The organism is Paenarthrobacter sp. NCHU4564 (genome assembly GCF_052156435.1).
Classification (GTDB): domain Bacteria; phylum Actinomycetota; class Actinomycetes; order Actinomycetales; family Micrococcaceae; genus Arthrobacter.
Genome location: NZ_JBQLIS010000023.1, coordinates 1 through 55,621, shown reverse-complemented (window position 1 = coordinate 55,621; position 55,621 = coordinate 1). Strand labels below are relative to the sequence as shown.

The following is a 55,621-nucleotide window of genomic DNA, read 5'->3' as shown; positions in this document are numbered from 1 at the left end:
GACGTCCTCTGCGACTGACTGCGGATGCACCACAGCTGCTGATCCCGCCATCCCGGACGGGCGTTCCGCGGTCTCCCCGACACCGGCCAGGGGTGCCAGTTCAGCGAGGAACGGGGACATCCCGGCGATGCCGGCACGTGAACCGTTCCACGCCGCGCTGGAAACCCACAGCACGAATTTGGCCCGGGTGTAGGCCACATATGCAAGACGTCTCTCCTCGGCTTCACCGTGCGCCTGGACATCGGCTTTGAAAACCTTCTCCGCATCCAACCAGCCCTTTTGGTCCGGCTGGTCAGTGTCCCACTGGGGAAGATCAGCCCGGTCACCCCGGAGAGGCCACGGCAAGGCGGCCGCCCCGCTGGTCCAGCGGGAGTCCCTGTTGCTGGGAAAGGAGCCGTCATTGAGCCCCGGCACGAAGACAACATCCCATTCCAGGCCTTTGGAGGCATGGACGGTCAGCAACTGGACGGCTTCGCGGTTGGTCTCCGCCGGCGCCACGTCCAACCCGCCTTCTTCGGACGCTGCAGCTTCCAGCCAGGACAGGAATGCCAGGAGATCGATCCGTTGGGACGTCTGGAGGAACCCGGCAGCCGCATCCTGGAACGCATCCAGGTTCCGGCGCGCCTGGTGGATGCTGACACCCGGCTTGGCAGCGACTTCAATGTCCAGCAGCATGGAACGTTCGACCTCATTGAGGAGCGTCGTGAGGTCGTCACCGACAAATGTTCGCAGCGTCCGAAGCTCGGCAGCCAAGGACTGCAACCGCGCCAGGGCGATCGGCCCCAGGGTCCTGCCCTGCGCTGACGTCCACCCCGGCTTGGGAAGGAAGTCCAAGGCTTCTACCAGGCTGGACGCGTCCGTGATGTCGCTCTCCACCACGACTGCTGCGTCCTCGGGTTGGTCGGCTGGGGAATCATCGGCGTGGGTTTCGCGCCTGCGCGCGAGGAACCTGGACCAATCATGAAAGGCCATCAGGTCCGCCGGGCCGATCCTCCAGCGGGCACCCGCAAGGAGCCGCATCAAGGAATCTGAACGTCCGGGGTCGGCCAGGACCCTCAGTGTTGCCACCAGGTCCACGACTTCCGGAGTATCGAGGAGTCCCCCCAAACCCACGATTTCGTAGGCGATTCCCTGGAGTTCGAACTCGCGGCGGAGGCTTTCCATCTGGGCACGCCTTCGGCACAGCACAGCCAGGGTCGGCTTAACCGGGGTTCCGTCCTTCTCCTCTTCGAACACGGTTCGTTGATAACGCTGCACATCCCGGGCTATGGCGGAGGCTTCGTCTTCGTCGGTGACAAAGCGACCCATGGATACCACGCCGTCCGTTGCGGCAGGGCTGGGCACGAGAGCTGGCACCCCGTCACCATGAGGACCTGAACCGGCGGGACTTCCCGGGCCCGACGTGGTTGCGACTGCCCGGTTCAAAGGCGCAGCAATCGTGTTGGCTGCCGCCAGGATGTTCCTCCCGTTCCGCCATGCAGTGGTCAGATAGGACGTCGGAGCGACGCCGTAGGACACTGTCCCCGTGGTGGGGTCGGCAGTCTTGACCGGAAACTCCTGCACGAAATGGAAGAGCTGGCCGGCGGAAGCACCCCGGAACCCATAGATGGACTGGTTGGGATCCCCCACCGCTGTCACGGCATGGCCCTGGCCGAAAAGCCGCGAGAACAGCACCAATTGGGCGTGGGACGTGTCCTGGAACTCGTCCAGGAGCACCACTTTGTAGCGCGCGCGTTCGGCTGCGGCCGCAACAGGGATCTCACTGGCAATACGGGCGGCCAGGGCCACGAGGTCACCGAAATCCAGGACGCCACGCTGGCGTTTGGCCTGCTGGTAGCGAACCACCATGTCGGCGACGCTGGCACGTGTCCGCAGCAAGCCCGCGAGATCAAGTGCACCCTGCGTAGGGTTCTTCTTGGCGGTGGCGAGATACGGCAACTGTTCGAAGGTGGCAACGCGGTCCAGCACCCAATCCCGGACCGCGCCGGGATCCTGCAAATGTTCGGCGCATTCTCCGGCGAGTTGAATGACCGCATTGACCAAGGTGGACTTGGCGGCACGGAAATGTTCGAAATCGCCGTCGTAGGCTTCAACTACCTCGCTGGCCAGTTGCCAGGACTGGGCCTGACCCAACAGGACGACATCCTTTTCCACCCCGAGACGCAAACCATAATCGGCGACGATGCCGCTGGCGTAGGAATGGTAGGTGGATACTTTGGGCTCAAGGTCCGTGGCACTTGAAATTCCCTCCGGGAATCCGATGGATCCATCATCTTCAGCGGCGATTCGCTGGAGCGTGGCGAGCTTGGACCTGATACGGGTAGCGAGTTCCCCCGCGGCCTTGCGAGTGAAGGTCACGCCCAGGACTTCCTCGGGACGGACCCATCCATTGGCCACGAGCCACACCACACGGTCCGCCATGGTGGCTGTCTTGCCGGAACCGGCACCGGCGATGACCAGGCGCGGTGTGAGCGGAGAAGCGATGATGCCCGATTGCTCGTCGGTGGGACTGTTCTTTTCACCAAGGATCGCGGCCAGTTCTGCCGGGGAGAACCGGGGTTTCGGCAGGTCTGGTCCGGGTTCCGGTGCCAAAGCTCCGTTGAGGTCTGCTCCCTCCAGGAGATCGATCGTCATTCCGTAACCTGCTTTCCTCTTGCACACAGCGGACACACATCAGGCAGGCGGCACCCATGCCCCCCGTGTCCGCCCTTAGCGGGGTCGTGCCGCGCCTCGAACGCCGCACCGGCCATCAAGACGGCCGCTTGGTTGACCAGTTCCGCCGCCCAATTGTCCTTCCCATCCAGCGGGTCCTGCTGCTGGACCGCCGGGCTCTTGGCCTTGGTGCCGAGCTGGGCAAGGACAGCGCCACCAGGTGAACGCCCGGAACCACCGGCTGTGGGGCCGGCGCCGGGCGCTTGTGTATCCGTAACGACGGCGTCCTCGAAAGCTCCCTCAAGCACTGCGGCCTGGTAGGCCCCCAATTGCGGATGCCGTTCCATCTCGGCTTTACCCGGCTGGCTTTTCCCTGTTTTGAGATCGACGATCACCAAACGCCCCTCGGCGTCAATTTCCAGGCGGTCCACCTGGCCGCGAAGGACGGCACGGCGGCTCGTAACGCCTGTGTGCTCCCCTGCAGGAGGCAACTCAACGTCCGGTAAGTCCACTTGGAAGTCGTGTTCCACAGCCAGCAGGCTACGGCCTTCGCTTCGCATGATCAGGACGTACCGGGCCAACTTGCGGACCATTTGTTCGGCACGTTGGAAGTCGAGTTTTCCTTCCCAATTGTCCTTCATGCCCAGGGAAGGCCACCGCCGGGCCAGCTCAGCGACATACTCTGCCCCCGATGCCTCCGGCATTTCCTGCGCGATGCCGTGCACCAAGGTTCCCAGGCTTCGGGCGAAGTCCGTTGCAGCCTCACCTCCGGCAGCCTGAACGAACCAGTCGAGCGGTGACTTATGGACGGCTTCGACCTTGGAGGGCGAAACCGGAACCACGCCTCCCGCGGGAATCACCGGTTCCGTGGAACTGAGCGGTGCAAGGCCCCACCACGTATCCGGATGGGCCCCCGGGACGGGGGGCCCGGCTTGTGCCAGACGTGCCAGGATACGTGCTGCCTCGAGCGCAGCATCTGTAGGCCGTCCGGACTGCGGGTCTTCCTCCTGCACGTGCTGCCGGAGTTCGGCCACCAGTGCGCGGAGCGTCATGGGCCTGTCCACTGGCGTGTACTCACGCCTGATGGCTCCGGCAGCGAGGGGGGCGACATAGTCCAGAAAGGCCGACGGCTGCTCATCCTCGGATGAGACGGCCGTGCAGACCAGGACTTCACGGGCGCGCGAGACCGCCGTGGAGAAGCTCCTGAGTTCGTCATAGCGGATGTCACGCAACAGACTCAGAGGCCCCCGCCCCAGCGCGTCATCGACTCCGTGTTCCACGGCATCTGCGAACAAGGTGCTGCCAAGGAGCTCCCCCCGCAGCCGGGTGTTGGGCCAGACACCTTCCTGCAGGCCGGCGACGATCACCACGGGCCATTCCCTGCCGGCAGCACTGGCGGGCGTCATGAGCTCGACGCATTCCTCCAGCTGCGCGCGGGCAGCCAGGGTGTCCATGGGCAGTTCCTGGTTCAACAGGTAGTCCAGGAATTGTTCCGGGCCGGACCCCGGCAACTGGTCCACAAAACGCTCAGCCGTATGGAACAGGGCCATCATGGCATCGAGATCCCGGTCAGCACGCGCCCCGGCGTTCCCGCCATCCACGGCAGCTTCCGCCCAGCGTGAGGAGAGTCCCGTCGCGTCCCACAGCGCCCACAGCACCGACTCGGCGTTGGCGCCCGGTTTGGCCACGGCAGCGGTGCCTGCGGCGATCATGCGCGAGAGACGACGCGCGGAGCTGCCTTCAATTCCTACTGTGGCCAATGCCCCGGGGTGGAGAAGCGCTTCCACCAGCAGCGCGTCGCTGGACCGCCCACCCCCACCCAGCAGTTCTTCCCTCCGGAGGGACTGGCGGAGGCGGCGCAGCTCGATGGCGGAAGCCCCACCGATCCGGGAGGTCAGCAATGAAACCGCTGCCTCCGGGGTGAGCTTCTCCTGGTCCAGGACCACTTCGAAAACCTGGAGCAAAGGACGGACGGCGACCTCGTCCCGCACAGCGGCATCAGCCACCGGGACCCTGACCGGAATACCCTGGCCGCTCAGGTAACGCTGCAACCGCGAAATCATTCCACCGTTGCGGACAATCACGGCAATGTCTCCCAGGGTGCGGCCATCCCGCAGCTGCGCCTCCAGGATCCGCTGGGCGATGTAGCGCATCTCGTGGACAGCCGTTGGCAGCACGTGGCCTTCGACCTGCCCATCCCTGGAGGGCTCTCCGGCACCAGGGGGCGCAATCTTTCCCGGTTCCTGCCGTCCCTCTCCTCCGGGCTGCACTCCGGGGCCCGGACGGGCTTCCGGCCCAGGCTGATCCAGGCGGCGGGCAAGCTGCCCGCCCGAACGCTGCGAGATGCGGGCCGCAACACGGATCCAAGCGTCAGCAATGCCGGGCAAGTGCCGGTGCGTGAAGCTCAGCGGAACCTCCGTGACGCGGCCGTTGACCCCGCCCAGCAAAACGGGGAGCTCGGAAACGAGGTCCGGGCGGGCTCCGCGGAAGCCCTGCACCACAGTGTCCGGCGAATACGTCACGATCGCATCCTTGGCCTCTGCAATGTCCGCCAGGAGTTCAAACACCGCCGGGTTGGACTCCTGGGCATCATCGACCAGGATCAGCTGGAGCCGCTCGCGCTCGGCCGCGAGGAAACCCGGAGCCTCCTGGAAAATCTGCCGGGCGGCCGTGATAATGCCCGCGGGGTCGAAGGCCTCCGGCATCCGCAGGTCCAGGACGTCCCTGTACTCCGTGTAGAGCCGGGCAGCGGCCACCCAGTCCGGGCGTCCGCACTCACGGGCCAGGGCGGCCAGGTCTTCCGCGGTCCGCCCGGACTCGATGATGCGGTCGAACAGGAGACGGATTTCGTGCCTGAATCCACGGGTGGACAGCGCCGCCGAAAAGTCCTCGGGCCACGGAAGACCGGCTCCCGGACGGGCGTGGCCCTCCAGCAACTCCTTGATGATGAGGTCCTGTTCCGGGCCGGAGAGGAGCTTCGGGGGCCGCGGCAGCGGCAGGATGCCTTCCGCTTTGGCCCGCCTGATGAGATCGAAAGCGTACGACGCCCAGGTGCGGGCCGGCGTCGTACTTAAGCTTCTGTCCAGCCGCCCCGTGAAAGTATCCCGCAGCGCCGCAGCGGCATGCCTGCCGGGAGCCAGGATCAGGATCCGCTCGGGGTCGACTCCGTCCTCGCGGACCCGCCTGACTGCGGATTCGACGAGGACCGTGGACTTTCCGGTGCCGGGAGCGCCAGGCACAAGGAGCGGCCCGCTCCCCTGTACGGCCGACACGACGGCGAGCTGGTCCTGCGAGAGCCGGGGCGCCGCGTAGTGGGTTTCGCGTGGCGGAAGCAGGCGGAGGGCTGCAGATGCCTGGCGGATTCTTGCTGCTGTTGCGGTCACACAGTCATTTCATCATCGGGCACCGACAAAACATGGAGCTGACGCTCCAAGTGGTCCGAGATCACATCCAACCGGTCGAAATCCGCCTCAGTGGGAGCCCATCGGGCTGCGGCGAGGTCCACCCGCCAACGCCCCTCGCCCGTCCGCTGGAATGCCTCGTAGGCGCCATGCAGGGGCGTTGATTCCTGCAGGTAATGCCGCAGCGCCTCGGCTTCATGCCCGGGCGGCGCTTCACCGCTGGCTTTGAGGACGCGCCACCACGCTGCCGAACTGCCGTAGTGGCTCATGACCGACCCGACCTGCCGGGGTCCGCCGGATCCCAGGAGCTCCGCGACGTCCCCATAGGAGACGGCCGCACCGGATGGAACGAGATCCACGACGGCCAAGACAGCCGTCACATATTCCATCCGCATGACTTCAGCGTAGCTGCAGGAGTGTCGTGCCCCATAGTGTCGGGGCCAGCCGGTAGCTTGAAAACATGAGCTCCTGGAACACCCTCCCCCGCGCCGCTTTCGACCTTGAAACCACGGGGAAGAATTCCCGCTCAGCACGCATCGTCACGGCTTCCATCACTGTGGTCGACGCCCACGGTGAACTCGTCCGCGAGCATGAATGGCTGGCAGATCCCGGGGTCGAGATTCCCGCCGAAGCCAGCGAAGTCCACGGCATCACCACGGAAAAAGCGCGGACCGAAGGCCGGCCTGCGGCGGAGGTCACCCGCGAGGTCGCGGGCGTGCTTCAGGCCCTGTTCGACGACGGCACTCCAGTCATCGCGTTCAACGCCAGTTACGACTTCACTGTCCTTGCCGCCGAATCGGCACGCCATGGTGTCCCCCAGTTGAGCCGGTTCCCGGTCCTGGATCCATACGTCATGAACAAGCAGGTGGACAGGTACCGCAAGGGCAAGCGCACGCTCACGGCACTTTGCGAAGAGTATGGGATAACCCTGGACAACGCCCATACGTCTGCGGCGGACGCCCTGGCAACGCTGCGTGTCCTCGATGCCATGGCGGGCAAGTTCCCCAAACTCCACATGCCGGCTTCCACGCTGCACGGATTGCAGGTGGACTGGGCAGCCACGCAGGCAGCCGACTTCCAGCAGTACCTGAGGCGAAGCAAGCCCACTGCCGTCATTGAGGGAGAATGGCCTGTACTGCCTCCGGAAGACGCCAGCCGGGGCGGTTTCTAGACGCCAGTACTACCTATTGCGACGCAAGTCACAACTTTTCCGGCATCTACTGCGCGGCCCCGAGCCGTGTGGGGATTCATGACTGGACTCGGGAAGCGGAACACTCTCGGCCACTGAGGCCACAACAGAGTCCATACATTCGATCAAATTGAGTTTGAGCACTCATTTCTTCGATTCGACCCGGCCTGCAACGCTGGTGACATAATTAAGTTTGGCGGGTCGAAGTCTGCTACGGCGGCTGAAGCCTTTGCTTGCTGCCCTGTTTTCCCCGCCCACCGCATACGTCTGACGTGACCCTCGATGAAAGTGATTTCTTCATGAAATTCAAAGCCCCCAAGTGGCTTGCTGCCGCTCCGGTAGCCGCAGCCCTGGTTATCTCCCTGGCCGCGTGCGGCGGTGGAAGCCCGGAGCCCGGCAGCTCGCCCACCGACGCGCTTGCAGGCAGCGACCAGCAGACGCTGGACAAGTACACCACCGCGGATGTCACCGCCCTGGACCAGATCGACAAGTCCAAGCTTGGCCTGATCACTGACGGCACGCTGCGTGTTGGAACCCTCTCCGATGCCCCGCCGAACATCTTCATCGATCCGTCCGGCAAGTTCACCGGCTACGACAACGAACTCCTGCGCGCCATCGGCGACAAGCTGGGCCTCAAGGTCGAGTTCGCTTCCACCGACTTCTCCGCTTTGCTCTCCCAGGTTGCAAACAAGCAGTTCGACGTCGGATCTTCCTCGATCTCCACCACGGACGCGCGCCGCAAGACGGTCGGCTTCACCAACGGCTACGACTTTGGCTACATGGCAGTGGTCACCAAGACCGACGCCAAGGTCGCCGGCTTCGCCGACCTCAAGGAGGGCGTCCGCATCGGCGTCGTCCAGGGCACCGTGCAGGACGACTACGTCACCAACACCCTGGGCCTCGAACCGGTCCGCTTCCCGGACTACAACACGGTCTACGGCAACGTGAAGAACGGCCAGATCGACGCCTGGGTAGCTCCGTCCCAGCAGGCCGACGGCCAGGTCAAGGAAGGCGACAACACCAAGATCGCCGAAAAGGTCGTCAACACCCAGAACTTCACCGCCTACGCCGTGAACAAGGACAACCAGGCCCTCATTGACGCGCTGAACGCCGGCCTGGACGCCGTCATCGCGGACGGCACGTGGACCAAGCTGACCAGCGAGTGGTACAAGGACCGTCCGACCGCTGCCGAGCAGACCCCGCAGGGCTGGAAGCCGGGCAGCAAGGCCGTCCAGCTCCCGGCCAAGTAATCCGGGGGTTCCATGGATATCCTCAAGCAACTCGCAGACACCTTCCTTGACTGGGAGGCGATGGGCGAAGTCATTCCCAAGATGTTCGCCGTGGGCCTGCCGAACACGATCGTGCTCGCGGTCATTTCGGGCATCATCGGGACACTGCTGGGCATGGCCCTCGCCCTGATGGGGATCTCCCGGAACCCTGTGGCGCGGTGGATTGCCCGTGTTTACACGGACATCCTCCGCGGCCTTCCCCCGGTACTGACCATCCTGGTGATCGGGTTCGGTTTCGGCCCGATCATCCGGGAACTGACGGGCTCCACCAGCCCGTATCCCATGGCCATTGCCGCGCTGTCCCTGATGTCGGGTGCCTACATCGGCGAAATTTTCCGGTCCGGCATCCAGAGCGTGGACAAGGGCCAGCTGGAAGCCTCCCGGGCCCTGGGGTTCGGCTACGGCGCATCCATGCGCCTGGTGGTTGTTCCCCAGGGTGTCCGAAGGGTGCTGCCGGCGCTGGTTAACCAGTTCATCGCGCTCATCAAGGAGTCGTCGCTGGTGTTCCTCCTGGGCCTCCTGGCGACGGAACGCGAGATCTTCCAGATCGGCAAGGACGCTGCAGCCAACACGGGCAACCTGTCTCCCTATGTGGCCGCAGCTGTGTTCTACCTTGTCCTGACGATCCCGCTCACCCACTTCGTCAACTGGATCGACGCACGCCTCCGTTCAGGCCGGCCCGAGAAGAAAGAGCCTGACGACGCCGCCGCGGTCGTAGGAAAGGGAGCCCAAGCATGACCGAGTTCGCATCCGGAACGCTGACAGCCAGGAACATCCACCTGTCCTTTGGCAGCAACCATGTGCTGCGCGGTATTGATCTGCACGTGGAAAAAGGCACCACGGCCTCGGTTATCGGTCCTTCCGGTTCCGGTAAGTCCACCCTGCTGCGCGTGATGAACCGCCTGATCGAACCTGACCAGGGTGACATCCTGCTGGACGGCCGGTCGGTGCTGAAGGACAATCCGGATGAGCTCCGCCGCCGGATCGGCATGGTGTTCCAGCAGTTCAACCTGTTCCCGCACAAAACGGTGGCGGAGAACATCACCCTGGCCTTGCGCAAGCTCCGCGGCATGTCCAAGGATGAGGCCCGCGCGGAAGCCTTGGATCAGTTGGACCTCGTGGGCCTGAAGCACAAGGCCGATTCCCGTCCGGCCAACCTGTCCGGCGGTCAACAGCAGCGTGTGGCCATTGCCCGTGCCCTGGCCATGAAGCCGGAGGTCATGTTCTTTGACGAGGCAACCTCCGCACTGGATCCGGAGTTGGTCAAGGGCGTTCTTGCCCTCATGGCAGACCTGGCCAGGGGCGGCATGACCATGGTGGTGGTGACGCACGAGATGGGCTTCTCCAGGAACGTTTCCGACAAAGTCACGTTCATGGATGCCGGGGTGGTTGTTGAGTCGGGACCACCCGAACAACTGTTCACCAACCCGCAGACGGAACGTCTTCAGGGATTCCTTTCGGACGTTCTCTAGCCGGACGTTCTCCAGCACTGAACCAGCAGACCCCGCTTCCATGACCGCAAGGGATGGAGGCGGGGTTTTTCTGTCTGGTCCTGCCGGCTATTGCCCGGTTTTCACCCTGATGACAGTCAGCGCCGCGGCATCGATTCTGGCGCGGAAGGCCGGGTCCTTCCCGGCCCTGTCCAGGACCGCCCCGTACATGGCCGGAATGCTGGTGGGATCGGCGCACACCAGCATGGTGCCACCCGCGCCGAAGAAGTTAAGCGCGCGGTCAGCGTCGGTCCACGGCTCCAGTTGCGCGGCACTGCAGACGTCGTCGGACAGAATAATGCCCGTAAAGCCGGCGTCCTGCCGGAGCATGGATTCCATGACGACCGGCGAGAAGGGCGCAATGGCTGCGGGGTCGATCTTGTCGTAATAGGCATTCGAAACCATGACCCAATCCGCCCCGTTCCTGATGGCTGCGTTGAAGGGTTCCAGCGCAGGATCGTTGCGGGTGGTGGCAGTGTCCCGGACATCCCTGCTGACGTCCGTGTTGGGGACTACCTTGCCAAGCCCCGGGTAGTGTTTGACCACCGGATCCACGCCGGCGTCCTGCATTCCCTGGGCAAAGGCGTTGCCCAGGGAAGAGACCTGGGCCGGGGTGTAGCCATATTCGCGCTGGAACCGGCCGATGGGTGCATTCGAGGGTGCAAAGTCGGGACTGGGCACCGTATCCAGGACGGGTGCAAGGTTGACGTTGATTCCGGCAGACACGAGCTCCTTGCCCCATAGTTCGGCATTCGCCCTGAGCTTGGCAGGACCGGCCTGGGCCTGCTCCACGGCCGTAGGGATGGTTGAAAACCCGGGACCCGACAGGACCTGCACATAGCCACCCTCCTGGTCGGTGGCCACGAAGAGCGGAAGTCCGCCGGTGGTCTCCGGCGAGACCGTAGCGGTCAGGGAGGCAACAACGTCGGCGGTAGCTGCCGCCCCGGCCTTGCTTCGACCGCTGAGGTACACGTTGCCCGCGTGATAGCTCTTCAACGCCTCCAGGGTGCCAGGCTCGGCGCCGGTGGCCTTCGCTGCGACCATGAAGAGTTGCCCCACACGTTGTTCGAGGCTGAGCCTGGCCAACTGTTCCTCCGCCGGCGTCGCGGCAGCAGGCGGGACCGTGGAGGCCGCTGGCGGAGATCCTGTCCCGGCTTGCGGGGTGGCCGGGGGCGGGGGCGTAACGGTGGCGGCCGTCGGCGTTGACGTGGCGTTTCCGGAGGGCGTCGGACCCGGTGCGCCAGTGCCGCCGGAACAACCCCCGACCATCAGGACAAGGGCTCCGGCGGCCACCAACTTCAGACGGGAGAATGCTGCTGGCTGGGACGTGCGCATGGCAAACCGTGAATTCGTTGGGGGTGGGTTTCCATGTACGAGCCTACCCAAGAATCCGGTCGTATTCCTCTCCGGGGTAACTCACGAGCCTGCCGCTGCCGGACGAATCATGCGCTTGCAGCTGCTGCCGCCTTCGCTGCGGCCGGCAAGGCATCGATAATGCGGCCCATGGCAGCGTCATCATGTGCTGCCGAGAGGAACCACGCTTCGAACACGGACGGCGGAAGGTAGACGCCGGAGTCGAGCATTGAGTGGAAGAACGGGGCGTACCGGAAGGCTTCCTGTCCTTGGGCGTCCGCATAGTTGTTGACGCCGTTGGCCGACGTGCCGAACGCCATTGAGAACAGGTTGCCTGCCCGCTGGATGGAGTGGTCCACTCCTTCTGCGTCCAGGGCTGCGGACAGCGCGGAGGAGAGCTCCAGTGAACGCGCGTCCACGTGGGCGTAGACCTCCGGCGTGGCGTGCGTCAGCGTGGCCACACCTGCTGCCATGGCCACCGGGTTTCCGGACAGCGTCCCCGCCTGGTAGACGGGTCCCACCGGAGCAAGGTAATCCATGACATCCGCCCGGCCACCCAGTGCCGCCGTCGGCATTCCGCCTCCGATGACCTTGCCGAAGGTGAGCAGGTCCGGCACCCACCCCTCGTGCTGCCCGGTGAGGCCCCAGTAGCCGGCGTAGCCGGTGCGGAACCCGGTCAGGACTTCGTCCACGATCAACAAGGAGCCGTGCTCTTTGGTGATCCGGGACAACCCGGCGTTGAAGCCATCCTTGGGGGTCACCACGCCCATGTTGGCAGGGGCTGCCTCCGTGATCACTGCTGCGATGTTGCTGCCGTGGGCTGCGAAGGCTTCCTCGACGGCAGCGAGGTCGTTGTAGGGAAGAACCAGGGTTTCCGCAGCGGTGGCTTCAGTGACGCCCGCCGATCCTGGAAGGGCCAGCGTTGCCACGCCGGACCCGGCAGATGCCAGCAGTCCGTCCAGGTGTCCGTGGTAGCAGCCCGCAAACTTGATGATGAGGTTGCGTCCTGTGAAGCCGCGGGCGAGGCGTACGGCGGTCATGGTTGCTTCCGTGCCCGTGGACACCATGCGGAGGCGCTCCACGGCTGAAACCCGCCCCTTGACGATCGCGGCAAGGTTGGCTTCGTCCGGAGTGGAAGCACCGAAGGACAGGCCGCGGTCCACTGCGGCGTGGACTGCATCCAGTACTGCCGGGTGGGCATGTCCAAGAAGCGCGGGACCCCAGGAGCACACGAGGTCCACGTATTCCCGGCCATCGGCATCGGTGAGGTAGGCCCCCTTGGCCGAGACCATGAACTTGGGGTTTCCGCCCACTGAACCGAAGGCGCGCACCGGGGAGTTCACGCCGCCGGGCATCAGGGACCTGGCGCGGTCGAACAGCTGGTCGGACACAGGGGTGTTTGAAGTCATGGTTCCTATTCTCTCAGTCTTTGGCGGCAGCTTCCGGGGAAGCGCCAGGGGTGCGCAGCGCTTACGGGGCCTCGGCCAGCAGTTGCGCAACCCGGGGTGCCACTTCGGTTCCGTACAGTTCGATGCAACGCATCATGGAGCCGTGCGGCAGGGTTCCATTGCTGTATTTGAGGTCGAAGCGGTCGACGCCGAGGTTGCGTTTGAGCAGCACGATCTTCCGGGCAACCGTTTCCGGAGATCCCACATAGAGCGCGCCTTCGGGGCCGCACATGGCGTCAAACTCGCTCCGGTTGCCCGGCCCCCAGCCACGTTCGGCACCGATCCGGTTACGCTGTTCGAGCCAGTGCGGGAAGAGTTCCTCGCGGGCGGCCTCGTCCGTGTCCGCGATGTACCCCGGCGAATGCGTGGCAATCTGCTGCATGGGATGCCCGTATTTGGCCATGGCGTCCCGGTACAGCTTGACGAGCGGGCCAAAACGCCGGGGTTCGCCACCGATGATCGCGAAAATGATGGGGTAGCCGTACTCCGCGCACCGCAGCACGGACTCGGGCGTTCCGCCCACGCCAATCCAGGCGGGCAGCAGGTGGTGCTGCAGGTGCGGGTACACCTGCAGGCCGTTGATGCCCGGCCGGGTCCGGCCTTCCCAGTGGATGGGCTTCTGGGCGCGTGCCTGGTCGAAGAGTGCGAGCTTCTCCTCGAACAGGACCTCGTAGTCCGCGAGGTCCAGCCCGAACAAGGGAAAGGACTCGATGAACGAACCACGGCCCAGCATGACTTCGGCGCGGCCATTGGCTATGGCATCCACTGTGGCGAACCGCTGGAAGACACGGATGGGATCGTCCGAGCTGAGGACAGTAACGGCAGAGCCCAAGCGGATCCGGGATGTCACCGCCGCGGCGGCCGCCAGGAACACCTCGGGGGCAGACACGGCGAAATCGCGGCGGTGGTGCTCCCCCACGCCGAATGCATGGATTCCGACGGCGTCAGCCAGCTTTGCTTCCTCCAGCAGCTCACGCAGGACCCGGGCATGGTCCTTCGGATTGCCGTCGGCGTCCACGCCGGCATCACCGAACGTGTTGAGTCCAAGCAGGATGCGGTCGCCCGGCACGGGGGCGGTGGGGTCGGCGGGGACGGGGTTCATCAGGACTCCTTCAGCCAGCCTGCCAGCTCGGAGGCCCAGTAGGTGAGGATGTTGTCAGCACCGGCACGCTTGATGCCGAGGACTGACTCGGTGATGGCACCGCGCCGGTCGATCCACCCGTTGGCGGCGGCAGCTTCGATCATGGCGTATTCCCCGGAGATTTGGTAGGCCGAAACCGGCACCGGGCTCATGGCCGCTACGTCCGCAAGAATATCCAGGTAGCTCATGGCAGGTTTGACCATGACCATGTCTGCGCCTTCTTCGAGGTCCAGCTCCACTTCCAGGATGGCTTCCCGGCGATTGGCGGCGTCCATCTGGTAGGTACGGCGGTCGCCTTTGAGCTGGGAGTCAACAGCCTCCCGGAACGGTCCGTAGAACGCCGACGCGTACTTGGCCGCATAGGCCAGGACGGCGGTGTTCTTGTGACCGGCATCCTCCAGCGCCTGCCGGATCACGGCGATCTGGCCATCCATCATTCCCGAGGGTCCGAGCACATGCGCGCCGGCGTCCGCCTGGGCCACAGCCATCCGGGCGTAGATTTCCAGCGTGGCGTCATTGTCCACGTACCCGTCGGCATCAAGCACGCCGCAATGGCCGTGGTCGGTGAACTCGTCCAGGCATACGTCGCTCATGACCACCAGGGCGTCGCCCACCTCGGACCGGACATCGCGGATCGCTTTGTTCAGGACCCCGTCAGGGTCCAGGGAAGCCGTACCGCGGGCGTCCCGGACCTGGGGCACACCGAACAGCATGATGCCGCCGACGCCAAGTTCCACTGCTTCAGCGGCAGCACGTTTGAGGGTGTCGGTGGTGTGCTGCACCACACCCGGCATGGAGGTGATGGGGCTTGGCTCCGTCAGTCCTTCCCGGATGAAGGCCGGAAGGATCAGGTCGGCCGGGACAAGGCGGTTCTCTGCGGTGAGCTTGCGCAGGGCCGGTGTGGTGCGAAGGCGGCGGGGCCGGTGGTGTGGAAAGCTCATGCTGGGTTCCCTTCATTGGCTAGAACTGATGCGAGGGCGTCTGCGATGCCCTCTGGAGTCGGCTCCCGGGCGACCGCAGCAACGGCGATCCCCAGTGCGGCGGCTACTTCCGCCGTCGGACGCCCGATCGCTACGAAACGGCAGGTGCCCAATGGCAGCAGGGTCGCAGCTATCCGCCGGGCGGCGCTCGGCGAGGCGGCAACCACGGCATCCAGTGCCTGGTCCGCCAGCGCGGCGCGGACGTCTTCCGGGCTTGGCTCGGTGATGGGCGCGTCAGCGGAACCCACGACGGCGGACCCCGGCGGGGCGTCGACCCGCAGTTCCGGCCGGGCCGGGTAATCGACCGTGTGGTAAGCCGTCACGGCGGTGACGCTTGCGCCAAGGACCGTCAGCCCGTCCCGAAGCGCAGGAGCGGCGATATCAGCCTGGGGCAGGAAGACACGTCCTGCAGGTTGCTCTGCAGCAGCCCACTCTGCCAGGAGTCCTTCTGCGGACTGGGAACCCGACGGAGCCAGTGCGACCGTGAGGCCCAGCGCTTCAAGGGCATGGCGCGATGCCGCACCCACCACGGCGATGCGGGTTCCGGAAGGAACCAACGCGGCGGGCTCAACCCCACGTTCAGCTGCCTTCCCCAGCAGGGCGCGGATGGTGGTGATGCTGGTGATCACCATCCAGTCAAAATCGCCATGGGCCAGCTTGTCCAAGGCCAGGTCGAGGGGTGCTTGGTCCCGGGCGCGCTCAAAGTCGATGAGGGGAAGGATCCAGGGTTCCGCGCCAAGGCCGGCCAGGAGGGAAGCAAGCGGCCTGGCGCGGTCGGCACTCCTGGTAATCAGGATGCGCCGGCCGGCCAGGCCTGCATGCTGCGGCAGATCAGGACGCTGCAAGATCGGCAATCTCCGCCGCACCGGCAGCGAGGAGGAGTTCTGCGACCTCGATGCCCAGCAGGGTGGCGCCTACCTCGGTCAAGCCGTCGGTTGCTTTCTTTTCCCGGACTGTTTTTGTGCCGTCAACTGCGCACACCACGGCTTCGAGATGGAGCATGCTTCCCTTGCGGTAGGCGTAGGCGCCTACGGGGGCAGCGCAGCCGGCTTCCAGCCTTGCCAGAACTGCCCGCTCGGCGGTGACCGCAAGCCGGGTGTCGTCGTCGTTGAGTGCGGCCAAGGCCTGCGCCAGCACGATGTTGCCGCCGTCGGCCGAGTCCTCGCGCTGCGGGGCATCGGCGGTACGGCATTCAATGGCCAGCGCACCCTGTCCGGGAGCCGGCAACATTACCGAGGTGTCGAAGAATTCCGTGACGGTGTCCAGGCGGTCCATGCGTTCCAGCCCTGCGGCGGCGAGCACCACGGCGTCGAGGTCGTTGGACTTGCCTTCCAGGACATCGGCCACGGTGTTGCCAGGCAGGCCCGGGACCCTGTTGAGGCGGGTGTCCACGTTTCCGCGGATATCCAGAACTTCAATGTCCGGACGCGCTGCACGCAGCTGGGCCGCGCGTCGGGGCGAGCCTGTGCCTACCTTTGCGCCACCGGGCAGTTCGGCCAACGTCAGCCCGTCACGCGCGCAAAGGACGTCCCGCACATCCACGCGCTGAGGCGTGGCGGCGATGCTCAGGCCAAGGGCAGGCCCGGTGGGCAGGTCCTTGAGGGAATGCACGGCGACGTCGCAGTTTTCCACGAGCAGCGCATCCCGCAGCGCAGCCACGAAGACTCCGGTGCCACCCATCTGGGACAGCGATCCCGTCTTCACATCGCCCTCGGTGCGGATGTGGACCAGTTCCACGGGGAAGCCACCCACAGCGGCCAACCGGTCGGCTGTCTGCTGGGTCTGGGTCAGCGCGAGCTTGCTGGCCCGCGTGCCGATCCTTACGGTCACTTGGTGGCCTCCGCGGCAGGGTAGGGGTCGTGCGAGGTTCCGGTGGTGGAACCAACCTCCGAAATGACGGGCTTGGCCCCACGGAAGTTTTCGCAGCAGTTGGGCCGGCAGACGTCGTACCAGGGCCCCAGTCCCGTCACGTGCGGGCGGTCGGCGATGTTGTTCTCCACCGTGCGTTCGCAGATCAGGTCCACCAGGCCGGACACAAAGGCAGCGTGGGTTCCCGGCGTGGGAACGCGGGTGGCCTCGATGCCGAGGTTGCTGCAGGTTTCCAGGGCTTCGGTGTCCAGGTCCCAGGCAACTTCCATGTGGTCGCTGACAAAGCCGAGCGGCACGATGACGACGCCTTTGACGCCGGTGGGGGCGATCTCCTCGAGGTGGTCGTTGATGTCTGGCTCAAGCCACGGAATGTGCGGTGCGCCCGAGCGCGACTGGTACACAAGGTCCCAGGCCACGTTCGGTGCCACGGCATCCATGATGGCCTGGGCGTTGGCAAGGTGCTGGGCCGCGTAGGCGGAGCCCTCGGCAAAGTCCCGCGGTTCGTCGTCGGACCTGCCGGCAGCTTCGGCATCCCGCGTGGGGATGGAGTGGGTGGCAAAAAGCACGCGGATGACCGAATCCGGATCGGCTTCCCCGGCAGCGGCGAGCTTGGTGCGGATCTCTTCCAGGCCCGCAGCCGTGCCCTCAAGGAACGGCTGCACCACGCCGGGGTGGTCGAAGTACTGGCGGATCTTGTCCACCTGGAGCTTGCCGTCGAGGCCCGTTTCCGTCAGCGCGACGCCGATGTCCTCGCGGTATTGGCGGCAGCTGGAGTAACAGGAGTAGATGCTGGTGGTGAGCATCAGGATCCGGCGGTGGCCGGCGTCGTAAGCATCCTGCAGGACCGGAGCGATATAGGGGTCCCAGTTCCGGTTTCCCCACAGCACCGGCAGCCCGATGCCGCGCTTGGCGAGTTCGGCCTCGATGGCGGCCTTGAGCTCGCGGTTTTGCTGGTTGATGGGGCTGATGCCGCCGAACGCCCGGTAGTGGTGGGAGACCTCTTCGAGCCGCTCGTCCGGGATTCCACGGCCGCGGGTGACGTTGCGCAGGAAGGGGATGACGTCTTCCTGGCCCTCGGGACCGCCGAAGGAGGCCAGGAGGACGGCGTCATAGTTCTGCGGCTCCTGGCGCCCACGCTCCGTCACGGCGTTGGGCTCGGTGGAGACAAGGAGTTCGCTCATGCCAGGACCTCGGCGATCTCGGCGGCCGAGATGCGGCGGCCGGTGTAGAAGGGAATTTCTTCACGGACGTGGTGGCGGGCCTCGGTGGCACGGAGGTGGCGCATCAGGTCAACGAGGTCCACCAGCTCAGGTGCTTCAAGGCCAAGGATCCATTCCCAGTCACCCAGGGCGAAGGATGAGACGGTGTTGGAGATGACCTGGGGAAATTCACGGCCCAGGAGCCCGTGGTCCCGCAGCATCTTGCCGCGTTCCTCGGACGGCAGGAGGTACCACTCGTAGGAGCGGACGAACGGGTAGACGCAAAGCCAGGTGCTGGGTTCCACACCGCGTGCGTAGGCGGGGACGTGGCTCTTGGCGAATTCGGCCTCGCGGTGCACACCCATGGCGGACCATACGATCCCAGTGCCCGCAAAAAGTGCGCTGCGGCGGATGTCCCGCACTGCGGACTGCAGGTCTTCCGGCTTGGCGCCGTGGAGCCACACCATGACGTCGGCGTCCGAGCGCATGGCCGAGACGTCGTAGCTGCCCCGGAGGATCACGCCGTTCGCAGCGAGCTTCCCGACCAGGGTCTCGAATTCCTCGACAGCGTCGTCGCTGCGCAGGACGTCGGCCGAGCGCTTGAAGACCGTCCACAGCGTGTAGAACTGTTCCTCGGTTCCAGCAGTTTTAGTGACAGATTCGGCAGAAGTGTGGCTCATGGTTCAAGTTTGCCCCGTGCCGGCCCCTAAGTCGAAACGGAATAGTTCTACAGCACGTAGAAGTGATGCAAATCACACTCTGGAGGGTTTCGGGTCCACCGTGTCCGCCAGCTGGGCCTGGGTGTCGGACACCACGGCGGCCAGGCCGTTGCCTGCCAACCACCCGCCGACCACGGTCAAGCCGTTGGCTGCAGCGCACACTCTCCGCACCTCGGCAACCCGCTGTTTGTGACCGACGGCGGCAAAAGGCAACGCTCCATCCCACCGCACCACGTCCCAGTCCAGGACGTCGGCACCGGTGACCGGCACCGTCAGCAGGGCCGAGGCATCGGCAAGGGCCGCTGCCAGGAGTTCGTCGTCGGACAGGACCAGGTCCACCGCTTCTCCCCCGGCTTCTTCCCGCCGCCCGTATGAAAGCCGCAGCACGTGCGTTCCCGGACCGGCCTCTTCTGCCAACCAGTCCCACTTGGCGGTGGCATGGGTCAAAGCCTTCGCAGTGATTCCCGGCGTTTGGGGCGCTACCAGGATTCCGGTACCGCGCGGGCGGCCGTCGAGTTGGGGAAGGTCCACCACGATCGTGACCAGGCTGACCAGCGGCCCTGCCGCCGGGCGCAAGCCGGTCAGTTCCGGCAGGGCCTTCCCAAGAAGCCCGACGGCGGCGGGACCGTCGAGCGCCACGACGAGCCTGCCGGCGTCGTACGTGGATTCACCCGCGGTGACCCGCCAGCCCGTGGCTGTTTTGGCAATGCCGTCCACGCGCCGTCCGCTCAACAGCGACACGCCCCGGTCCCGCGCATCTTTGACGAGCGCCTCCACCAAGGTATTCATGCCGCCTTTCAAGCCGGCGACGGCGGAACCGGCCTTGGCGGGTGCCGGCCCCGACGCGGACGCAGCTTTGCGTTGCGCCGCCACGGCCGCCGCCAGGGAGCCGTGGACGCGAAGGCCCGTGCGCAGGCCCGGCGCCACCATGTCGACATCCAGCAAGGCGGGATCGGCGGAGTGGACACCACCAACAACCGGAGCCACCAGTCGTTCGAGGACCCTCCGGCCCATACGCTGCCGGACCAGGGAAGCAACGCTGGTCACATCTTGTGAACTGCCAACGGACGCCGGAAGCCACCGGTCCAGGGAGGCCCGGAAGGCCCCGGCCCAGCCAAGGGACCTCCGCACTTCCGGATCCCAGGGATTCGCCGGGATACCCAGCACCCCCGTCTTGGGGAGTTCGCGGGGTCCATCGGGCAATTGCACCCACGCGCCGCCAGGATGCGGAGCGACGATGTTGTCCTGCAGCCCCAGTGCGGCGGCCAGATCCGCAACCGCAGACGAGCGCGTCGCAAAAGACTCCGCCCCGCTGTCCAGGGCCAGGCCGGCCACCTCGTGCCGGCCGACACATCCGCCCCACGCCTCCGTCGCTTCGAGGACCGTCACGGCATGTCCGGCCAGCGCTAGCTCCCGGGCAGCCACCAGGCCGGAGACTCCACCGCCTACCACGATGGCAGCAGGACGGGAAGGTGCGTGTCCCCCGCGCATCAGTCCTACTTGGCCGGGATGGAGTGGATGAGTTCCACCACGCGGGTCAGCACGGTGGGGTCGGTCTCCGGCGGTACGCCGTGTCCCAGGTTCAGGACATGGCCGGGCGCCTCGGAACCGGCCGCGATCACCTCGCGGACGTGGGCCTCCAGCACCTCCCACGGAGCGGACAAAAGGGCGGGATCGATGTTGCCCTGCAAGGGAACCGCGCCACCCAGGCGGCGGTTCGCCTCATCGAGCGGAAGCCGGTAGTCCACGCCCACGACGTCCACGCCGACATCGCGCATGGCTACCAGGAGCTCGGAGGTTCCCGTACCGAAGTGCACCAAGGGTGCACCCAGCCCGCGGACGTGTTCCAGGGCCCGCGCCGAAGCCGGGGCCACATACTTGGTGTAGTCTCCAAGGCCCAGCGAACCGGCCCAGGAATCGAAGAGCTGTCCGGCGGAGGCACCCGCTTCCAGCTGTGCCTGCAGGAACAAACCCGATGCGTCCGCAGCCCAGGCGGCCAGCGCTGCCCAGGTTTCCGGATCGGCGTGCATCATGGTCCGCGGTCCCAGGTGGTCGCGTGAAGGCCGGCCCTCCACCATGTAGGCAGCCAGCGTGAAGGGAGCACCGGCAAATCCGATCAGCGGCGTCTTGCCCAGCTGGGCAACAGTCAGTCGGACAGCCTCCCGGATAGGTTCAAGCGCTTCCCAGGTCAGCTGCGGAAGAGCCGCAACGTCCTCTGCAGTACGCACCGGCTTGTCCAGGACCGGTCCCACGCCCGGCACGATGTCCACTCCCACGCCTGCCAGCTTCAGCGGAATGACAATGTCCGAGAAGAAGATTGCGGCATCGACGTCGTGCCGACGGACCGGCTGCAGGGTGATTTCCGCCGCGAGTTCCGGTCGCAGGCAGGAGTCAAGCATGGCGACACCCTCGCGGACCTTGAGGTATTCGGGCAGGGAGCGGCCTGCCTGGCGCATGAACCACACCGGCCTGCGGGAGGGCGTACCACCGCGGTAGGCGGTGATCAGCGGAGAGTCCGAAGTACGGCCGTCCACCAGCGGATGGTCGGCGCCGAGGATCCCCGCCGGGGCATTGATGGCCGTATTGTTGGAAGCTGCCGCGCTTGAAGTCATGCCTTCGATTGTGCCGAAAATCCGGGCCAAAAGATAACGACAGGCTGTCATGTACAGACCCGTCGGGCACCGGAGTGGCGCGGATCACCCTGCCCGGTGTCGATTCCCACTGCCGGGCATTGTTCTACCGAGCTACGAAAAAGCTATGATGGGGTTGCTGTGGTTCTTTTCTCATTGGTGGCTACACACGCCGACATCGATCTCGAAACCGTCGCTCAACTGAGCAACGGTTCTTCCGGGCTTGCCACTTCGGCCCTGTCCGGGTCTCCGGTGGTCTCCGGAACGGTGGTCCTGGCCACCTGCAACCGCTACGAAATCTATGGCGAAACGGCCAATGGCGCGGACCTTGAAGCCGCGCGCTCGGCCCTCGTTTCCCAGATCAGCGAGCTCAGCGGACTCAACGAGCAACTCGTCTCCCGCTCCTTCAGCACCAACACGGGGCCAGACGTCACCCGCCACCTCTTCGCCGTGAGTGCCGGCCTTGATTCGGCTGTGGTGGGAGAGCGTGAAATCGCCGGCCAGGTACGCCGTGCCCTGATCACCGCGCAGCAGGAGGGTACCGCCAGCTCCGGGCTGGTGCGGCTCTTCCAAGCGGCATCCAAGACCGCCAAGGACGTCGGGGCGCAGACTGCCCTGGGCTCACGCGGCCTGTCCATCGTGTCCGTGGCCCTGGACCTCGCAACGGATTTGTCGGACTCCGCGGATTGGTCCACCAAGAAAGTGGTCGTCTTCGGTACGGGCGCCTACGCCGGCGCCACCATGTCCCTGCTGCGTGAACGCGGCTGTACGGACATCTCGGTCTACTCCTCCTCCGGCCGCGCCGAAGGCTTCGTGGCCACCCGCGGCGGCACGGCCCTGGATGCCGACACCCTGCCCGTTGCCGTGGCTGCGGCAGATGTCATGATCGGCTGCAGCGGATCCGATACCCGCGTCGAAGCGGCAGACCTGGAGCGGGTCCGCGCCAACTCCGGCAAGCCGTTGATCGCGATCGACCTCGCCCTCACCCACGACTTCGACCCCGCCGTGGGGGAACTGGACGGAGTTGAACTGCTCACCCTGGAATCCGTGCGCCTCGCGGCGCCCCAGGAGCAGGCCGAGTCCCTGTCCCAGGCGAGCACGATCGTCAACACCGCCGCCCAGGCTTTCGAATCGGAGCGTGAATCGCGCTCGGTGGATTCGGCGATCGTGGCCCTGCGCCGCCACACCATGAACGTACTGGATTCCGAGATGGAAAAAGTGCGCGCCCGCCACGGCTGCACGGCTGCTGCCGAAGAAGTGGAGTTCGCCCTCCGCCGCATGGTCAAGCAGCTCCTCCATGTTCCCACCGTCCGGGCCAGGGAGCTTGCCGCCAAGGGCCAGCAGGACGACTATGTGGCAGCCCTCGAGGCACTCTACGGCATCCAGGTCGAGCAGCCCCAGGTTGCCGCGCCTGCCGCCGAATGCCCGGTAGACCACGAACAGCTGCGCTCCGAAAGCGCCTGAGAATCAGCGCCGGGCGCTGGATCGCTGCGCCTTGCTGCTGCGCGTTGCTACTGCGTTGCTGCTGCGCCTGGCTGCCTGGTACACCGGCGGTGCCTAGTAGACCGGCTTGTACGGCTCCACGTCGCGCACCCAGGCGAGGATACCGCCGTCGAGATGGCTGACCCTGGTGTAGCCCGCCGTCCTGGCGGCCTCCAGCACGGCAGCCGAACGCGTGCCCGCCTTGCAGTGGAAGACGATGTCCCGGTCCTGCGGCAGATCCACCCACGCTTCGCCCGCGAGGATCCTGCCCTGCGGGATGAGCACGGAACCTTCGATCTTGACGATGCTGTGTTCCCCCGACTCCCGGACATCCACGAGGTCGAAGTCCCGCTCCCCCTCAGCACGCTCCTTCAGCATCCGTGACAGCTCCTCCGGGGAGACGGTGTGCTCCCGGTCCGTTTCTGCTGCGGGAGTGATGCCACAGAAAGCCTCATAGTCGGTCAGTTCGGTGATGGGCGCGGCTTCAGGGTCCTTGGAAACCTTGATTTCGCGCCAGCTTCCACCTAGGGCATCAAAGAGCGCCACGCGCCCCAGCAAGGAACGTCCGACGCCGGTGATCAGCTTGACCGCTTCGGTCACCATGAGGGACCCCACGGCCGCGCACAGCATGCCGAACACTCCCCCTTCCCCGCAGGACGGCACTGAGCCGGCGGGCGGCGCCTCGGGATAGAGGTCGCGGTAGGTGGGGCCGTGCTCCGCCCAGAAGACACTGACCTGGCCGTCAAACCGGAAGATGGAACCCCATACGTAGGGCTTGCCCAGGATGGCAGCGGCGTCATTGACCAGATACCGCGTGGCGAAGTTGTCCGCGCCGTCCAGGATGAGGTCGTACTGGGCAAAAAGGTCCAGGGCGTTGGACGCGTCAAGCCTGAGATCGTGCAGAACCACGGTGACCAGGGGGTTCAGCTCCGCGATCGCGTTCCGTGCTGACTCAATTTTGGGCGAACCCACATCCTTGACCCCGTGGATCACCTGGCGCTGGAGGTTGCTCAAATCCACGACGTCGTCGTCCACGATCCCGAGGGTCCCCACGCCGGCTGCAGCCAGGTACAGCAGTGCCGGTGAACCCAGGCCGCCTGCCCCTATGACGAGGACTTTCGCATTCTTAAGCCTCCGTTGGCCCAGCGCGCCGATTTCCGGAATGATGAGATGCCGGGAGTAACGCTCCACCTCGGCCGGCGTCAGAGCGTCGGCCGGTTCAACAAGGGGCGGCAGGACGGCGGGCGCGGTGCGGGCAGCAGGAATTGAGGCCATACCCCAATGTATGCCTGCCGATGCCGCCCGGTCATATTACCCACGGGTACAGTGGTCATAACTGCAAGGGAAAGGCGGCAGACTGTGGCTGACGGCACACGGGCAAGCGACGGATCACCGGCTAAGCAGGAACGGAGCGGCACCACGCGTTCAGCGAGGTTGCCGCGGGATGAACGCCGCGCGCAGCTGCTCAATGCTGCCTTGGAAGTGTTCGTTTCCAATGGGTTCCATGGTGCTGCCATGGATGAAATCGCCGAGACCGCCCACGTGAGCAAGCCCGTCCTGTACCAACACTTTCCCTCCAAGCGCGAGCTTTACATGGCACTCCTGGACAGCCACCTGGCCGCGTTGACGGAACTGATGCTCACCGCCTTGAACTCCACCACTGACAACAAGGAACGCGTCAAGGCCGTGATGCGTGCGTACTACAAGTTCATCGCCGACGACGACCAGGCGCACCGCCTGGTGTTCGAATCGGACCTCATCAACGATCCCGACGTAAGTTCCCGGCTGGAAACGTTCAACAAGACCTTTGCCGACGCCGTGGCCCGCGTGATCGCGGAAGACACCAAACTGCCCCCTCTGGAGGCCCAGCTCCTGGGCCGGGGCCTGGCGGGAATGGCGCAGGTCAGCGCGCGTTACTGGCTGGAAACGGACGGGAACCTCGACCTCGATGTCGCCAGCGATCTGATCTATCGTTTAGCTTGGCGCGGAATCAGTCGATTCCCCAAAGAGTCCTAAGCTACAAATAGAGGACTGACTAAACTCTTGACTGGCTTGGAGGCCTTGCTGTGGAAGTAAAAATCGGCATTCAGAATGTTGGCCGCGAAATCGTGCTCGAATCCGCCCTCGATGCCGAGGCCGTCGCCAAGATCGTAGGGGAAGCTATCTCCAAGGGGTCTGACCTGCGTCTCACGGACGAGAAAGGCCGCCAGGTGATCGTTCCGGGCAGCGTCCTGGGATATGTGGAGATCGGCGCCGAGGAAGTCCGCCGCGTGGGCTTTGGCGCCCTCTAGAGCCACCGTTTCATAGCCAGCCGCAAGGAGAACCGATGCTGTCACTCGTCGTCGTGGTGCTTGCCACCGTTGCCACCGGCTTTATTGTGTGGGCCAATGACAAGCGCCACAGCAAGTACGGCATCGCGGTGCCGGCGGGCGTCGCTGCGGCTGCAGGTACGGTTGCCTGGATCATCTTCATCGCGTTCGGCCTGGGCTACCAGCCCGGCCTGACGTGGATCCCGTGGGTCCTCCCGATTGTGCTGGGCACGGCGGCAGCTGCGGGCGTAGCGGTCTTCCTGGGCCGGCAGCGCACAGCGCACGACACTGCGGCCCTGACCAAGGCCCTCCGGCTCTAGGTTCCGGCAACGGCTGTGGCCACCACCCCTCGGGTGGTGGCCACAGCCGTTTAAGTCCCCGCCGCTGCAGGGAAGGCAGCGCCGGTCACAGGAACTCGGCACGGCCTTCCATGGCAGAGGACGCCAAAGCGTGCTCGCGCCGCGGTATCCGGCCGGCACGCCGGGCGAGCCGGCCGGCCGCAACCGCATGTTTAAACGCCTCGCCCATCTGCGCAGGGTTTTGGGCCCTGGTCACCGCGGTAGCCAGCAGGACGGCGTCGCAGCCGAGTTCCATGGCCAGCGCCGCATCCGATGCCGTGCCAATGCCCGCATCCAGCACCACGGGAACGGAGGCACGGGACACGATCAGTTCGATGTTGTGCGGATTCAGGATGCCCAGGCCTGTCCCAATGGGCGATCCCAGAGGCATGACGGCCGTGGCTCCGAGGTTCTCCAGGCGCAGGGCAAGGACAGGATCATCGTTGGTATAGGCGAACACCTTAAAACCCCGGTTCACCAGTTGCTCCGTGGCATCCACCAGCTCCACTGCGTCCGGGAGGAGAGTGTGCTCGTCAGCGATGACCTCCAGCTTGACCCAATCGGTTTCCAGGGCTTCACGGGCCAGTTCGGCCGTCATCACCGCGTCTTTGGCAGTGAAGCATCCGGCCGTGTTGGGCAGTACGCGGATGCCGTTGTCCACCAGGAGCTGGAAAAGCGAGCCCGTCTCTGCCGGCGAGTACCGGCGCATGGCCACGGTGGTGAGTTCGGTGCCCGAGGCCAGGAGCGCCGCACCAAGTCCGTCCAGGCTCGGCGCCCCTCCGGTTCCCATGATGAGGCGGGACGAGAATCCGACTCCGTCTATGACCAGGGCGTCGTCGGTCCCGGTCTGCCGCGTGTTGCCTGTGCTGGTGATGGTCATCCTCTCAGCCTCCCTGGACCGCAGTAACGAGTTCGAGTTCATCGCCGTCGGCCAGGGCCGTCGCGGCCCATTGGCTCCGCGGGACTACTTCGGAGTTGCGGGCGACGGCGACACCCAGCTTGCCGCCGTCGGCCGCCTGACCGCGGTGGTCCAGGGCGCGGCCGGTGACGTCGCTGACGAGGGTGCTGACGGATGCGTCGTCCGGCACTGAACGGGCAGTGCCATTGAGTTTGATGTTCATGCGGGTTCCTTGATCGACGTGCGTGGTCCGGGAGGAAGTTCATGCTGTTCAGTTGGCGCAAAGCGGTCCGGTGCGAACCGCGACCAGCGCGGGTCGCCGGAGCCGCCCAGCAGCCCGCCCACGATCTTTGCCGCGACCGGGGTGAGGAGGACGCCGTGGCGGAAGAAGCCGGTGGCGATGACCAGTCCGCGAACCTCCCCGGTGCTGCCGGTCACCCGTCCCAGCAAGGGTGCGTTGTCCGGTGTGCCTGGCCGTGCACGTGCCGTGGCCTCGAGCAGCTCGAGTTCGGCGACGGCGGGCACCAGGACCTGGGCATCGCGAAGGAGCTGGTAGACACCTCCGGCTGAGACTGCGTTGGACGTGGCAGAAAGGTTGTCTTCGCGCTGGGTTGCCCCGATGACCACAGTCCCGTCGTCACGCGGGACGATGTAGACCGGGACCCCGCGCACCATTCCCCGGACCGTGGCTGTCACGAGCGGGCGCAGGTGCTCCGGCACGCGAAGCCGAAGGATATCCCCGTAGACGGGACGAACGGGAAGGGACAGCCCATCAGGGAGTCCGTCGAGCCTGCCGGCGCCGAGTCCGTTGGCCACCACCGTCTCCGCAGCCCGGACTTTGATGCCGGACTCCAGCCCCACACCCAGCACCCGGTCCTCCTCGCGGAGCAACCGGGTTGCGGACTCCGTCACCAGGAAACCGTCGGCGGCCCCGGCGACCCAGGTCTGGTCTTCCGGAGAATGGGAGGCCAGGACCGACATCAGGCCGGCGGCCAGCCTCCGCGGGTCCACCTGGTGGTCGGCGGGGATATCGAAGGCACAGGAAATTTGCGGGCTCAGAAGCGGTTCGCGCTCCCGCGCTTCCCGCAGGGCCAGCGGCGCCACGGCCAATCCGGCCGCAAGCTGGGCGGACCGCAGATCGGTCAAGGCACGGCGGTCGGCAGCGTCGGCACCCACGCCAAGTGTCGGCGTCGTGCAGTAACCGATGGCTGCTCCACGTCCGGCGAGGTCCGCCGCGAAAGCCGGCCACAACCGGGCTGATTCCAGCATGAGTTCCAGGAGGTCTTCCTCCTGGTAGTGGAGTTCGCTGACGGGGGCGAGCATGCCTGCTGCTGCGAAAGTGGCCCCCGTGGCAGGTGCGGGATCGACCACCACCACCGAACGGCCGGCCGCCCGGGCCTCGTGCGCGATGCCCAATCCGATGATCCCGCCACCGATGACGATCACATCTGCTTCAAGGTCCGGTGCTGTTTCCGGAACGGGCCGGGGTACGACCATGTTTTTCCCTTCCCTACGCCGGTATTACCCGGATCAGGTCAAGCGGTCGGCGCTGAAGCCCTCTCAGCCGGGCAGTCATATGACGCTGCCACGGCTCCCGCAGTACGAGCCCAGTTTAGAGGAACTACTCTGGTTTCCATGACCCAGCCCAACGCCATTGCTTCTGCCCGCCTCTACCTGTGCACCGACGCACGCCAGGAGAAGGAGGACTTTGCGGACTTTGTGGACGCCGCCTTCGCCGGTGGCGTGGACATCATCCAACTCCGGGACAAGTCCCTGGAGGCCGGCCGGGAGCTGGAGCTCCTGGAGGTCCTCGGCAAGGCCGCTGCACGCCACGGAAAGTTGTGGGCGGTCAACGACCGGGCCGATGTTGCCAGTGTTTCCGGGGCTCCGGTCTTCCACATCGGCCAGAAGGACCTTCCGCTTCCGGCCGCCCGGCAGCTCCTGCCCGGTGCTGCGATCGGCCTCTCCACCCACACTCCGGAACAGGCCGATGCCGCCATCGCGGCGTCGCAGGTGCCGGGCGGGCTGGACTATTTCTGTGTCGGACCCGTATGGGCCACTCCCACAAAACCCGGTCGCGCGGCCGTTGGACTGGAGCTGGTCACATTTGCCGCAGAAGCAGTGGAACGGGCCCGCGGGAACGACGCCGCTGGCGCTGATCTGCCTTGGTTCGCCATCGGCGGGATCGACCTCGGCAACGTCGAGGACGTAGTGGCCGCAGGTGCCGCAAGGATCGTGGTGGTTCGCGCCATCACGGAGGCGGACGATCCGACGGCGGCGGCAAGGTCGCTGCTCGAGGCCCTCGACGCCGGCCGCTGACGGTCAGGGGGCCAGCCCCAGGCCCGACATCCTCTGTCCGTGCCCCGCTGCCAGGTCCGCAGTCAAGCGGCCCACCGCTTCCCGCGCCTCCCCGCCGGCCTTGAGCACGGGGCCCAGCCAGGGATGTTCCAGTCCCACCCGCTGTGCCTGCGTCAGCGCTTCCCCCACGAGCCTCCGTGCCCACAGCGCGAGTCGTGACGAGAGCCTGGGGTCGTCGGCGAGCGCCTTCCGCAGCAGGATGCGGAGGGCCTCCGTGGCATGGTCGGCAGAAGCGACCTGGTGCACGACCACCTGTGTTCGGGCGTCGAGGAATCCTGCGACGGTACGGTAGAAGTCAGCCGAGACCGTATCGATGACGTAGGCCTTCATGACCGACTCGTACCAGTCGCCCGGCCGGGTGCGCTCATGGAAGTGGTCAAAGGACTGTTGGAATGGCAGCATGGCATCCTCGGGATCAACGCCCAACCCGGCGAGGTGGTCGCTGATCATGGCGAAGTTTCCGTAGGCTCCCACGGCAATCTTGCCCAGCATGGCCCGGTCCCGAAGGGTGGGAGCATGCCGGGAGTCCGCGGACAGCCTCCCGAAGGCCGACAACTCCCCGTAGGCCATGGCCCCAAGGAGCTCGATCGCCAGGGTGCCAACTGGAGCATTGCTGTCCTGGGAAGTGCCCATGCTTCAAGACTATCGGCGGTTTTCGGGCTAATGTGACTTTCGTGTCACATCATCGGATAGCTCCCAACGTCGACGACTCCACGGACCAGCTTGCCGATGCCCTGGCTGCCTTGAGGACGGAGCTGGATCTTCCCCGGGAGTACCCGGCACCGGCTGTGGAGGAGGCCAGACGCGCGGTGGAAGAGCACCGCTTGCCGGACCACGACCTGCGGCACGTTCCGTTCGTGACCATCGATCCTGCCAGCTCCACGGACCTTGACCAGGCCCTCTTCATCGAGCGCGACGGCGACGGCTACAAGGTCCTGTATGCCATAGCCGATGTGCCGTCCTTTGTTGCCCCTGGCGGTGCGTTGGACGCGGAGACCCGGCAGCGCGGCCAGACGTTCTATGCGCCCGATGGCCGGATCCCGCTGCACCCGGAGGTGATCAGCGAGAACGCCGGCAGCCTCCTGGCGGACCAAGACTGTGGTGCTTTCGTCTGGGACTTCACGCTGGACCCGAACGGTGAGGTTGCTGGCACGTCCGTGTCACGGGCCGCCGTCCGCAGCCGCGCCAAGTTGAGCTACAAGGGCGCCCAGGAGCAGCTCGACGCCGGCACGGCGCCTGAGGTGCTTCGGCTCCTGAAGGAAGTGGGACTCAAGCGCGTCGAGCTGGAACGCCGGCGTGGCGGCGCCAGCCTCAACATGCCCGAGCAGGAGATTGTCCAGGCAACAGGCGGAGGTGGCTACCGGATTGCAGCCGCACCTTCGCTGCCGGTGGAAGACTGGAACGCCCAGATCTCTTTGATGACTGGCATGGCGGCAGCGCAGTTGATGCTGGAGGGCAAGGTAGGCATCCTGCGGACCATGCCCGCCCCGGATGAGCGCTCACTGCTGCACTTCAAGCGCCAGACGCAGGCCTTGGGAAAGCCGTGGGACGGCGGCATTACCTATGGTGAATACCTCCGCACGCTGGACGCGTCCGATCCGCGCCAGCTGGCAATCCTGCACTCGGCGGGCACGCTGTTCCGCGGCGCCGGCTACACGCCCTTCGACGGCGATGTCCCTGACGACGTCGTCCAGGCGGCCATCGGTGCGCCGTACGCGCATACGACTGCCCCGCTGCGCCGCCTGATAGACCGCTTTGTGCTGGTGATCTGCGAGGCCCTCAGCAACGGCCACGACATCCCGGACTGGGCACGCGAGGCGTTGCCTACCTTGCCGGAGATCATGGCAGCCTCAGACCAGCTCGCTGGACGGTTGGAGCGCCTGGCCCTGGACACGGTGGAAGCGGCCCTGGTGGCCGACCGGATCGGGGACGAATTCGACGCCGTGGTGATCTCGGGGTCAAAGCCGTCCAACGGGAACGGCAACAACGGGAACGGCAACGGTCCTTTCGGCACCATCCAGATCGCGGAACCTGCCGTGACGGCAAAGTGCGACGGCGAACTTGAGTCGGGCACCAAGGTCCGGGTCCGGCTGGTGAAGGCAGACATCGCGGCACGGGAAATCCGTTTCGAACTCCTGCCCTGAGGCTGTTCCGCGGCGGGAATACGCTTATGATCCGGGGTTTGGGGTCCGCAGAGGATAGACTGGGCCTGTAGTAATGGATGCCCGGTCGTTGATTCAGTCCTTTTCTTGAAATCAACAAGCCCGCCCCTACGCGATCTTGAGATGTACCAACTGGTCCCCAGTGCCAGTACTTAGATAGCCCGCGATCGGCTTCCACTGGAATTGCTTGTGCGCCCGTCCGTGCTCCGGTACGGCTTTGCGGCCGCCGTTGAGCGTGCAGCGCCAATGCCCAAATGAATAAGGAAACTCCCTGTGAGTGAATTGCACACCCATGAAGTCCTGACGGACGCCACCGGCACCGAGTCGATCGAGCCCGAGGAAACCATCACCTCGGACGAAGCTCCCCACGAGCTCGAAGAAAAGTCGTTCGCGGACTACAACGTCCGCGCCGACATCGTCGAGTCCCTGGCCGACGCCGGCATCACCCATCCCTTCCCCATCCAGGCCATGACCCTGCCCGTTGCACTCAGCGGACACGACATCATCGGCCAGGCAAAAACCGGAACGGGCAAGACCCTCGGCTTCGGCATTCCCGCGCTGCAGCGGGTCCTGGGACGCGACGACGCCGGTTATGACAAGCTCGCCGTGCCGGGAGCGCCACAGGCCCTGGTGATCGTTCCGACACGCGAATTGGCCGTGCAGGTAGCCAACGACCTCCAGACAGCGTCCCGCAAGCGCAACGCCCGCATCGCCACGATCTACGGTGGCAGGGCCTACGAGCCCCAGATCGAGGCCTTGCAGAAGGGCGTCGAGGTGGTCGTGGGCACGCCCGGCCGTTTGATCGACCTTTACAAGCAGCGCCATCTCAGCCTCAAGAACGTCAAGATCGTGGTCCTCGACGAAGCCGACGAAATGCTGGACCTGGGCTTCCTTCCCGATGTTGAAACCCTCATCGCCGGAACGCCCGCAGTGCGCCAGACGCTGCTGTTCTCCGCCACCATGCCCGGGCCCGTGATTGCCATGGCCCGCCGTTACATGACCCAGCCCACCCACATCCGGGCCGCTGATCCCAACGACGAAGGCATGACCAAGCGCGACATCCGCCAGCTTATCTACCGCGCGCACAGCCTTGACAAGACCGAGGTCGTGGCCCGCATCCTGCAGGCTAAGGGGCGCGGCCGGACCGTTATCTTCACCAAGACCAAGCGCACTGCCGCGAAGGTCGCCGAGGAACTGGTGGATCGCGGCTTCGCTGCTGCCGCCATCCACGGAGACCTGGGGCAGGGCGCCCGCGAGCAAGCACTGCGCGCGTTCCGGAACAACAAGGTGGACGTGCTGGTGGCTACCGACGTCGCAGCCCGCGGCATCGACGTCGAGGACGTCACCCACGTCATCAACTACCAGTGCGTGGAGGACGAGAAGATCTACCTCCACCGCGTAGGCCGCACCGGCCGCGCAGGCAACAAGGGAACTGCCGTCACGTTCGTGGACTGGGATGACGTGCCCCGCTGGGCACTGATCAACAAGGCCCTTGGACTCAACGTTCCGGAGCCGGTGGAAACCTACTCGTCCTCGCCGCACCTGTACACGGACCTCGACATTCCCGAAGGCACCAAGGGACGCCTGCCGCGCAGCCGGCGCACCCTGGCCGGCGTTGACGCCGAAGTCCTCGAGGACCTCGGCGAGACCGGCAAGAAGAACTCGCGTTCCGGTGGTTCGGGCCGCGGCGGAACCCGGGGCCGCAGCCATAGCCGGTCTGACGAAAACCGCAGCGAAACCCAGGGCGAGGGCGGTCGCAACCGCACGCGCCGCCGTCGTACGTCCGATGCCGAAGCAGCCCCTGCTGCCGGTCCTTCCGAGGCATCGGCTGCCGCTGCGGAAACCAAGCCCGCCCGCACGCGCCGTCCCCGCACCCGCCGCCGCAACGGCGAGGTTGTCTCCGGCGAGCAGAAGAGCACGGCGTCCGGCAACGGCGAGGCCTAAAGCCTTCAATGACTGACACTGTTTGGGCGCCGGACGGCGGCAACCTGGTGGTACACGCAGACAACGCGGACTTCCTTCCCACGCTGCCGGACGGCGCCTTCACACTCATCTACGTGGACCCTCCCTTCAACACAGGAAGGGTCCAGCGCCGCCAGGAGACGCGCATGGTCCGTAACGCGGACGGCGACGGCGACAGGGTCGGCTTCAAGGGCCGCTCCTACGACACCATCAAGGGCGCACTCCACAGCTACGATGACGCTTTCAGCGACTACTGGTCCTTTTTGGAGCCGAAGCTCGTAGAGGCCTGGCGCCTGCTGTCCGAAGACGGCACCCTGTACCTGCACCTGGACTACCGGGAAGTCCACTATGCCAAAGTGATGCTGGATGCGATCTTCGGCCGCGAGTGCTTCCTGAATGAAATCATCTGGGCCTACGATTACGGGGCGCGGGCAAAAAACCGTTGGCCCACCAAGCACGACAACATCCTGGTGTACGTCAAGAACCCGGCCAAGTACCACTTCGACAACTCCGAAGTCGACCGTGAACCCTACATGGCACCGGGACTGGTGACGCCTGCCAAGCGCGAACTCGGCAAGCTTCCCACCGACGTATGGTGGCACACCATCGTCTCCCCTACCGGGCGTGAAAAAACCGGCTACCCCACCCAGAAGCCCGAAGGCCTCGTCCGGCGGATCGTCTCGGCCTCAAGCCGCAAGGGCGACTGGTGCCTGGACTTCTTCGCGGGCTCCGGAACCCTGGGGGCTGTCGCTGCGAAACTGGGCAGGAACTTCGTCTGCGTCGATCAGAACGAGCAGGCGATCGACGTCATGCGCAAGCGGCTGGGAAGCAAGGCCCTGTTCCACTCCCCGTCCGCAACAGCCCAGGACCAGTTGGGCGCTACTTCCTAGCGGACCACCCGGCTGCCGGTGGCCAACTCCTCGATGCGGGCGAGCGCGTCCGGCGAGGTCAGGTTCTCCCCCAACAGGTTCGGTTTGCCCGCCCCGTGGTAGTCCGACGAACCGGTGACCAGGAGGTCGTGCTCGGCGGCCAGCTTCCGGAGGAACAGCCGGCCTTCCTCCGGATTGTCCCGGTGCTCGATCTCCAGGCCCATGAGCCCGGCATCGATCATCTCTCTGTACGTCTTCTCCCCCACGATGCGTCCCCGGGACGAAGCCACCGGATGGGCGAAGACCGGAACTCCGCCTGCGGCGCGGACAAGCCCGACGGCGAGGGCCGGGTCAGGAGCGTAATGCTGTACGAAGTACCGCGAGTGGGACGTGAGGATCGTGGCAAAGGCTTCCGAACGGTCGGAGACCACGCCTGCGGCGACCAAGGCGTCGGCGATGTGCGGGCGCCCCACAGTGGCACCCGGGGCAACGTGGTGGATTACGTCATCCCACGTGAGCGGATAGTCTTCCGACAGCAGGGTGACCATCCGCTCTGCGCGCGTCAGCCGTGCGTCCTTTGATTTGGTGATTTCTTCCAGCAGTCCGGGGTGGTCGGGATCGTGCAGGTAGCTGAGCAGATGGACGCTGATTCCCTGTTCCGTGCGGCAGGAAATCTCCATTCCGGGGACGAACACCACTCCGTGCCTGCCCGCCGCCGCGGCTGCTTCGTTCCACCCGTCCGTGGAGTCGTGGTCGGTCAAGGCCACCACGTCAAGGCCGGCGGAGGCCGCCGAGGCGATGACACCGGCCGGGGCTTCGGTTCCGTCGGAAACATTGGAGTGCGCATGCAGGTCAATCCTCACTTCCCCAGCCTAGGGGATGCGGACCGGCAAGGAGCGCAGCGCCGTTGGCCTCCTTCCTGAACTGGTGGGACGATGTAACGGTGAATGTTGCCGAAAACACCCAAAACATGGACTCCACAAATTCCCAGCCCCTGCAGGAACGCGTCAACAACCGTTCCCAGCGGCCCACGTCAGATGCCTTCAAGGCATTCATGGCCAGCAACTGGGCGCCCGCTCCGCAGGTGACCCCTGCGCGCGACGCCGTTGCGGACCACGCCGCCCGCCGCCGTCGTTCCATCTCCGAACTGTTCAAGGGCGAACGGCTCGTCATCCCCGCCGGTCCCCTCAAGGTCCGCTCCAACGACTGCGACTACCGTTTCCGCCCGCATTCCGGATTCGCCCACCTCACCGGCCTGGGACTGGACCACGAACCCGACGCTGTCCTGATCCTCGAGCCCGTGGCTGAGGGCAAGGGCGACGACGGCGGCCACCACACGGCCACGCTGTACTTCCGTCCGCTGGCCGGCCGGGACACCGAACAGTTCTACGCCGACTCCCGTGCGGGTGAGTTCTGGATCGGCCCACGCCCCACGCTCGCCGAGTTCGAGGCCCGCCTCGGCCTGCCCACGGCCCATATTTCCGAACTTGAGGTGGCCATCACCAAGAACGTCGGCGCGCCTGAAATCGGGGGCATCTCCATCCGCCTGGTCCGCAAGGTGGATGAAAACATCGACGCCCTGGTGGACACTGCGCGTTACAACACGGCCAAGGATCCCGAGAACCTGGACCTGGGTGAACTCGATGCCCTGGACGAAAAGCTCTCCGAAGCACTCTCCGAACTCCGCCTGATCAAGGACGAGTGGGAGATCGAGCAGATGAAGACCGCCGTTGCGGCAACCGTGGAGGGCTTCGCGGACGTGGTCCGGGCACTGCCCCGCGCCCTCACGCACAAGCGTGGCGAACGCGTGGTGGAAGGTGCGTTCTTTGCCCGTGCCCGTGAAGAAGGCAACGAACTCGGCTACGACACCATCGCAGCATGCGGCAACAACGCCACTGTGTTGCACTGGAACAGGAATACCGGCACGGTCAATGCCGGGGAGCTCCTGCTCCTGGACGCCGGGGTGGAAGCCGACTCCCTCTACACCGCCGATGTCACCCGGACGCTGCCCGCCAACGGCTCTTTTACGGACATCCAGCGCAAGATCTACGAGGCTGTCCTGGATGCCGCCGACGCCGGATTCGCCGCAGCCCGGCCAGGCGTCCGCTTCCGGGACATCCACACGGCGGCCACCACTGTCCTCGCCGAGCGCCTGGCCGAATGGGGCCTGTTGCCCGTGTCCGTGGAAGAAGCCATCAGCCCCGAAGGCCAGCAGCACCGCCGGTGGATGCCGCACGGTACCAGCCACCACCTGGGCCTGGATGTCCACGACTGTGCGCAGGCCAAACGGGAGCTCTACCTGGACGGCATCCTCACCGAGGGCATGGTCTTCACCATCGAGCCAGGTCTCTACTTCAAGGCCGAAGACCTCGCTATCCCCGAGGAATACCGTGGCATCGGTGTCCGCATCGAAGACGACATCCTGATGACCGCGAACGGACCGGTCAACCTCAGCGCCGCGCTGCCGCGCAAGGCCGACGACGTCGAGTCGTGGATGGCCGGCATCTACCACGAAGCCCAGGGCTGAGTTCCTTCATCTCCGCCGCATCATGCGGCAACAGCAAAGGCCACCGGATATCCGGTGGCCTTTTCTGTCAAGCCTGGTGCCTGGTGGCCAACCCTGTTGCCTGGCTGCTAAGCCTGGTGCCGGGGAGCCTCGCCGTCGCCGGACTCCTGGCCGTTGTCCTGCGACGGGGGGTTCTGGCCCTCCGTGACCCGTACACCGTACTGCGGGCGGCCGTCCGGCAGGTCCGGATAACGCATGGAGGACGGAGCCGGGGTTGCCTGCCCGTTCACGGCGCTGGAACCTGAAGGCTGCGGGGCGGTGTTTCCTGCACCCTGGCCCTGCTGGTCCTGCTGGTCCTGCCCGCGCTGGTCCTGGCCGTGCTGGTCCTGCCCGCGCTGGCCGTAAGGATCGTTCCAGGTCGAGGGACGCTCCGGCGCCTGCCCGGGCTGCTGGAAGTTCTGCGGGTTGTAGTGGTGGGCCTGTCCGGCCGCCGCCTGAGACGGGTTCATGGGCAGTTGCTGGAGAAGGCGCCGGGCCTCGTGCGCTGCCTCAAAGGAAACAATGACGTCGTAGTTGGTGGCCACCACCTGGCTGGTGGACGTGAAATCCCTCTTACCGCGCTGGGTGGCGTAGGTGACGATGCCGAACAGCATGAAGAAAGCAGCACCCATCAGGACCGAAGTGATGATGGAGAAGGGACCACCGGACGGGGCGAAGAAGGACAACATAACGCCCACGAACAAGCCGAACCACATGCCGCTCAATGCGCCGGACAAGGCAACCCGCGGGTAGCTCAGGCGGCCCGTGACCCGCTCCACCATTTTGAGGTCGTTTCCAACGATCGACACCATCTGCACCGGGAACTGCTGGTCCGCCAGGTAGTCCACCGCCTTCTGGGCATCCAAATAGGAGGTGTACGAGCCTACCGTGTCTCCTTGGGGGACGCTGCGGGATTCCTCAACTGCTTTGGGGGCACCAAAAATGTTCGACATAGCCCCATTCTGTCGCATGGACATGTGAAGCGGCTGGAATTCAGCTAAAAGAGAGCAGACTCGGTAGATTGTAAACATGAGCACACATCCCTCCCGCGTCTTTGTCGCGCGCCTGCTCGGCCTGGACGTCTTCGACCCCTTGGGCGATCGTCTTGGCCGCCTGCGCGACGTCGTCGTGCTTTCAAGAGGGACCCGCGGAGCGCCGCATGTGGTGGGCATCGTGGTGGAAGTGCCCGGCAAGAAACGCGTGTTCGTGCCGATGACCCGCATTACGTCCATCGACCAGACCCAGATCATCTGCACCGGACTGGTCAACCTGCGACGCTTTGAACAGCGCGGCGCCGAAACCCTGGTGGTGGCCGAGATGTTCGACCGCCGGGTGACCCTGGCCGATGGCAGCGGTGACGCCACGATCGAAGACATCGCCATGGACCAGCACCGCTCCAAGGACTGGTTCGTCAGCAAACTCTTCGTCCGCCGGGGCCATTCCTTCTCCGCCCTCAGCCGGCTCAGGCGCAACGAAACCCTGATCATCGACTGGGCCGATGCCCAAACGGGTGCCCGCAACGAGCCCCAGGCCGCCACACAGTTCGTGGCAACCCATGAGGACCTCAAGCCCGCCGACTTCGCTGAAGCCCTGCAGGAAATGAGCGACAAACGCCGCTTCGAAGTAGCCAGCGAACTGCAGGACGAGCGCCTTGCCGACGTCCTCCAGGAACTCCCTGAAGATGACCAGGTGGAAATCCTCTCCGCCCTGGACGTGGAGCGCGCTGCGGACGTGCTGGAAGAGATGGACCCCGACGACGCCGCCGACCTCCTGGCCGAACTGCCCTCTGCGCAGGCTGAGGAACTCCTCCAGCTCATGGAACCGCAGGAAGCCGAGGATGTCCGCAGGCTCCTGGAGTACGACGAAGACACCGCCGGTGGCCTGATGACCCCGGTGCCGGTCATCCTTCCTCCGGAAGCCACGGTTGCCGAAGCCCTCGCCCACGTCCGGCGCGAGGAACTCTCCCCCGCCCTCGCTTCCTCCATCTTTATTACCCGCCCACCGCTGGAGACTCCCACCGGGCGGTTCCTGGGCGTGGTCCACATCCAGCAGCTCCTGCGGTTTCCACCCCCTGAACCGCTGGGCAACCTCGTGGACAAGAACCTGGAACCGGTGTCGGACCAGGCACACATCAGCGAAGTAGCCCGGACCCTGGCCACGTACAACCTCAACTCGCTGCCCGTCGTCGACGATGACGGCCGTCTTGTGGGGGCGGTGACTGTTGATGACGTGCTGGATCACCTGTTGCCGGATGACTGGCGCGCCCACGAGGACGACGCCCCTGTAAGGAAACTCGGAGGCCGCATTGGCTGAGAACAACGCCCCCCGTTCCCCCAAAGCCCCGGGCCGCTCCACCAGCAGCCTTGACACTCCGCTGAGCGGACGCAAACGCATCCTGCCCAAGTTCTCGCCGAACCCGGACGCCTTTGGCATCGCGACCGAGGGCTTTGCCCGGTTCATGGGAACGCCGCAGTTCCTGCTGTACATGACGATCTTCTGCGTGTTCTGGCTGGCGTGGAACACCTTCGCGCCTACAGACTGGCAGTTCGACCGGGTGGAGCTCGGTTTCACCCTCCTGACGCTCATGCTGTCCCTCCAGGCCTCCTACGCTGCTCCGCTGCTGCTGTTGGCCCAGAACCGCCAGGACGACCGCGACCGTGTGTCCCTGCAGCAGGACCGCCAGCGCGCGGAGCGCAACCTGTCCGATACCGAATACCTCACCCGCGAACTCGCGTCCCTCCGCATCGCCCTCCGCGAAGTCGCAACCCGAGACTACGTCCGGGCCGAACTCCGGAGCCTCCTGGAGGACATCATCGAGGCCCAGGAAGAACTGCGGGACGGCGAATCCACGACCGAGGGCCAGGAATCCACCGCGGACAAAGTCAAGGAACGGCTGAAGGACAAGCGCGACAAATCACGGGGACCCCGTACGCAGCAGATCCCCAAAGTCAGGCCGCCGCGCGCACGGCCCGACTCCTCCGGCACCAAGCCGGCCACACCCGAAAACCCCGAAAGCCGAGCCTGACTCCATGAGCACCGCAACCGCCGAGGCACTGCATGCTGCCCTGGCAACCGTCATCGACCCCGAACTCCGGCGTCCCATTACCGAACTCGGCATGGTGGATTCCGTAGAGGCTGATCCTGACGGCATGGTCCGCGTGACCGTCCTGCTGACCATTGCAGGCTGCCCGCTCCGCGACACTATTGTGGGCGATGCCACCCGGGCGCTCTCGGCCGTTGCCGGGGTGACAGGCGTGGAGGTGGACCTCCAGGTCATGACGCAGGATCAGCGCGAAGCCCTCAAGGAAAAACTCCGGGGGCCAGGAGGCCAGCGCGGCATCCCGTTCACACAGCCCGGGTCACTCACCAAGGTTTACGCCGTTGCAAGCGGCAAAGGCGGCGTGGGCAAGTCCTCGGTGACTGTTAACCTGGCGTGTGCCTTGGCAGCGCAGGGACTGCGGGTGGGGATCGTGGATGCCGACGTCCACGGTTTTTCCGTTCCGGCCCTGATGGGAATCACCCAGAAGCCCACGCAGGTGGACGACATGATCCTGCCACCGGTTGCCTACGGCGTGAAAGTCATCTCGATCGGCATGTTCGTTGCCGGCAACCAGCCCGTTGCGTGGCGTGGCCCCATGCTGCACCGTGCCCTGGAGCAGTTCCTGACCGATGTCTACTTCGGAGACTTGGACGCCCTCTTCCTGGACCTTCCGCCCGGAACCGGAGACATCGCCATCTCCGTGGCGCAGCTTCTCCCCAACGCCGAAATCCTGGTGGTTACGACTCCCCAGGCGGCAGCGGCGGACGTCGCCGAGCGGGCCGGAACCATCGCCACCCAAACAGGACAGAAGGTGGCCGGCGTCATCGAGAACATGTCTTTCCTGGAAATGCCCGACGGCGGCAGGATGGAAGTGTTCGGAAGTGGCGGTGGTGCCACCCTGGCTGAGAGGCTGAGCGCCGCCGTGGGAACCGAAGTGCCCCTTCTGGGGCAGATCCCCCTGGATATCAGGCTCCGCGAGGGCGGCGATACAGGAAAGCCGGTGGTCCTGGCCACGAACGGCGAATCCTCACAGGGCGCCGCTGCGGCTACTGCCTTGACCGCCATTGCCGGGAAGCTCGCCTCACGTCCACGGGGCTTGGCGGGCATGCCGTTGGGGATCCAGCCCAGATAACGTCGCCGCCGGACCGCCACGCAGGGAGGGGCGGTCCGCCTATGGGACTACCAGGTGTTGTTCTGCACAGCTCAGGTAGCCTCAGTGTCGAACGGTGCGGCTTCGCCTTCGGCCAGCCGTTCGATCATGCGGGCAGGAGCCTTGGGCTTGGTGTCGGCCGTTGCTGCCGCGACTGTTGCGGCGGCCGCCGGGGCCCCCGCATTCACTGGAGCGGAATCGTCGTCCAGCAACGCATCCTTAATGATGCGGCGGGGATCATACTGCCGGGGATCGTACTTCTTCCAGTCGACTTCATCGATGTCGATGCCGACTTCTTCCTTGATCTGCTCGCGGGCGCCGGAGGCCATACGGCGGACCTCGCGCACCAGGTTGGCGAGCTTCTGGGTGTATTCGGGCAAACGGCTGGGACCGATCACGAGTACGCCGATGATCAGTAGGAGTATGAACTCCGGGCCGTTGATTCCAAGCACGCTACGAAGATTACCTTGTCTGTGGGAACCCTCATAAACCGGCAGTGCGCAGGAGTGTTTGAAGGCCCCGAAGCAACCGTCCGGGCCATTCTTCGCCGGTTTCAGCATCCGTCCGCGCGGTCATCGAGTCACCTGCACGGACAAGTTCCGGAACGGCGTCGTCCGCCAGGTCTGCCGGCAGGTCCGACGCGTAGCTGATAACCGCCGTCGACGTCCTGTAAACAGCCTCCCACGGCTGCCCTTGCGTGACCGTCAGCCGTGCTGATGACGTCCCTCCGGAGAAGGAAGGCTCCAGGTGTTCCTCGGTGACGGTGGCGTAATGGCCGTTGCTTTCAAGCCGCAGTTCAACAGCGGGATGGCCGTTGTGGAGCGTGGCCTTGGCACCGACCACCGTGAAACCGAGTGACTCGAGTTCAGGACAGGCCCACCCCTGGTCACGCAAGGCATCCAGTTGCCCTGCGGTCAGAGCCACGGAATTGCCCGGGCTGAACTCCTGGTGCGCCACGGGACCGCCTCCATCGCCCGTCACGGCGGCGCTCAGCGGGGAACTGCCGGAACCGGCGGCAAGGGAGGCTGCGGGCGCGCCGTCGCCAGCCACCGTGTAGGCGGCAACGCCCAAGGCTCCCACACTGATCACCAGCGAAGCCACACCGATGCCCGCCGCCCGCAGCGTCCGTCCGGCACCGGAGCGGGGCGCGGGTGAAGCAGGGGTTTGCTCGCTCGCAAGCCGCTGGGTGTGCAGCAGAAGCCGGGCGGTGAGCTCATGGCTGGCCTCCGGGACTGCGGCACCACGCAGCCGTTCCAGGTACTCCCGCTCGCGCTTCAGGGCTGCGCGGCACTCCGTGCACCGTTCAAGGTGCGCCGGATTCCGCGAATGGCGCAGGGCAGCCAGATGGTGCCGGGCCAAAGGACCCGGACGCTCAGTGCGTCGAACCATCGACTGCCTAAAGGATGCCGGCGATGCGGGGCATCTTAAGCCGGGGTTTGCGGGCACCGGCCGCCCGGGGATCCCGGTGGGCGAGCTTTTCCCGCAACATGGTCCGGCCACGGTGGATGCGCGACCTTACGGTGCCGAGCTTGACTCCCAGCGCCTCGGCGACTTCGTCGTAGGACAAGCCTTCGAGGTCGCACAGTACGACGGCGGCACGGAAGTCCGGCGGCAATTCCTCCAGGGCGCGCTGGACGTCGAGATCCAGGTTGTTGTGCTCGAAGCTCTGCTCCGGTCCGGGCTCGCGCCCGGGCAGGCGGGACTCAGCATCCTCGGCGAGGGCATCGAAGCGGATGCGGCTCTTGCGGCGGGCCTGGTCGAGGAAGAGGTTGGTGGTGATCCGGTGCAGCCAGCCATCGAGAGTGCCGGGCTTGAAGTTCTCCAGCGACCTGAAGACACGGACGAAGACCTCCTGGGTGAGGTCCTCGGCGTCGAACTTGTTGCCGGTCAGGCGGTAGGCAAGGCGGTAGACCTTGGCAGAGTGGTTGGACACCACTTCTTCCCAGCTGGGCATGACCCAGTCGCTTGCCGCCTCAAGGCTTGCTGATGTTTGGACAGGCGCAGCATGCGATGCCGGCATCGTCCACTCCCCTCACACTGTGGTTCACCGTACGTTATTCGGTGCCGGTCACCCCGCTGGATGGCCGGAGCATTATCATGTCAAGTTTGTCTGGGAGTTTCCTGACTAAAGGCGCATTTTCCGGACAACTTCCAGCGGAGGCATCGAGGCCTTCGGACACACTTCCGCTCCGCCCTCAACGCCCGAAGGAAAGCCTCCCACCCAGTAGTCTGGTAGTGACACCCCCATTACCCGCCGAAAGCGATCACTTCATGAGTGCCGACAAGTCAACCAGCTGGTCCTACGCAGAAGATCTGCCTGCCGAGGACGACGTCTTGTTGCGCGCCAGGGAACGGTCCTTCGAGCTGGGCGTCACCCCGGTCAGTCCGGGCGTGGGGGCTGTACTGACCGTCCTCGCCGCAGCATCCAAGGCCCAGACCGCGGTGGAAGTGGGTTCGGGCGCGGGAGTCTCCGGCGTCTGCCTCCTGCGTGGACTTGGTCCCCAGGCCGTGCTCACCACGATCGACGTGGACGTCGAACACCTCAAGGCCGCCCGGGAGGCCTTCCTGGAGTCGGGAAGCCCCGCCAACCGCACGCGGACCATCTCCGGACGCGCCGCGGATGTCCTTCCGCGGCTCACGGACTCCGCCTACGACCTCGTCTTCATCGACGCGGACAAACCCAATTTCCCCAACTATGTTGAGCAGGCGATCCGGCTGCTCAAGCGCGGCGGCACGCTGGTCATTAACGACGCCTTGGACAAGGACCGTGTTTCAAACCCGGCGGCGCGCGATTCAACCACTGTGGTCCTGCGCCAGGTGGGCAAATCGATCAGGGACGACGAGCGCCTTGCCTCGGCAATGCTGCCTACCGGCGATGGCCTTCTGGTGGCCGTGAAGAAATAGCTGCGAATTCGTTGCAGGCTTTGCTCCGGCATTCCGTAAAAACTGCCGGGGATTAAACAAAAGCAGGGCAACGGCTTCATGCCGTGCCCTGCCAGTGAATCTTCCATGCGCTCTATTCGGTCACGCCTACAAGGCATTCCTTGAGGTTCTCCGCCTCGGTGGCATTGAGCTCTACCACAAGCCGCCCTCCACCTTCGAGCGGCACACGCATGATCAGGCTGCGGCCCTCCTTGGTCACTTCCATAGGGCCGTCGCCGGTACGTGGTTTCATAGCCGCCATTAGGAAAATCCCCTCCATTTGTCCCAAGTCACGCCCAACCCGGCCGGGCTGGATCAGCGTTAGCAATTGCAGCCGGCGGCAACGCTTTGGAGGCCGCCTTGGCCGGGCACTTTTACGTGCTTTTGTCCTTGCTCGTCTTCCATTATCCCGTACTTACCCATCCGTAGCGAATCAATGGATTAATGACGGGCACAGATTCACGGTGGATAGTCGCCACCACCGGGCAAGGGAGCCCATGCCCACAGCCAGACCACCCAAACGATCTGGAGCAGGAAAAACATCACCACGACAGTGCCCCGGTAAGCCTTGGACTTCGACAGCAGCACCGCGGCCAGGGCCAGCGGGAACAACGGCAAAAGCATGCGGAACGTACTGGTCTGCGGGTGGAGAAATGTGATCAGGTACCCCATGTAGCAGGCGCACCAAAGCCGCAACTCAGTTCCCAGGGCGCGGACCGGCCTGGACATCATCATGAGGACAAACAACCCGGCAAAGACGAAGGGAGCGAGCACGCCCAGGAACGGGCCGAACAGCATCCGCCCGGTATCGAACCAGGGCTTGAAGGGCACCAGGTCGTGCCCTCGCCACGCCGTCTCGGTCCGTGTATATGCCGTGGGGTCTCCGGTGACCGCCCAGGCGATGGCCGGCCATGCCAAGGCTCCCGTCCCTGCCACCAGCACCAGGACGGCAAGGCGGAGGAGGTCGGGAGTCGACGTCGTGGTTCCGTCCCGGGACCCGCCGGGAGCGTTCGGACCGAAACGCTGCCACAGCCGCCATACCAGGAGCAGTCCCAGCATCGCGGCAAAGGGCACCCCCGTGGGCCGGGACAGGCACATGAGGATCACCACCGGAATGGCGGCAAGGTAGTGCCGGCGCACCACGAGCAGCAGCGAGGACGCCAGGAGGAACAGGTTGAGGGACTCGGCGTAGGGCACCTGCAAAATGGGAGATACCGGGAAGGTGGACATGAAGACCACGCCCCACAGTGCTGCCTTCCGGCTGCCGGCTTCGCGGAACAGCTTGTACACGACCAGCGCTGCCGCAAGTCCGGCCACCATCGCGATCACAGTCAACGACGGGAGGGTTCCCCACCCTGTCATGGCACTGAGCCCGCGGCCAAGGAAGGGGAAGAGCGCATAGAAAGCCCACGCGTTTTCCTTGACTACTCCGTTTTGGTCAACGGGAAGCTCACTGGGGTAGCCGGACTCTGCTGCCTGCTGGTACCAGCGGCCATCCCAGATCGTGATGAAGCTCCAGTAGTCGGGAGCAGGCGGGAACCAGGGATTGGTGCCTTGGTGCACCGCAGCCGCCATGAAGATGCAGGCACTGACGAGCCGGGCGGCGACGAAGACCGCTGAAACCTGCAGCCACCACGGCCACTGTCCCATGCGTGCGGCCGCCCGCGACAACGCGCCGGTGATCAGGGGCACCGGGCCTTCGGTGGATGGCGCGGCAGGGACCGGCGCGGTCACGGTGCCAAGTGGCCGGCGTCGCTTTCCCCGGCCCGGGAGGATGGCTGTGAACCGGAGCGTGGGTGGGCGGAAAGACGTTGGATTTCGCGGTCCTTCGCTTCCAGCTGGTCCTTGAGCTCGTCGAGGACCTGGTCCACCTGGTCCATCCGGTAACCCCGCAGGCCCAAACCGAACCTCAAGGCATCGACGTCGGCTGCCGTCGCGTCAGCCGGCAGGAGGACGGGAGGCAGGTTGGGGACGGGCTCATCAAGGCCTGCGCCCATCCTGCCTCCGCGCACGAGTCCCGCACCCAGATACAGGGCAGCTCCAATGAGGACGACCGCGAGGAAAACGAGGAAAAAGCTCACAGCCACCATCGTGCCAGATAGCCGGCCCTATTCCGGCCGCTGCTCCCCGGTCGGGCTCGGAAGGGGCGCTCCATGCAGCACGCGGTGGACGGCGTCGGCGGGGTCGTCCACCAACTGGATGAGGTCGAGGTCTTTCTCGGAAACCATTCCCTCGGCCACCAGGGTGTCGCGGATCCATTCGATCATGGGTCCCCAGAAACGGACGCCCAACAGGACGATCGGGAACGACGTGACCTTGCGTGTCTGCACCAGGACCATGGCCTCGAACAGCTCGTCAAGGGTACCCAGCCCGCCGGGGAGGACCACGAAGCCCTGGGCGTACTTGACGAACATGGTCTTCCGGGCGAAGAAGTACCGGAAGTTGATGCCCAGGTCCACCCACGGGTTCAGGCCCTGTTCGAACGGCAACTCAATGCCAAGTCCCACGGACACGCCGTTGCCCTCCACAGCGCCCTTGTTGGCAGCCTCCATGGAGCCCGGCCCGCCACCGGTAATGACGGCGACACCGGCTTCTGCGAGCTTGCGTCCCACATCGACGGCCATGTCGTAGTACTCCGTACCGGGCCGCGTCCGGGCGGAACCGAACACGCTCACCGCAGGGCCCAGGTCCGCCAACGCACCAAAGCCCTCCACGAACTCGCTTTGGATCCGCAGGACGCGCCAGGGGTCGGTGTGGATGAATTGGCCGGCGCCCTTTGAATCGAGCAAATGCTGGTCCGACATTCCCGCATCCGCCTGTTTGCGCCGAAGCTCCAAGGGGCCTTTGTGCTTGGCCGGTGCAATGTCCGACGGAAGGGGCACAGTGCCGCCTGACCTTCCATTGGCATCCGGATGGGGAACTGGGTGCTGGCTGATGCTCATTGCCCAAGGCTAGCGTGCATGGGCGCGTACGCTGCCCCAGCGACCCGGTTCTTGCATTGCAGTTGCGGTACGGGTCCGGGAAGCAGGTTTCTGTTCAGTCACGATCTTGGAGAACTTGCCGTGACCGTGGTCATAATTGCATCTTTGTTCGCTAGATTCGTCGTATGACTACTCATGTGTCCGGCGATGCTCTCGTCTCCCTGAATGGCGTCAACAAACACTACGGTCAATTGCACGTCCTCAAAGACATCAACCTTCAGGTCAAGAAGGGCGAAGTCGTGGTGGTCATCGGACCCTCGGGTTCCGGCAAGTCCACCCTGTGCCGTGCGATCAACCGTCTTGAAACGATCGACGACGGCGAGATCGCGATCGATGGGAAGAAGCTCCCCGAGGAAGGCAAGGAACTCGCGCACCTACGCGCCGATGTCGGGATGGTCTTCCAGTCCTTCAACCTGTTCGCCCACAAGACGATCCTGGAGAACGTCACCCTGGGGCCGATCAAGGTCAAAGGCGTTGCCAAGGGAACTGCTGAACGCGAGGCCATGGCCCTCCTGGAACGCGTAGGCGTTGGCCACCAGGCTCCCAAGCTCCCCGCGCAGCTCTCGGGCGGACAGCAGCAGCGTGTTGCGATCGCCCGGGCGCTGGCCATGAAGCCCAAGGTCATGCTGTTCGATGAGCCGACCTCGGCACTGGACCCGGAAATGATCAATGAGGTCCTGGACGTCATGATCCAACTGGCCAAGGAAGGCATGACCATGATCGTGGTCACCCACGAGATGGGTTTTGCCCGCAAGGCAGCCGACCGCGTGGTGTTCATGGCCGACGGCCAGATCGTCGAAGATGCCGCTCCCGAGGAGTTCTTCACGAACCCCCGGAGCAACCGTGCCAAGGACTTCCTGTCCAAGCTTCTGACCCACTAGTCCTCCCAGGCCCACATCCAGGCCCCCAGGCCGGCACCCAGGCCGCAAGGACCGCACCCAGGCCGTAAAGCGGCCCATCAATGAAAGGAATGTCATGAAGGCTTTTATCACCCGGAGGAAGTCTCTCCTGGTTGCCGCAACCGCAGCCCTCGCTCTCTCCCTGAGCGCCTGCGGTGGCGGAGGCAGCTCAACCACTCCCCCTGTTGCGACGCCGACGTTCGAAGCCGGCACCACCATGGAAAAGCTGAGCAAGGCCCAGAAGATCACCATCGGCACCAAGTTCGACCAGCCGCTCTTCGGCCAGAAGGGCCTGGACGGCAAGCCGGTCGGTTTCGACGTTGAAATCGGCAAGGCCATCGCCGCCAAGCTGGGTATCCCGGCGGACAAGATCGAGTGGGTTGAGACGGTCTCACAGAACCGCGAACCGTTCATCGAGCAGAGCCGCGTGGACATCGTGATCGCTACGTACACCATCAACGACGCCCGCAAGGAAAAAGTCTCCTTCGCAGGACCGTACTACGAAGCCGGCCAGGCATTGCTGGTGAACAAGGACGACAACTCCATCACCAAGCCCGAGGACGTCCAGGGCAAGAAGGTCTGCTCCGTCACCGGCTCCACCCCGGCCAAGACGATTGTTGAGAAGTACGGCGCCGAGCTTGTTCCCGCCGCCAACTACACCGCTTGCCTGGAGCCGCTGCGCAACAAGCAGGTTGTTGCCGTGACCACTGACAACGTGATCCTCGCCGGTTACGTGGACAAGGAACCGGACGCCTTCAAGCTCGCTTCGGACGAAACCTTCACCAAGGAGCCCTACGGTATCGGTCTCAAGAAGGACGACACCGTCTTCCGTAACTGGATCAACGACCAGCTGGAAGCTTTCGCCAAGGACGACACCTACAAGAAGGCCTGGGAAGCTACTGCTGGAAAGGTCATCAAGACCGCTCCCGAGCTCCCCACCATCGACCGTTACTAGTCGCCAATCCTGTTGCTGCCGCCGTCCGGGAAGACCGGTCGGCGGCAGTTTCCGGACCCAGGACCCTGTTCCTTGATTAGCTGCAGCCGAAGGAAGCCATGGACGCCGTCATTGAAAGCCTCCCCCAATATTGGGACGGATTTCTCCGTACCCTGTACCTCTCCCTGATTTCGGGGCTCATTGCCCTGATCCTCGGGACCCTCCTGGCGGCCATGCGGGTGTCTCCCGTCGCTGCCCTCCGCGGCTTCAGCATGTTTTATGTGGAAGTCGCCCGAAACACGCCCCTCACCATCATCTTCTTCTTCTCCGCCGTGGTCCTTCCCCGGCTTGGCGTGAAGTTTGACCAATTTGAAGTCGCCGCGATCATCGCCCTGAGCAGCTACACCGCTGCGTTTGTCGCCGAGGCAGTCCGCTCCGGCGTCAACAGCGTCCCGGTTGGCCAGGCGGAAGCCGCACGAAGCATCGGCATGACCTTCACCCAGGTCCTGGGCTTCATTGTTCTTCCCCAGGCACTCCGGACGGTTGTACCGCCGCTGATCAACATCGTGATCGCCCTGGTCAAGAACTCGTCCGTTGCAGGCGCATTCTTCGTGCTCGAACTCTTCGGCTACGGCCGGCAGCTGTCCAACGACTACGGAGACAAAGTGCTCTGGGTCCTGCTGGGCGTTGCGTTCTTCTACCTGCTGATCACGGTGCCCTTGGGCCTGCTGGCGCACTTTGTCGAACGAAAGGTGGCGATTGCCCGATGACTTCGGTCCTGTACGACGTCCCCGGGCCCAAGGCCCGCCTGTACTCGCTCCTCGGTTCCGTCGCCGGCATCATCATCATCGTGGCCGTCCTGGCCATTGCGGTGCTGACGCTGGCCCAGCAGGGCATCTTCGACGCCGACCGCTGGGAGATCTTCTACGGTTCCATGGCACCGGACGTGTGGAGCCTGATCGGGCAGGGAATTCTGTCCACGCTGGCTGCAGCAGCGGTTGCCGCGATCATCGCCTTCCCGCTCGGTATCGCCCTCTGCCTCCTCCGGATTTCCCTCATCGCATGGATCCGGGTGCCCACGCAGGTGGTCCTTGAGTTCCTCCGCGGCATGCCCGTGGTCCTCATGATGCTGTTCGTGCTGCTGGTTTTCGCCACCGGGCAGTTCACCGCCGTCGTGGCCGGCCTGGTGCTCTACAACGCTGCCATCTTCGCCGAGATCCTCCGGGCAGGCATCCAGTCCCTGCCCAAGGGCCAGCGCGAGGCCGGCCTTGCGATCGGCCTGCGGAGCTTCCAGTCACGCATGATCATCGAGTTCCCGCAGGCTGTCCGCCGAATGCTCCCATCCCTGGTGGCACAGCTGGTGGTGCTGCTCAAGGACACGTCGCTCGGCTATATCGTGGGCTACGAGGAACTCCTGCGGAAGATCCAGATCATGGCCGACTTCCTGGGCCCGGATTTCCTCTTCCCGGCATTCTTCGTCGGTGCCGCGATCTACATCCTGATCAACCTGTCCGTTTCCCGGATTGCCATCTGGATCGAACGCCGCGGCTCGAAGAAGGCCGCCGGCGGTGTGGCGTCCGCCGTCAAAACGGTTGATCTCGACGTGAACGCTCCAGCCGGGGCCGACAACAAGAACATCCAGAATCCTGACAAGAAGTAGTCAGCACCAACAAACCCATAAAGAAGGTCCGCAGCCAACCGGCTGCGGACCTTCTTGGTGTTCGGGGAGGGCCTACCGCCCCAGCCACGTCCGGAGTGCACGAAGGCACTCACGGATGGCATCGGCGTCGACGTGTTCATTGTCCTTGTGCGCCAGCAGAGGATCGCCGGGTCCGAAGTTCACCGCCGGGATGCCCAGTTCGCTGAAGCGCGCGACGTCGGTCCAACCGTATTTGGGCTTGGGCTCGGCACCCACGGCGGCTACGAAGGACGCGGCAGCAGGGTGGTTCAGTCCCGGACGCGCGCCGGCTGCTGAGTCGGTGCGCACTACGTCGAAACCCTCAAGAAGACCGCGGACATGTGCCTCTGCCTGGTCGGGTGTCTTGTCCGGGGCGAACCGGTAGTTGATCTCCACCACGCACCGGTCCGGTATGACGTTGCCCGCTGTTCCGCCCTTGATCTTCACGGCGTTGAGGCTCTCGCGGTAGTCCAGGCCGTCCACGTTTACTGTCTGTGGCTCATAGGCAGCCAGCCGGGCAAGGATCGGCGCCGCGGCATGGATTGCGTTGACACCCATCCATGCCCGGGCTGAGTGGGCGGTTTCCCCGATGGTGGTGGCCTCGAACCGGCTGGTGCCGTTGCAGCCACCTTCCACTGTGCCGTGGGTGGGTTCGAGGAGGATGGCGAAGTCGCCGTCCAGGAGTTCCCTGTGGTTGCGGACCAGACGGCCCAGCCCGCTCTTCACCGCTTCCACTTCCTCGTGGTCGTAGAAGACGAAGGTGACGTCCTTGTCCGGCGGGGTTCCGCCGTCGAACAGTGTTGCCGCCAGTGCCAGCTGCACGGCGACGCCGCCCTTCATGTCCGTGGTCCCGCGCCCGTAGAGGACGCCCTCACCGGGAACGCCCGATTCCCAGGTTGCCGGCACAGTCCCGAGCGACCCTTCAACGGTGGGCAAGGGCACGGTATCCAGGTGGCCGGCCAGGATGACACGCTCCGGCAGGCCAAGCTCCGTCCGTGCGATGATCGCGTCGCCATCGCGGACCACCGTGTACTGGGGTACGGCCCGCAGTGCCGCTTCGACGGCGTCGGCGAGCACGGTCTCTTTGCCGGACACAGAGTTGATGTCAATGAGCGCGGCAGTCAGCTGCGCGACGTCCTGGCGCAGGTCAAGGAGCAGGGGTGCTGGATTCAGGGTCACCCCTCCACCTTAACTGCCGCGGCGCCCGGACGTCCGCCGGGAATGCGACCTCCACGTTATGGAACGGGTTTCAGCCGGGCAGCAGGCGCTGGATACACTGGGCGCATGACTGAAACTGCTTCCTCTGCTGTGCCCGCAAACGCCACCGTAAACGACCGAACGGCCTACGGATTCGGCCTCGCCACCATCGCCACCTCCGCCTCCGGGGAAGCAACCGTACTTGACGTCTGGTATCCCGCACCGTCGCTGGGTGCCGCCGCCGGGTCTCTCCGCGACGTTGAGAACGCCGACCCTGCGCTGACGGCCCTCGCCGAAGAAGGCAAGGATGCGGACCGCGGAACCGAGCAGAAGGTAGTCTTCGCCCAGATCGACCTCGACGCTGCCCCGGCGGACACCGCCGACGCCTACCTGCGCCTGCACCTCCTGTCACACCGGCTGGTCACGCCGAACAGCATCAACCTGGACGGCATCTTCGGCAAGCTCCCCAACGTCGTGTGGACCAACTTCGGCCCCGCCGCGGTGGAGGGCTTCGAACTCACCCGTGCACGCCTGCGCAAGCGCGGCAACGTGGTGGTGTACGGAGTGGACAAGTTCCCCCGCATGGTGGACTACGTGGTCCCCACCGGCGTGCGGATTGCCGACGCCGACCGCGTCCGCCTGGGTGCCCACCTCGCCGAGGGCACCACGGTCATGCACGAAGGCTTCGTCAACTTCAACGCCGGCACCCTCGGCACCTCCATGGTGGAAGGCCGCATCTCTGCCGGCGTCGTGGCAGGCGATGGCACCGACGTTGGTGGCGGTGCTTCGATCATGGGCACCCTGTCCGGCGGCGGCAAGGAAAAGATCTCCCTGGGACGGCGGGTGCTGCTAGGCGCCAACTCCGGCGTTGGCATCAGCATCGGCGATGACTCCGTGGTTGAGGCCGGCCTGTACGTGACGGCAGGAACCCGTGTCCGCGTTCCCGGCCCCAAGGACGAGAACGGCGAAGACACCACCAGGATCGTCAAGGCCGTTGAACTCTCGGGCGTGCCGAACCTCCTGTTCCGCCGCAACTCCACCACCGGTGGCGTGGAAGTGCTGCCCCGCCAGGGCCAGACCGTTGAACTCAACGAGGCCCTGCACGCCAACTAGCTGGAGAAAACCCATGCGCCGGTTCCGTCGCGCGGTTGTCGCGGTACTGGCCTTGGCCCTCGTGGCCGGCGCCATCTATGCGGTGGTTGCCGTACTGCAGCGCTCCGAGACCCTGGTCCCGGAGCGCTGCGTCGCTGTTGCCGGCGCCGGCAGCCATGAACTCGCCACGGACCAGGCCGCCAACGCTTCCCTGATCTCAGCCATCTCCGTGCGTCGGGGAATGCCGCCCCGGGCAGCCAGCATCGCCCTGGCCACCGCCATGCAGGAGTCACGCCTGCGGAACATCAACTACGGGGACCAGGCCGGACCCGATTCCCGTGGGCTCTTCCAGCAACGGCCCTCGCAGGGCTGGGGCACCGAAGCCCAGGTCATGGACCCCGTCTACGCAAGCAACGCTTTCTACGACGGCCTGATCAAAGTGCAGGGCTACGAAACCATGGAGATCACCCAGGCTGCACAGGCTGTCCAACGGTCTGCCTTTCCCCGCGCCTATGCACAGCACGAGGACATGGGCCGGGCGTTCGCTTCCGCCCTCACCGGACACTCTGAGGCTTCCCTGACGTGCGAACTGCGCATGCCGGACGCTGCAGGCGACCCTGCCGCCGTCGTTGATGAACTGACGACGGCGTTCGGCACCCAGGCTCCCACCGTCCAGGGCCGCTCGGTGCGGCTGGAACTCAGCGGTACCCAGGCGTGGGCCATAGGCCACTGGGCCGTGGCCAACGCCAAGGCCCTTGCCATCACCCAAGTGGACGTGGCGGGCCAAACGTGGAACCGGGAGAAGCGCAACGGATGGGCCGGGTCGGCAGCACCGGCCGACGCGGTCACCATCACGGTGGCCGCCCCCGCCACGTGAGCAGCGGGAATCAGGCGAGGAGTTCCACCACGGGCTGGACGTAGCTCCGGAACACGTCCGGCTGGGACAGCAGCCGGTGGCTCATGATCATCGTATTGGGATCCAGGTACCAGGCCCGCGGTTCGTTGAGGGGCAATTCGATGATGGTGAGATCGAAATCGCGGGAGCCCCGCCCGACTTCCATCAGCCGGTCCTCCACCATCTCGTTGAGGACGCTGGTCAGCCCGTTGGCTTCACGCGCGGCTTCCAGGTCGGCATATTCGTCAATCCTGTCCGTAGCCCATCCCAGGGCAGCACCGAAGTGGGCCTGCAACACCCGCTGAAGGGCCGGGGAGTTCCCGAAGGCCTTGAAACTCGGTGGCGACAAATCGATCGCGGGGTCCGGATAGGACTTCACCAGCTTTTCCCACCAAGCCTCCCACTCGGTTTTCAAGGCACTGAGTCCCCCGACATCGGAGGTCAGGTGGCTGTGGTCCGCATGCCGCACCTTGGGCGAAGCATGGGACAGTTGGGGTTTTCCGGCTCCGTCGAGTCCTGCAACATCACGCAGATACAGCGCAATGAGCATCGGCCCGGAGGTGTCCATGGTGATGCGCCACCCCGGGCCGCCTGACTTATGCATCCGAAGTCCTCCCCTGGCAGGTTCCCGACATCTCCCAGTCTATTCCGGAAGCGTCGCGACGTTAACGGCGCAGGGCACTCTTCGGAACGTCAGGCCGGAAGGGCCTCGAAGGCTTTGAGATGGGCTGTCAGGACGTCGCTGCACATCTGCGCCGTCATCCATTCAGGGTGAAGCAACGCATGCATGCACAGTCCGTCCAGGGTCGCCAGGAGCCGTTCGGCTTCAGTCACCAGGACCTGCTGGTCGGTCGCCTGACCGGGACTCAACTCCACCACCAGTCGTCCCACCAGGGCCGCAACGGTCCTGTGGCTCCGTTCGGACTCCTCCGACAGCACCGGCTTGATGCGGGCAGCGTTCCGGAACGCCATCCACACACAGGCATCAACCGCGAGTTCCTCGTCCAACGGAAGAAGCTGCCCCAGCATGTTCAGGACGGCCGCGTCATGGTCAGGGCTTCCGGGCCGCTGGTGCACCACTGCCTGCAGTGCCTCCTCGAGGCGTGCGGCGATCCGGTCGATGACCGCTGCGAAGGAAAAGACCAGGAGCTCGTCGCTGCTGGAGAAGTAGTGCCGCACCGAGCCCACGGCCAGGCCGGCTTCGTCGGCCACTTCCCGGAGGGATGCCCGCTCCAGGCCGTCGCTGGCAATGATGCGAAACACGGCGTGGACAACTTCCTGGCGCCGGGCTTCGGCATCAACAATTTTGGGCACCAGTATTTTCTAGCACGAACGTGCTTCAATACCGCTCACACTGAGCGGCGAGCCCCCACTTTCGGATAGCGTAGAGACCATGAAAATTCTCGTCACGGGTGGCACCGGCTATATCGGCTCGCACACCGTACTGTCCCTCCAGGAAGCCGGCCACGACGTTGTCGTCCTCGACAACCTCGCGAACTCGAGCGAGGAATCCCTGCGCAGGGTCTCCGAACTCACCGGCCGGACCGCGGCGTTCCACAATGTGGACCTGGTGGACGAGCCCGCCGTCGAGGCAGTGTTCGACCAGCACCAGATCGACGCCGTCATCCACTTTGCAGGGCTCAAGGCCGTGGGCGAATCGGTCCGGAAGCCGCTGGCGTACTACTACAACAACATCGTGGGTACCCTGAACCTGCTCCGGGCCATGGACAAGCACGACGTCCGCTCCATCGTCTTCAGCTCCTCCGCCACCGTGTACGGCGAGCACAACCCGATCCCCTACATCGAGAAGATGGAGATCGGTGCCAACAACCCGTATGGCCGCACCAAGGAACAGATCGAGGACATCCTCTCCGACCTTGGCAACGCCGACGACCGCTGGCATATAGCACTCCTGCGCTACTTCAACCCGGTGGGCGCACACCCATCGGGCCGCATCGGCGAGGATCCCCAGGGCATCCCGAACAACCTGGTTCCGTTCATCGCCCAGGTGGCTGTTGGCCGTCGCGAGAAGCTCATGGTCTTCGGCGGCGATTATGACACCCCTGACGGTACGGCGCAGCGCGATTACATCCACGTGGTGGACCTTGCCGAAGGCCACGTCGCGGCCTTGAACTTCATCGCCACCCGCCCAGGTGTCCGGCGCTGGAACCTCGGTTCCGGCAAGGGTTCGTCCGTGCTGGAAGTCCTGCGGTCCTTCGAAAAGGCCGTGGGCCAGCCCATCCCCTACGAGATCACCGGCCGCCGTGCGGGAGACCTTCCGGCTTTCTGGGCTGACGCCTCGTCCGCCCTGGCCGACCTCGGCTGGTCCACCACCAAGACCGTGGACCAGATGTGCGAGGACCACTGGCGCTGGCAAAAGAACAACCCCTATGGCTACAACGCAGCCCAACCAGCTGCCGTGAACAACGCCTAAGCGAGCACGCCCAGGCGATTAACGACGGCGGCCGCCCCCCCCCGGGCGGGGGGGGGGGGGGCCGCGGGGGGGGGGGGGGGTGGGGCGGGGGCGGGCGGGGGGGTGGGGGCGCGCGC

The 55,621-nt window shown here is 65.2% G+C and carries 54 protein-coding genes and 1 riboswitch (1 of these 55 cut by a window edge); of the genes, 24 read left to right on the top strand and 30 right to left on the bottom strand.

Annotated elements, in window-relative coordinates:
- The 3 genes in view from ACSVIE_RS18580 to ACSVIE_RS18570 are tightly spaced (each overlapping or abutting the next) and all read right to left on the bottom strand, a layout consistent with a single transcriptional unit that may run on beyond the window.
- On the bottom strand, positions 1-2,634 hold the 5' portion of the coding sequence (locus ACSVIE_RS18580; RefSeq protein WP_442424789.1) for an ATP-dependent helicase. The gene continues 900 nt to the left of window position 1, outside the view; 2,634 of the gene's 3,534 nt are visible here — the first part of the coding sequence; its start codon is at positions 2,632-2,634; the stop codon falls past the left edge of the window.
- On the bottom strand, positions 2,631-6,035 hold the full coding sequence (locus tag ACSVIE_RS18575; RefSeq protein ID WP_442424788.1) for an ATP-dependent helicase: 3,405 nt from the start codon (positions 6,033-6,035) through the stop codon (positions 2,631-2,633). Before ACSVIE_RS18575 ends, ACSVIE_RS18580 begins: the two co-directional genes overlap by 4 nt.
- Entirely contained in the window at positions 6,032-6,448 is a 417-nt protein-coding gene (locus ACSVIE_RS18570) for an MGMT family protein (RefSeq protein ID WP_442424787.1), read from the bottom strand. Before ACSVIE_RS18570 ends, ACSVIE_RS18575 begins: the two co-directional genes overlap by 4 nt.
- Positions 6,449-6,513: 65 nt before the next feature.
- Here ACSVIE_RS18570 and ACSVIE_RS18565 point away from each other — a divergent pair, with 65 nt between their 5' ends.
- The 4 genes from ACSVIE_RS18565 (at position 6,514) to ACSVIE_RS18550 (ending at position 10,003) form a co-directional block, all read left to right on the top strand.
- Complete coding sequence (locus tag ACSVIE_RS18565) at positions 6,514-7,224, top strand: 3'-5' exonuclease (protein ID WP_442424786.1); 711 nt, start codon at positions 6,514-6,516, stop codon at positions 7,222-7,224.
- Positions 7,225-7,541: 317 nt separating this feature from the next.
- Positions 7,542-8,492, top strand: a complete 951-nt coding sequence (locus ACSVIE_RS18560; protein WP_442424785.1) for an ABC transporter substrate-binding protein — start codon at positions 7,542-7,544, stop codon at positions 8,490-8,492.
- 12 nt (positions 8,493-8,504) lie between these two features.
- A complete protein-coding gene (locus tag ACSVIE_RS18555; protein ID WP_426003392.1) occupies positions 8,505-9,269 on the top strand; it encodes an amino acid ABC transporter permease in 765 nt (254 codons plus the stop codon).
- Positions 9,266-10,003, top strand: a complete 738-nt coding sequence (locus ACSVIE_RS18550; RefSeq protein WP_426003394.1) for an amino acid ABC transporter ATP-binding protein — start codon at positions 9,266-9,268, stop codon at positions 10,001-10,003. Before ACSVIE_RS18555 ends, ACSVIE_RS18550 begins: the two co-directional genes overlap by 4 nt.
- A gap of 87 nt (positions 10,004-10,090) precedes the next feature.
- Here ACSVIE_RS18550 and ACSVIE_RS18545 read toward each other — a convergent pair whose 3' ends face one another.
- The 10 genes from ACSVIE_RS18545 to hemE form a co-directional block, all read right to left on the bottom strand.
- Positions 10,091-11,356, bottom strand: coding sequence for a glycoside hydrolase family 3 N-terminal domain-containing protein (locus ACSVIE_RS18545; RefSeq protein WP_442424784.1), 1,266 nt, complete (start codon positions 11,354-11,356; stop codon positions 10,091-10,093).
- A gap of 107 nt (positions 11,357-11,463) precedes the next feature.
- Positions 11,464-12,783 (bottom strand): glutamate-1-semialdehyde 2,1-aminomutase, encoded by a 1,320-nt coding sequence (gene hemL / locus ACSVIE_RS18540; RefSeq protein WP_442424783.1) that lies wholly within the window; start codon positions 12,781-12,783, stop codon positions 11,464-11,466.
- Between the two features lie 61 nt (positions 12,784-12,844).
- Positions 12,845-13,924, bottom strand: coding sequence for an LLM class flavin-dependent oxidoreductase (locus ACSVIE_RS18535; RefSeq protein WP_442424782.1), 1,080 nt, complete (start codon positions 13,922-13,924; stop codon positions 12,845-12,847).
- Positions 13,924-14,904: a porphobilinogen synthase gene (gene hemB / locus ACSVIE_RS18530; protein ID WP_442424781.1), complete on the bottom strand. Its 981-nt coding sequence runs from the start codon at positions 14,902-14,904 to the stop codon at positions 13,924-13,926. Before hemB ends, ACSVIE_RS18535 begins: the two co-directional genes overlap by 1 nt.
- The gene (locus ACSVIE_RS18525) at positions 14,901-15,788 is read right to left on the bottom strand and encodes a uroporphyrinogen-III synthase (protein ID WP_442424780.1); all 888 of its coding nucleotides are present in this window, start codon (positions 15,786-15,788) and stop codon (positions 14,901-14,903) included. The genes hemB and ACSVIE_RS18525 overlap by 4 nt, the downstream gene beginning before the upstream one ends.
- On the bottom strand, positions 15,775-16,773 hold the full coding sequence (gene hemC / locus ACSVIE_RS18520) for a hydroxymethylbilane synthase (RefSeq protein ID WP_442424779.1): 999 nt from the start codon (positions 16,771-16,773) through the stop codon (positions 15,775-15,777). The genes ACSVIE_RS18525 and hemC overlap by 14 nt, the downstream gene beginning before the upstream one ends.
- The gene (locus tag ACSVIE_RS18515) at positions 16,770-17,993 is read right to left on the bottom strand and encodes a ferrochelatase (RefSeq protein ID WP_442424778.1); all 1,224 of its coding nucleotides are present in this window, start codon (positions 17,991-17,993) and stop codon (positions 16,770-16,772) included. Before ACSVIE_RS18515 ends, hemC begins: the two co-directional genes overlap by 4 nt.
- On the bottom strand, positions 17,990-18,691 hold the full coding sequence (gene hemQ, locus ACSVIE_RS18510) for a hydrogen peroxide-dependent heme synthase (protein WP_426003405.1): 702 nt from the start codon (positions 18,689-18,691) through the stop codon (positions 17,990-17,992). Before hemQ ends, ACSVIE_RS18515 begins: the two co-directional genes overlap by 4 nt.
- 72 nt (positions 18,692-18,763) lie before the next feature.
- Complete coding sequence (gene hemG, locus ACSVIE_RS18505) at positions 18,764-20,221, bottom strand: protoporphyrinogen oxidase (protein ID WP_442424777.1); 1,458 nt, start codon at positions 20,219-20,221, stop codon at positions 18,764-18,766.
- Between the two features lie 5 nt (positions 20,222-20,226).
- Complete coding sequence (gene hemE, locus ACSVIE_RS18500; RefSeq protein WP_426003409.1) at positions 20,227-21,342, bottom strand: uroporphyrinogen decarboxylase; 1,116 nt, start codon at positions 21,340-21,342, stop codon at positions 20,227-20,229.
- Between the two features lie 159 nt (positions 21,343-21,501).
- Between hemE and ACSVIE_RS18495 the strand changes: the two genes are divergently transcribed.
- Positions 21,502-22,824, top strand: a complete 1,323-nt coding sequence (locus ACSVIE_RS18495) for a glutamyl-tRNA reductase (RefSeq protein ID WP_426003410.1) — start codon at positions 21,502-21,504, stop codon at positions 22,822-22,824.
- 93 nt (positions 22,825-22,917) lie between these two features.
- Here the strand turns inward: ACSVIE_RS18495 and moeB are convergent, their stop codons facing one another.
- Positions 22,918-24,117, bottom strand: coding sequence for a molybdopterin-synthase adenylyltransferase MoeB (moeB, locus tag ACSVIE_RS18490; RefSeq protein ID WP_442424776.1), 1,200 nt, complete (start codon positions 24,115-24,117; stop codon positions 22,918-22,920).
- Between the two features lie 6 nt (positions 24,118-24,123).
- Here moeB and ACSVIE_RS18485 point away from each other — a divergent pair, with 6 nt between their 5' ends.
- Genes ACSVIE_RS18485 through ACSVIE_RS18475 form a run of 3 tightly spaced genes read left to right on the top strand, consistent with a single transcriptional unit; the run spans position 24,124 to position 25,471 of the window.
- Positions 24,124-24,858: a TetR/AcrR family transcriptional regulator gene (locus ACSVIE_RS18485; protein ID WP_426003413.1), complete on the top strand. Its 735-nt coding sequence runs from the start codon at positions 24,124-24,126 to the stop codon at positions 24,856-24,858.
- 50 nt (positions 24,859-24,908) lie between these two features.
- On the top strand, positions 24,909-25,133 hold the full coding sequence (locus tag ACSVIE_RS18480; protein WP_426003415.1) for a DUF3107 domain-containing protein: 225 nt from the start codon (positions 24,909-24,911) through the stop codon (positions 25,131-25,133).
- A 35-nt stretch (positions 25,134-25,168) separates the two neighbouring features.
- Positions 25,169-25,471: a hypothetical protein gene (locus ACSVIE_RS18475; protein WP_426003416.1), complete on the top strand. Its 303-nt coding sequence runs from the start codon at positions 25,169-25,171 to the stop codon at positions 25,469-25,471.
- An 85-nt stretch (positions 25,472-25,556) separates the two neighbouring features.
- On the opposite strand, the gene ACSVIE_RS18470 is transcribed toward ACSVIE_RS18475, so the two are convergent.
- The 3 genes from ACSVIE_RS18470 to thiO all read right to left on the bottom strand — a co-directional run bounded on the left by ACSVIE_RS18470 (position 25,557) and on the right by thiO (position 27,884).
- Entirely contained in the window at positions 25,557-26,369 is an 813-nt protein-coding gene (locus ACSVIE_RS18470) for a thiazole synthase (protein ID WP_426003417.1), read from the bottom strand.
- 4 nt (positions 26,370-26,373) lie between these two features.
- A complete protein-coding gene (gene thiS / locus ACSVIE_RS18465; protein ID WP_426003419.1) occupies positions 26,374-26,610 on the bottom strand; it encodes a sulfur carrier protein ThiS in 237 nt (78 codons plus the stop codon).
- On the bottom strand, positions 26,607-27,884 hold the full coding sequence (gene thiO / locus ACSVIE_RS18460; protein WP_442424775.1) for a glycine oxidase ThiO: 1,278 nt from the start codon (positions 27,882-27,884) through the stop codon (positions 26,607-26,609). Before thiO ends, thiS begins: the two co-directional genes overlap by 4 nt.
- Positions 27,878-27,995: riboswitch (TPP riboswitch) on the bottom strand. It overlaps the preceding gene by 7 nt.
- Before the next feature lie 27 nt (positions 27,996-28,022).
- Here thiO and thiE point away from each other — a divergent pair.
- Positions 28,023-28,706, top strand: coding sequence for a thiamine phosphate synthase (thiE, locus tag ACSVIE_RS18455; RefSeq protein ID WP_442424774.1), 684 nt, complete (start codon positions 28,023-28,025; stop codon positions 28,704-28,706).
- 3 nt (positions 28,707-28,709) lie between these two features.
- On the opposite strand, the gene ACSVIE_RS18450 is transcribed toward thiE, so the two are convergent.
- A complete protein-coding gene (locus tag ACSVIE_RS18450; protein ID WP_442424773.1) occupies positions 28,710-29,378 on the bottom strand; it encodes a ferritin-like fold-containing protein in 669 nt (222 codons plus the stop codon).
- 41 nt (positions 29,379-29,419) lie between these two features.
- Here ACSVIE_RS18450 and ACSVIE_RS18445 point away from each other — a divergent pair, with 41 nt between their 5' ends.
- From ACSVIE_RS18445 to ACSVIE_RS18435, 3 genes are all read left to right on the top strand, one after another.
- A complete protein-coding gene (locus tag ACSVIE_RS18445) occupies positions 29,420-30,889 on the top strand; it encodes an RNB domain-containing ribonuclease (protein WP_442424772.1) in 1,470 nt (489 codons plus the stop codon).
- Between the two features lie 291 nt (positions 30,890-31,180).
- Positions 31,181-32,851: a DEAD/DEAH box helicase gene (locus tag ACSVIE_RS18440; protein ID WP_442424771.1), complete on the top strand. Its 1,671-nt coding sequence runs from the start codon at positions 31,181-31,183 to the stop codon at positions 32,849-32,851.
- An 8-nt stretch (positions 32,852-32,859) separates the two neighbouring features.
- Positions 32,860-33,759: a DNA-methyltransferase gene (locus tag ACSVIE_RS18435; RefSeq protein WP_426003430.1), complete on the top strand. Its 900-nt coding sequence runs from the start codon at positions 32,860-32,862 to the stop codon at positions 33,757-33,759.
- On the opposite strand, the gene ACSVIE_RS18430 is transcribed toward ACSVIE_RS18435, so the two are convergent.
- Complete coding sequence (locus ACSVIE_RS18430; protein ID WP_442424770.1) at positions 33,756-34,601, bottom strand: PHP domain-containing protein; 846 nt, start codon at positions 34,599-34,601, stop codon at positions 33,756-33,758. The genes ACSVIE_RS18435 and ACSVIE_RS18430 overlap by 4 nt on opposite strands.
- Positions 34,602-34,681: 80 nt before the next feature.
- On the opposite strand from ACSVIE_RS18430, the gene ACSVIE_RS18425 reads away from it, so the two are divergent.
- Entirely contained in the window at positions 34,682-36,265 is a 1,584-nt protein-coding gene (locus tag ACSVIE_RS18425; RefSeq protein WP_442424769.1) for an aminopeptidase P family protein, read from the top strand.
- Positions 36,266-36,372: 107 nt separating this feature from the next.
- On the opposite strand, the gene ACSVIE_RS18420 is transcribed toward ACSVIE_RS18425, so the two are convergent.
- The gene (locus tag ACSVIE_RS18420) at positions 36,373-37,236 is read right to left on the bottom strand and encodes a general stress protein (RefSeq protein ID WP_442424768.1); all 864 of its coding nucleotides are present in this window, start codon (positions 37,234-37,236) and stop codon (positions 36,373-36,375) included.
- 76 nt (positions 37,237-37,312) lie between these two features.
- On the opposite strand from ACSVIE_RS18420, the gene ACSVIE_RS18415 reads away from it, so the two are divergent.
- Genes ACSVIE_RS18415 through ACSVIE_RS18405 form a run of 3 tightly spaced genes read left to right on the top strand, consistent with a single transcriptional unit; the run spans position 37,313 to position 40,455 of the window.
- Positions 37,313-38,596 (top strand): magnesium transporter, encoded by a 1,284-nt coding sequence (locus tag ACSVIE_RS18415; RefSeq protein WP_426003434.1) that lies wholly within the window; start codon positions 37,313-37,315, stop codon positions 38,594-38,596.
- A complete protein-coding gene (locus ACSVIE_RS18410; RefSeq protein ID WP_426003435.1) occupies positions 38,589-39,308 on the top strand; it encodes a DUF1003 domain-containing protein in 720 nt (239 codons plus the stop codon). The genes ACSVIE_RS18415 and ACSVIE_RS18410 overlap by 8 nt, the downstream gene beginning before the upstream one ends.
- A 4-nt stretch (positions 39,309-39,312) precedes the next feature.
- Positions 39,313-40,455, top strand: a complete 1,143-nt coding sequence (locus ACSVIE_RS18405; protein WP_426003437.1) for an Mrp/NBP35 family ATP-binding protein — start codon at positions 39,313-39,315, stop codon at positions 40,453-40,455.
- A gap of 71 nt (positions 40,456-40,526) precedes the next feature.
- Here the strand turns inward: ACSVIE_RS18405 and ACSVIE_RS18400 are convergent, their stop codons facing one another.
- The 3 genes from ACSVIE_RS18400 to sigE are packed head-to-tail and all read right to left on the bottom strand — an operon-like array spanning position 40,527 to position 42,493.
- The gene (locus ACSVIE_RS18400) at positions 40,527-40,925 is read right to left on the bottom strand and encodes a Sec-independent protein translocase TatB (RefSeq protein WP_426003438.1); all 399 of its coding nucleotides are present in this window, start codon (positions 40,923-40,925) and stop codon (positions 40,527-40,529) included.
- Between the two features lie 31 nt (positions 40,926-40,956).
- Entirely contained in the window at positions 40,957-41,862 is a 906-nt protein-coding gene (locus ACSVIE_RS18395; RefSeq protein ID WP_426003439.1) for a hypothetical protein, read from the bottom strand.
- 7 nt (positions 41,863-41,869) lie between these two features.
- On the bottom strand, positions 41,870-42,493 hold the full coding sequence (sigE, locus tag ACSVIE_RS18390; RefSeq protein ID WP_426003440.1) for an RNA polymerase sigma factor SigE: 624 nt from the start codon (positions 42,491-42,493) through the stop codon (positions 41,870-41,872).
- A 251-nt stretch (positions 42,494-42,744) separates the two neighbouring features.
- On the opposite strand from sigE, the gene ACSVIE_RS18385 reads away from it, so the two are divergent.
- Positions 42,745-43,377 (top strand): O-methyltransferase, encoded by a 633-nt coding sequence (locus ACSVIE_RS18385; protein ID WP_426003442.1) that lies wholly within the window; start codon positions 42,745-42,747, stop codon positions 43,375-43,377.
- A gap of 112 nt (positions 43,378-43,489) precedes the next feature.
- Here the strand turns inward: ACSVIE_RS18385 and ACSVIE_RS18380 are convergent, their stop codons facing one another.
- From ACSVIE_RS18380 to ACSVIE_RS18365, 4 genes are all read right to left on the bottom strand, one after another.
- Complete coding sequence (locus tag ACSVIE_RS18380) at positions 43,490-43,657, bottom strand: DUF3117 domain-containing protein (protein WP_364159638.1); 168 nt, start codon at positions 43,655-43,657, stop codon at positions 43,490-43,492.
- 197 nt (positions 43,658-43,854) lie between these two features.
- Positions 43,855-45,045 (bottom strand): hypothetical protein, encoded by a 1,191-nt coding sequence (locus ACSVIE_RS18375; protein WP_442424796.1) that lies wholly within the window; start codon positions 45,043-45,045, stop codon positions 43,855-43,857.
- A gap of 80 nt (positions 45,046-45,125) precedes the next feature.
- Positions 45,126-45,485 carry a DivIVA domain-containing protein gene (locus ACSVIE_RS18370; RefSeq protein WP_426003443.1) on the bottom strand — a complete coding sequence of 120 codons (360 nt, stop codon included), beginning with the start codon at positions 45,483-45,485 and terminating at the stop codon, positions 45,126-45,128.
- Between the two features lie 18 nt (positions 45,486-45,503).
- The gene (locus ACSVIE_RS18365; protein WP_426003444.1) at positions 45,504-46,337 is read right to left on the bottom strand and encodes a TIGR00730 family Rossman fold protein; all 834 of its coding nucleotides are present in this window, start codon (positions 46,335-46,337) and stop codon (positions 45,504-45,506) included.
- Positions 46,338-46,501: 164 nt separating this feature from the next.
- Here ACSVIE_RS18365 and ACSVIE_RS18360 point away from each other — a divergent pair, with 164 nt between their 5' ends.
- From ACSVIE_RS18360 to ACSVIE_RS18345, 4 genes are all read left to right on the top strand, one after another.
- Positions 46,502-47,257: an amino acid ABC transporter ATP-binding protein gene (locus ACSVIE_RS18360; protein ID WP_426003446.1), complete on the top strand. Its 756-nt coding sequence runs from the start codon at positions 46,502-46,504 to the stop codon at positions 47,255-47,257.
- 94 nt (positions 47,258-47,351) lie between these two features.
- The gene (locus tag ACSVIE_RS18355; RefSeq protein WP_426003448.1) at positions 47,352-48,230 is read left to right on the top strand and encodes a glutamate ABC transporter substrate-binding protein; all 879 of its coding nucleotides are present in this window, start codon (positions 47,352-47,354) and stop codon (positions 48,228-48,230) included.
- Positions 48,231-48,328: 98 nt separating this feature from the next.
- Complete coding sequence (locus ACSVIE_RS18350) at positions 48,329-48,979, top strand: amino acid ABC transporter permease (RefSeq protein ID WP_426003449.1); 651 nt, start codon at positions 48,329-48,331, stop codon at positions 48,977-48,979.
- The gene (locus ACSVIE_RS18345) at positions 48,976-49,869 is read left to right on the top strand and encodes an amino acid ABC transporter permease (RefSeq protein ID WP_426003450.1); all 894 of its coding nucleotides are present in this window, start codon (positions 48,976-48,978) and stop codon (positions 49,867-49,869) included. Before ACSVIE_RS18350 ends, ACSVIE_RS18345 begins: the two co-directional genes overlap by 4 nt.
- 72 nt (positions 49,870-49,941) lie before the next feature.
- Here ACSVIE_RS18345 and dapE read toward each other — a convergent pair whose 3' ends face one another.
- Entirely contained in the window at positions 49,942-51,066 is a 1,125-nt protein-coding gene (dapE, locus tag ACSVIE_RS18340) for a succinyl-diaminopimelate desuccinylase (RefSeq protein WP_426003452.1), read from the bottom strand.
- Positions 51,067-51,171: 105 nt separating this feature from the next.
- Here dapE and dapD point away from each other — a divergent pair, with 105 nt between their 5' ends.
- Together dapD and ACSVIE_RS18330 are read left to right on the top strand one after the other, a co-directional pair.
- Positions 51,172-52,197 (top strand): 2,3,4,5-tetrahydropyridine-2,6-dicarboxylate N-succinyltransferase, encoded by a 1,026-nt coding sequence (gene dapD, locus ACSVIE_RS18335; RefSeq protein WP_426003454.1) that lies wholly within the window; start codon positions 51,172-51,174, stop codon positions 52,195-52,197.
- 13 nt (positions 52,198-52,210) lie between these two features.
- Positions 52,211-53,053, top strand: coding sequence for a hypothetical protein (locus ACSVIE_RS18330; protein WP_426003456.1), 843 nt, complete (start codon positions 52,211-52,213; stop codon positions 53,051-53,053).
- Positions 53,054-53,063: 10 nt separating this feature from the next.
- On the opposite strand, the gene ACSVIE_RS18325 is transcribed toward ACSVIE_RS18330, so the two are convergent.
- Both ACSVIE_RS18325 and ACSVIE_RS18320 read right to left on the bottom strand, forming a co-directional pair.
- Positions 53,064-53,675 carry a hypothetical protein gene (locus ACSVIE_RS18325; protein WP_442424767.1) on the bottom strand — a complete coding sequence of 204 codons (612 nt, stop codon included), beginning with the start codon at positions 53,673-53,675 and terminating at the stop codon, positions 53,064-53,066.
- Positions 53,676-53,764: 89 nt separating this feature from the next.
- The gene (locus tag ACSVIE_RS18320; RefSeq protein WP_426003459.1) at positions 53,765-54,385 is read right to left on the bottom strand and encodes a TetR/AcrR family transcriptional regulator; all 621 of its coding nucleotides are present in this window, start codon (positions 54,383-54,385) and stop codon (positions 53,765-53,767) included.
- A gap of 79 nt (positions 54,386-54,464) precedes the next feature.
- Here ACSVIE_RS18320 and galE point away from each other — a divergent pair, with 79 nt between their 5' ends.
- Positions 54,465-55,505, top strand: a complete 1,041-nt coding sequence (gene galE, locus ACSVIE_RS18315) for a UDP-glucose 4-epimerase GalE (protein ID WP_442424766.1) — start codon at positions 54,465-54,467, stop codon at positions 55,503-55,505.
- The last annotated feature ends 116 nt before the right edge of the window (positions 55,506-55,621 follow it).

Excerpts from the sequence above, each read along its gene's own strand:
- ACSVIE_RS18545 (WP_442424784.1), bottom strand. The coding sequence starts at position 11,356 with ATGCGCACGTCCCAGCCAGCAGCATTCTCCCGTCTGAAGTTGGTGGCC.
- ACSVIE_RS18515 (WP_442424778.1), bottom strand. The coding sequence starts at position 17,993 with ATGAGCGAACTCCTTGTCTCCACCGAGCCCAACGCCGTGACGGAGCGT.
- ACSVIE_RS18435 (WP_426003430.1), top strand. The coding sequence starts at position 32,860 with ATGACTGACACTGTTTGGGCGCCGGACGGCGGCAACCTGGTGGTACAC.
- hemQ (WP_426003405.1), bottom strand. The coding sequence starts at position 18,691 with ATGAGCCACACTTCTGCCGAATCTGTCACTAAAACTGCTGGAACCGAG.
- ACSVIE_RS18550 (WP_426003394.1), top strand. The coding sequence starts at position 9,266 with ATGACCGAGTTCGCATCCGGAACGCTGACAGCCAGGAACATCCACCTG.
- ACSVIE_RS18555 (WP_426003392.1), top strand. The coding sequence starts at position 8,505 with ATGGATATCCTCAAGCAACTCGCAGACACCTTCCTTGACTGGGAGGCG.
- ACSVIE_RS18485 (WP_426003413.1), top strand. The coding sequence starts at position 24,124 with ATGTATGCCTGCCGATGCCGCCCGGTCATATTACCCACGGGTACAGTG.
- ACSVIE_RS18355 (WP_426003448.1), top strand. The coding sequence starts at position 47,352 with ATGAAGGCTTTTATCACCCGGAGGAAGTCTCTCCTGGTTGCCGCAACC.
- ACSVIE_RS18375 (WP_442424796.1), bottom strand. The coding sequence starts at position 45,045 with ATGGGACAGTGGCCGTGGTGGCTGCAGGTTTCAGCGGTCTTCGTCGCC.
- ACSVIE_RS18395 (WP_426003439.1), bottom strand. The coding sequence starts at position 41,862 with ATGGTTCGACGCACTGAGCGTCCGGGTCCTTTGGCCCGGCACCATCTG.
- ACSVIE_RS18415 (WP_426003434.1), top strand. The coding sequence starts at position 37,313 with ATGAGCACACATCCCTCCCGCGTCTTTGTCGCGCGCCTGCTCGGCCTG.
- thiO (WP_442424775.1), bottom strand. The coding sequence starts at position 27,884 with ATGGTCGTACCCCGGCCCGTTCCGGAAACAGCACCGGACCTTGAAGCA.
- hemE (WP_426003409.1), bottom strand. The coding sequence starts at position 21,342 with ATGACTTCAAGCGCGGCAGCTTCCAACAATACGGCCATCAATGCCCCG.
- ACSVIE_RS18450 (WP_442424773.1), bottom strand. The coding sequence starts at position 29,378 with ATGGGCACTTCCCAGGACAGCAATGCTCCAGTTGGCACCCTGGCGATC.
- ACSVIE_RS18385 (WP_426003442.1), top strand. The coding sequence starts at position 42,745 with ATGAGTGCCGACAAGTCAACCAGCTGGTCCTACGCAGAAGATCTGCCT.
- hemB (WP_442424781.1), bottom strand. The coding sequence starts at position 14,904 with ATGAGCTTTCCACACCACCGGCCCCGCCGCCTTCGCACCACACCGGCC.
- hemG (WP_442424777.1), bottom strand. The coding sequence starts at position 20,221 with ATGCGCGGGGGACACGCACCTTCCCGTCCTGCTGCCATCGTGGTAGGC.
- ACSVIE_RS18420 (WP_442424768.1), bottom strand. The coding sequence starts at position 37,236 with ATGTCGAACATTTTTGGTGCCCCCAAAGCAGTTGAGGAATCCCGCAGC.
- ACSVIE_RS18535 (WP_442424782.1), bottom strand. The coding sequence starts at position 13,924 with ATGAACCCCGTCCCCGCCGACCCCACCGCCCCCGTGCCGGGCGACCGC.
- ACSVIE_RS18325 (WP_442424767.1), bottom strand. The coding sequence starts at position 53,675 with ATGCATAAGTCAGGCGGCCCGGGGTGGCGCATCACCATGGACACCTCC.
- dapD (WP_426003454.1), top strand. The coding sequence starts at position 51,172 with ATGACTGAAACTGCTTCCTCTGCTGTGCCCGCAAACGCCACCGTAAAC.
- ACSVIE_RS18570 (WP_442424787.1), bottom strand. The coding sequence starts at position 6,448 with ATGCGGATGGAATATGTGACGGCTGTCTTGGCCGTCGTGGATCTCGTT.
- ACSVIE_RS18470 (WP_426003417.1), bottom strand. The coding sequence starts at position 26,369 with ATGACCATCACCAGCACAGGCAACACGCGGCAGACCGGGACCGACGAC.
- hemL (WP_442424783.1), bottom strand. The coding sequence starts at position 12,783 with ATGACTTCAAACACCCCTGTGTCCGACCAGCTGTTCGACCGCGCCAGG.
- ACSVIE_RS18370 (WP_426003443.1), bottom strand. The coding sequence starts at position 45,485 with ATGGTGGCTGTGAGCTTTTTCCTCGTTTTCCTCGCGGTCGTCCTCATT.
- ACSVIE_RS18330 (WP_426003456.1), top strand. The coding sequence starts at position 52,211 with ATGCGCCGGTTCCGTCGCGCGGTTGTCGCGGTACTGGCCTTGGCCCTC.
- ACSVIE_RS18405 (WP_426003437.1), top strand. The coding sequence starts at position 39,313 with ATGAGCACCGCAACCGCCGAGGCACTGCATGCTGCCCTGGCAACCGTC.
- ACSVIE_RS18360 (WP_426003446.1), top strand. The coding sequence starts at position 46,502 with ATGACTACTCATGTGTCCGGCGATGCTCTCGTCTCCCTGAATGGCGTC.
- ACSVIE_RS18365 (WP_426003444.1), bottom strand. The coding sequence starts at position 46,337 with ATGAGCATCAGCCAGCACCCAGTTCCCCATCCGGATGCCAATGGAAGG.
- thiS (WP_426003419.1), bottom strand. The coding sequence starts at position 26,610 with ATGAACATCAAACTCAATGGCACTGCCCGTTCAGTGCCGGACGACGCA.
- ACSVIE_RS18475 (WP_426003416.1), top strand. The coding sequence starts at position 25,169 with ATGCTGTCACTCGTCGTCGTGGTGCTTGCCACCGTTGCCACCGGCTTT.
- sigE (WP_426003440.1), bottom strand. The coding sequence starts at position 42,493 with ATGCCGGCATCGCATGCTGCGCCTGTCCAAACATCAGCAAGCCTTGAG.
- moeB (WP_442424776.1), bottom strand. The coding sequence starts at position 24,117 with ATGGCCTCAATTCCTGCTGCCCGCACCGCGCCCGCCGTCCTGCCGCCC.
- ACSVIE_RS18345 (WP_426003450.1), top strand. The coding sequence starts at position 48,976 with ATGACTTCGGTCCTGTACGACGTCCCCGGGCCCAAGGCCCGCCTGTAC.
- ACSVIE_RS18565 (WP_442424786.1), top strand. The coding sequence starts at position 6,514 with ATGAGCTCCTGGAACACCCTCCCCCGCGCCGCTTTCGACCTTGAAACC.
- galE (WP_442424766.1), top strand. The coding sequence starts at position 54,465 with ATGAAAATTCTCGTCACGGGTGGCACCGGCTATATCGGCTCGCACACC.
- ACSVIE_RS18380 (WP_364159638.1), bottom strand. The coding sequence starts at position 43,657 with ATGGCGGCTATGAAACCACGTACCGGCGACGGCCCTATGGAAGTGACC.
- ACSVIE_RS18350 (WP_426003449.1), top strand. The coding sequence starts at position 48,329 with ATGGACGCCGTCATTGAAAGCCTCCCCCAATATTGGGACGGATTTCTC.
- ACSVIE_RS18560 (WP_442424785.1), top strand. The coding sequence starts at position 7,542 with ATGAAATTCAAAGCCCCCAAGTGGCTTGCTGCCGCTCCGGTAGCCGCA.
- thiE (WP_442424774.1), top strand. The coding sequence starts at position 28,023 with ATGACCCAGCCCAACGCCATTGCTTCTGCCCGCCTCTACCTGTGCACC.